Genomic DNA, 57,193 nt, shown 5'->3' on the forward strand with positions numbered 1-57,193 from the left:
ATTGCGCCGCGCGCTACCCCGAACAGGAAGCCAGCCTGCGGGCCTACCTGGCCAAACTCCACGCCCAGGGCCTGACCGACGACGATTACCGCTGGCTCGGCCCGCAGCAGTTGGCCGAGCACATCCGCATAGCCAAGCCCTACGGCGGCATCTATGCCCCCCACGTCGCCACGATTCACCCGGCCAAGCTGGTGCGTGGCCTGGCGCGGGTGGTCGAACAGATGGGCGTCACGATTTACGAAAACAGCCCCGTGACCCACTGGCAATCCGGCAGCCTGCGCACGGCCAAAGCGTCGGTGCGCGCCTCATGGGTGGTGCCGGCGGTGGAGGGGTATGCCACGACATTGGCGCCGCTGGGGCGCTATCAGTTGCCGGTGCAAAGCCTGATCGTCGCCACCGAGCCGTTGCCGGCCAGCACCTGGGATGAGATCGGCCTGAACCGCGGCCAGGCGTTCGGCGAAAGCAGTCGACAAGTCACCTACGGCCAGCGTTCAGCCGATAACCGCCTGGTGTTCGGTGCCCGTGGCGGCTATCAGTTTGCCGGCAAGCTGCGGCACAACTTCGACCTCACCGACAGCGAAATCGAACTGCGTCGCTACCTGTTCGGTGAACTCTTCCCGCAGCTCAAGAAAGTCCGCATCACCCACGCCTGGGGCGGCAACCTCGGCATGTCCCGACGCTTCAAGCCGCACATGCTCTGTGACCACGCGGCAGGCATCGCCCTGGCCGGTGGTTACGGCGGCGAGGGCGTAGGAGCCAGCAACCTGGGCGGCCGCACGTTGGCCGACCTGATCCTGGGGCTCGACACGCCGCTGGTGCAGCAGCCATGGGTGATCCAGCCGGGCCGGCTGGACGGGCTCAAGGCCTGGGAACCGGAACCCTGCCGCTGGCTGGGCTACAACGCGATCATTCGCAGCTTTGTCCACGAGGACCAGGTGCTGGCCAACCCCAACACCGCGCCGTGGCGTCGCAAGTTGGCCAGCGGGGTTGCCGGGTTCATGGAAGGTTTCATGCACTAAGTCGTTTCAATCACCACAGGTATGAACATGAGCATTACCCAGTTCAAAGACACACTGAGCGCCCATTTGCCCGACTCTTCGCCGGTTGCCGTGCCATTGGGCACGCCGGTGGCAGTGGCCTCCACCCTGAGCGTGGAGCGCAACGACGGCGTCGAAACCGGCATCTGGGAATGTACGCCCGGGCGCTGGCGCCGGCAGATTGTGGCCCAGGAGTTTTGCCACTTTATCCAGGGACGTTGCACCTTCACCCCCGACAACGGGGAAATGCTCCACATAGAAGCCGGCGACGCACTGATGTTGCCGGCCAACAGCACGGGTATCTGGGACATCCAGGAAACCGTACGCAAGACCTATGTATTGATCCTCTGATTCTTTGATCTTTGATCGCCTGCCATAAAAACAGCCCTAAAACCGCCAGGAAATCGAACCATGAGACCCATTGCCCTGTTGCCGCTGGTATTTGTCGCCACCCTCAGCCAAGCCGCCGAGACGGTAAAGATCTACAACTGGTCGGACTACATCGCCCCCGACACCACCAAGAACTTCCAGAAAGAAACCGGGATCGGCTTCACCTACGACGTGTACGACAGCAACGAAACCCTCGACGGCAAGTTGATGACCGGCAAATCCGGCTACGACGTGGTGTTTCCTTCCAACCACTTCATGGCGCGGCAGATCCAGGGCGGGGCGCTGAAGAAACTCGACAAGAGCCAGTTGCCCAACTGGAAGAACCTCAATCCGGTGCTGCTCAAGGCCCTGGAAAACAACGACCCGGGCAACGCCCACGGCTTCCCTTACCTGTGGGGCAGCACCGGCATCGGCTACAACATCGACAAGGTCAAGGCCGTACTGGGGGACAACGCCCCGGTGGATTCCTGGGACCTGATCTTCAAGCCCGAAAACATGCAAAAGCTGCAGAAATGTGGCGTGGCGATCCTCGACAACGGCCCGGAACTGCTGCCGGCAGCGCTCAACTACCTGGGGCTGCCGCACCACAGCAAGAAGGCGGAAGACTACAAAAAGGCCGAGGACCTGCTGATGAAAGTACGGCCATACGTGGCGTACTTCCACTCCTCGAAATACACCGCAGACCTGGCCAACGGCGACATCTGCGTGGCCGTGGGCTTCTCCGGCGACATCCTCCAGGCCGAAAGCCGCGCCAAGGAAGCCAAGAACGGCGTGAACATCGGCTACAACATTCCCAAGGAAGGCGCCGCCATCTGGTTCGACATGGTCGCCATGCCCGCCGATGCCCCGGATGAAAAAGCCGGCTACGCGTTCATGAACTACCTGCTGCGCCCGGAAGTGATGGCCAGCATCACCAACTACGTGCACTACGCCAACGGCAACGCGGCGGCAGACAGCCTGGTAGACCCGGCGATCAAGAGCGACACCAAGGTGTACCCAAGCCCGGAAATGATGGGCAAGCTGTTTGCACTGGAAGCGATGCCGCTGAACATCGACCGGATTCGTACGCGGGTGTGGAACACGATTCGTACAGGTCGCTGATGGACGCAATGTAGGTGAGCAGTACTGGAGTAAGCAGGGATGGTTATTACAGTCATTACAAACAGTTCTAAAAAACCGGTATTTTTCACAGTAGTGCTTTACCGGTTTTTTTTACACAGTCTGATGGCGGGAAACCTATTTTCTAAAGGAGTTTTGCTATGTCAGGCGATCACAGTTCAAGCGAATACAGTCAGCAAAGGAAAAAGCTGGAAAAGCATATTGCTGAGCATCGAGTGGAGGGGACATTCAAGGGGACACTGGAAAGTAATAGGGATCAAGAACGTCACCTGACGGCTTTCCAAGTGTCGCGCTCCGAGTCGAGCGAACGGTTGCGGGTATCAATTCTCGCACTCGACCCGTTGCATGCTGGGAATCGTATCGAGTTCTATTTTGATCTTCATAAAAACGCCCAGGCGACAGGCGGTACCTACCCGATCCCGGCAGATCCGGGTGGTGGTCCTTACGCGACGGCTTATCTAGGTGTACAGATCCACGAGGTTTTCACCCACGCCGCCAGTGGCGAGTTGCACATAGAAAAACATTCATCCGGACACATAAATGGCCGCTTGCGATTTGTTACTGAGGTTTTCGCGGGCGTTGTCTATACGGGTGACTTTATATTCGCTGTATAGGTCGGTTGCTTTTTCAACCTTGCGAGCGTCGTTACCGGGTTTTTGAAGCCCTCTGTTTCCAGAGGCAGCACTACCGTTTGATGAATGGCTAATGAATTCCCGACATATTGATTCGGAGAATTTCATTAGTTATTCGTCATGCGCGCTCATATAAGCAAGCTGGAAAATACTTTTATAACCGTGGAAAGTTTCGGATCGACGCATCGGCAGCCGTCGGTGTCACTTGAACTTTCATTCACCTATAAAAGGTAACCCCTATGTCATCCATTGAACGTCTCCCTACCGGCGGAACCTGGACCTACCCCGAACCCTCCAGCACGGCCCGCCCGACCTTGCGTGGCACAGACGCAAGCGAACGACTGGAGGCCAATCGTGGTCAGGATTCCGTCATTATCGGCGGCGGTGGTGGCGACCAACTCGTCGGGCATGTGGGCCGTAACAGTTTCAAGTATGAAAAGCCTACCGACTCACTGGCGAGTGACCCAGACCGGATTTCCAACTTTAATCCCAAGGACGACCGGCTTGATCTTTCCAGGATGCTCAAAAAGTTGAATATAACGCAAATCAAACGGACAGAAGGGCCGCCCCAACAGGTCGGGGATATGCAATTGACGTATTTGCGGCCCCAGGAAGTGGGCGTGCTGACGATTAAAGTAACGCCCGAAGGCGAGCACTTTGCTGTGCATGTCGACGGCGTTCATTTAACGGAAAAAAATATCAAGCTATTTAATAAACCCAAGTAGACCCGGGCCGGTTGCTGTTAGCGCTCAAGCATGACGTGCCGGGCTGCTCCGGCTTGAGCGCTGACCGCGTCAAGGGTTTTCCAGATCATGCCCCAACGACTGGATAAACAACGAAAACAGCTCCGGCTGCGACGAGATATCCAGCTTGGCGTACAGGTGCCGACGATGCACCTTGACCGTGTCCGGCGAGATATTCAGCCGTTCGGCCATGGCTTTTGACGAAAACCCGCGCAGCACCAGCCGCGCAATCTCCAGCTCCCGCTCCGACAACACCCCGCAACCAAAATGACTCAGCGCATCGCGAATCTGACTGGCCATTTGCGCAGGCGCCGCCACCCGCTGGGTACTCTGCTGCCAATGCTGCTGCATCAACGGCAACACCCAGGCCGCCAACGTCGTCATCAACCCCGTTTCCTCCCCGGTAAACAGCCGCTGCATGCCCAACGACAGCGACAACGTGCCCGCGCCCGGCAGTTGCAGGATGAATTGCACCTCGTCCTCCAGCACGTTGTCGTGAAAGTAATTGAGGAAGTATTCACTCTGGCGAAAGTGATCCGGCGCCACTTCTTCAAGGCGGTACACGCCACTGGCATAGCCTTCGCGGCAGGCCTGGAAGAACGGGTCCAGCAAGTACAAACCATTGAGATACACCAGCATCGACGCCGGTTTGCTGCTGGGTTGGGCGTCGTACTCCTCCAATGCCTGGGGCGGGCCGTCGGCGGGGTAGAAAATCGCCAGGGCATTGTCGAAAGGCACGCATTGGTGCAACAACAGCACCAGTTGTTTCCAGAAACGCTCGGTGCCGATCTGTGCGACGGTACGGCCCAGGCCCGCATGCATGCCGACTTCCCTGAACAGGCTCATGTGCCGCTCCACGCAAAGAATGAGGCCGCAAGGGTTCGACTTTTGCCCGGTGGCGTCAAGGGGAGTACTCCAATAGGGGAATTGGCCGCCTTATACAGAGCGTTTAAGTTGGCCGTCAGTCAGCGAGGAACATACCCCGCGTCGCTTTGCCTTTTCGTTTCTGCCTCAAACCAAGAACAATCAAGAGGATAACGATATGAGTGCTCCTTCCACGCCCGACGGCGTGCTGAAACCCACCCTCAGCGTGTTCGATGTGGTGGCCATCACTGTCTCGGCGGTGACGCCGGCCAGTTCGGTATTCGTGATTGCGCCGTTTGCGATCCAGCAGGCCGGCAGCGGGGTGTTCCTGGCCTTTGTGATGGCCGCGTTGCTCGCGCTGATGTTCGCCTTTTGCTACGCCGAACTCGGCCGCGCCCACAACAGCGCGGGCGGCGAGTACGTGTACGCCAAGCGGGTGTTCGGCGGCATGGCTGGCTACGCGACGTTTCTCACTGTATTGGTGATGTTGCTGTTTATCCCGCCGGTGCTGGCCACTGGCGCGGCGACGTACCTGAATAACGCCCTGGGCACCACATTCGACTCACAAACCGTGGCTCTGGTGATAGTGGTGTGCAGCTACGCCCTGGGTATCCTGAATATCAAGCTGAATGCATGGATCACCGGCACCTGCCTGCTGCTGGAAGTGGCGGCGTTGCTGGTGATTGTGTTTATCGGCTTCGGTAACGCGGTGCAGCCGGTCAGCGTGTTGTTGCAACCGCAAATCGTCGAAAACGGCGTGTTGCACCTCGCACCCTGGGCGCTGGTAATCGGCGCGGTCGGCATCGGCCTGTTTTCGTTCAATGGCTACGGCCCGGCGGTGTTGCTGGCGGAAGACATGAAGTGCGGCGGCAGGGGCGTGCACAAGGCGGTGTTGTGGTCCCTGGGGCTGGTGGTGGTCATCGAACTGGTGCCGATCACCGCGCTGCTGATCGGTGCCCCGTCCCTCAGCGCGATGATCAGCAGCCCCGACCCGATTGGCTACCTGCTGACCAGCCACGGCAATGAAACCCTGTCGCGGCTGGTGAGTGCCGGGATCTTCCTGTCGGTGTTCAACGCCATCGTCGCCATCGTGATCCAGATTGGCCGGGTGGTGTTCAGCAGCGGCCGCGATGCGCTGTGGACGCCGACCATCAACAAACTGTTTACCCGGATTCATCCGCGCTGGGATTGGCCGTGGTTGGCTACGCTGTTCCTGGCGATTCCTTCGGCGTTGCTCAGCTTCAGCTCCAACCTGGCGGACCTGACGTCCTTCAGTGTGCTGCTGATCATGCTGGTGTACCTGATCGTCGCGCTGAGTGCGCTGATGAGTCGGGTCGTGCTGCGTGACCGTGAGCACCCGTATCGCATGCCGTTGTGGCCGGTGCCGGCCTTGATGGCGGTGCTGGGCGCCGGCTACCTGTTGGTGACCCTGGCGATTGCCGCCTCGGTTCGCGACATCATGATTATCATCGGCCTGCTGGCGCTGTCGGTGATCCTGTATTGCATCAGTGGCCGGTTGAGTCCGGCGTTTCAGAAATTGTAAGGAGTGGTTATGCGCGCACGTCAAATGGGCATTACGTTGGGACTGGGTACGCCCGGTGAGTTGAATGCCATCACCGACGTTCCAGGGGTACGGGTCGGCCACAGCACGCTCAAGACCCGTATCGACGGCAAACAGGTGCGTACCGGCGTGACGGCGATCCAGCCGAGGGCCGGTGCAGCACGGCACCAGCCCTGTTTTGCCGGCTACCACGTGCTCAACGGCAACGGCGATGCCACCGGCCTGGAATGGATCAGCGAGTCGGGGTTGCTGACCACGCCGTTGGCTATCACCAACACCCACAGCATCGGCATCGTGCGCGACACACTGATCGCCCTGGAGCGCGAAAGCCTGGCAGACCCGGCGGTGTACTGGTGCATGCCGGTGGTGATGGAAACCTACGACGGTTTGCTCAACGACATCTGGGGCCAGCACGTCGGCCCGGAGCATGTGCGCGAGGCGTTGGCCAACGCTGAAACCGGGCCGGTGGCGGAGGGCGCCGTGGGCGGTGGCACCGGGATGATCTGCCACGAGTTCAAGGGCGGCATTGGCACCGCTTCGCGGCGGCTGCCGGCGGAGCAGGGCGGCTGGACCGTGGGCGTGCTGGTGCAGGCCAACCATGGCAAACGCCAGGAGTTGCGGGTGGACGGTTACCCGGTAGGCCGGCAGTTGATGGACATCCCGTCACCGTTTGCCGATCGCGGTACACCCGGTATGGGCTCCATTGTGGTGATCATCGCCACCGATGCGCCGTTGTTACCCCATCAATGCCAGCGCCTGGCGCAGCGGGCGTCCATCGGCATTGCACGCACCGGCGGCGGCACCGAAGATTCCAGCGGGGACCTGTTCCTGGCGTTCGCCACCGGCAATCAGGATTTGCCGGTGGCCGATTACGGGCGCAAGGGTTTGCCCCTCAGCACGCGGCTGGACATGGTCAATAACGACCACATTTCGCCGTTGTTCAGCGCGGCGGCGGAGGCCGTGGAGGAAGCGATCATTAATGCGATTCTGGCCGGCGAAGAAATGACCACCGACCACGGTGTGCGGGTACCGGCACTGGATGCGCAAACACTCCTGCCGGCACTGCGCCAAACCGGCTGGCGCGATCAATAAATAGATTAAGTCTTGTCCCGGTAATACGGGACAAGTACTAAGATGGTGGCCATTCACTACTAACAATGACACGGTGACACTTTCTTAGTGCACCTCAATCAATACTTTGGATCCATTCCTCGCAAAACCACTTTAGCGGTATTTAATATTTAAATAGTTGTCTTTTTATAAGTCGCTACTAGCCAGCGTTTGCAGGAATTATTCGCCGCGCCATGTTTTGCCCCGCAAAAATAGCGCTGGACGAATGATTTCAAGTTGTGTCAGTTTTCTTTCGCCTTCAAAAGGGGCGAGTGATAGGACTTACTCGCCAGAGTGGGTTCTATCGGACAAAAACTGTTCCACTTGCAAACAAGGAAGTACGTTTATGTCAAAAGTAAAAGACAAAGCTATTGTATCGGCGGCTCAAGCAAGTACTGCCTATACGCAAATCGATAGCTTTAGCCATCAATACGACCGCGGCGGCAACCTCACGGTCAATGGCAAACCCTCGTTCACCGTTGACCAGGCCGCAGACCACCTGCTGCGTGAGAACGCCGCGTATCGGGACGTGGATGGCAACGGCAAGATCGACCTCACCTACACCTTCCTGACTTCGGCTTCCAACGCGACCATGAACAAACATGGGATCACCGGGTTCAGCCAGTTCAACACCCAGCAGAAAGCACAGGCCGTACTGGCCATGCAATCCTGGGCGGATGTGGCCAATGTCACCTTCACCGAGAAAGCCTCGGGCGGTGATTTCCACATGACCTTCGGCAACTACAGCGGCGGCCAGGACGGCGCAGCAGCCTTTGCCTACCTGCCGGGCACCAACGCCAAGTACAACGAAAGCGGCCTTGATGGCACTTCCTGGTACCTGACCAACAGCAGCTACACGCCGAACAAAACCCCGGACCTGAACAACTATGGCCGGCAGACCCTGACCCACGAAATCGGCCACACCCTGGGCCTGGACCACCCTGGCGACTACAACGCCGGGACCGGCAACCCTTCGTACAAAGACGCGGACTATGGACAGGACACGCGTGGCTACAGCGTCATGAGTTACTGGAGCGAGAGCAACACCAACCAGAACTTCAGCAAAGGCGGGGTAGAGGCTTACTCGTCCGGCCCGCTGATCGACGACATTGCCGCGATCCAGAAGCTCTACGGCGCCAACTACAACACCCGCGCCGGCGACACCACCTACGGCTTCAACTCCAACACCGGGCGTGATTTCCTCAGCGCCACTTCATCGGCCGACAAGCTGGTGTTCTCGGTGTGGGACGGTGGCGGCAACGACACCCTGGACTTCTCCGGTTTTACCCAAAACCAGAAGATCAACCTCAATGAGACCTCGTTCTCCGACGTTGGCGGCCTGGTGGGCAACGTTTCCATCGCCAAGGGCGTGACCGTGGAGAACGCTTTCGGCGGCTCGGGCAACGACCTGCTGATCGGTAACGCCGCCGCCAACATCCTCAAGGGCGGTGCCGGCAACGACATCATCTACGGCGGTGGCGGGGCAGACCAGTTGTGGGGCGGCGCAGGTTCGGACACTTTCGTGTTCGGGTCCAGCTCGGATTCCAAGCCGGGTGCGGCCGACAAGATCTTCGACTTCACCTCGGGTTCGGACAAGATCGACCTCACCGGCATCACCAAAGGTGCAGGCCTGACCTTCGTCAATGCCTTCACCGGTCACGCTGGCGATGCGGTGCTGTCCTACGCCTCGGGCACCAACCTGGGCACCTTGGCCGTGGACTTCTCCGGGCACGGAGTGGCGGATTTCCTCGTCACCACCGTCGGCCAGGCAGCGGTCAGCGACATCGTGGCCTGATACACGGGTAAAGGAGGGCGGCGCGCACGCGCTGCCCTCTGCCCTTGCGTCCACCCCTTGAACGGGCGATGGTGATGACGTTATTTCGCACTACAGTGGCCTGGGGTTTCCAGGCAATGCTTATGTCGGCAGGAGCCTCAGCAATGGCAAACAGTCTGGTTTTACCTACGTCGGCGCAACTGGCCGGGCATTGGGCGCTGCACCAGCAGGAACAGGTGTGCGCGCTGGACTTGATCGAACAAGCCAACGCGCTCGGCGGGGATGTAGCGTGCGCCGGACAATGGCTGGGGGAAGCGCCCGTTAGTTGGACGCCGACTCCCGACGGTATTTGGTTGATGAATGCCGAAGGCACGGGCATTACACATTTGAATCGCCAGAAAGAAGGCGAATATGAAGGGCGCTCCAAATCTGGCGCGGTGTTGTTATTACAACGCGCACCTTAATAGTTCGTTATAACGATATAACCCGATTTTAATGTTTGCCCGCCCTTTAATGGGGCGCCGGGCAAACTATTGCGCGTCATTCGGCTCAGGGAAGATCAGGCAACATGGCGAAGACCACTCCCGTTGCACCACTGTTTAAAGCACTCGGTGATTACAAAAGTATTCTGATCAGTATTGGCTGCTTCACCGCATTGATTAACGTATTGATGCTGGTGCCGTCGATTTATATGTTGCAAGTCTACGACCGCGTGCTGTCGTCCCAGAACGAAACCACCCTGGTGATGTTGACGCTGATGGTGGTGGGCTTCTTCGCGTTTATTGGCGTGCTGGAGGTGATCCGCAGCTTTATCGTGATTCGCATCGGTAGCCAGTTGGAGCGGCGTTTTAACCTGCGGGTGTACAAGGCCGCCTTCGAGCGCAACCTGCAACGGGGCGAGGGCCACGGCGGCCAATCCCTGGGGGATTTGACCCACATCCGCCAGTTCATCACCGGGCCTGCACTGTTCGCGTTTTTCGATGCGCCGTGGTTTCCGATTTATCTGTTTGTGATCTTCCTGTTCAACGTGTGGCTAGGGGTGTTGGCCAGCGCCGGGGCCGTGCTGCTGATCGGGCTGGCGTGCCTCAACGAGTACCTGACCAAAAAGCCCCTGGGCGAAGCCAGCGGGTATTCCCAGCAATCCACCCAATTGGCTACCAGCCACCTGCACAACGCCGAAACCATCCAGGCCATGGGCATGCTGGGTGCGTTGCGCAAGCGCTGGTTCAAGGTGCATTCGCAGTTTCTGGGCTTGCAAAACAAGGCCAGCGACACGGGCTCGATCATCAGTTCCCTGAGTAAATCCCTGCGCCTGTGCCTGCAATCCCTGGTGCTGGGCCTGGGCGCATTGCTGGTGATCAAGGGCGACATGACCGCCGGGATGATGATCGCCGGTTCGATCCTGATGGGTCGGGTATTGAGCCCCATCGACCAGTTGATTGCCGTGTGGAAGCAATGGAGCTCGGCCAAGCTGGCCTACCAGCGCCTCGACAACCTGATGCGCGAGTTCCCGCCCCAGGGCGAACAGATGGCCTTGCCGGCGCCCAAGGGCAATGTGAGTTTCGAGCAGGTCAGCGCCGGCCCGCCCGGGCGTCGTGTGCCGACTTTGCATCAGGTCAGCTTCAACCTGACGGCCGGTGAAGTGCTCGGCGTGCTGGGCGCCTCGGGCTCCGGCAAGTCGACCCTGGCCCGTGTGCTGGTGGGCGTGTGGCCCACCCTGGCGGGCACCGTGCGCCTGGACGGTGCTGACATCCATCGCTGGGACCGTGACGACCTCGGCCCGCATATCGGCTATCTGCCCCAGGACATCGAGCTGTTCAGCGGCAGCATCGCCGACAACATCGCACGCTTTCGCGAAGCCGACCCGCAGTTAGTGGTGCAGGCCGCCCAGCAAGCCGGCGTGCACGAACTGATCCTGCGTTTGCCCCACGGCTACGACACCGTGCTCGGCGACGAAGGCAGCGGCCTGTCCGGTGGCCAGAAACAACGGGTCGCCCTGGCCCGCGCGTTGTATGGCGGCCCGCGGCTGATCGTACTGGATGAGCCCAACTCCAACCTCGACACCGTGGGCGAAGCCGCCCTGGCCAGCGCGATCATGCAGATGAAGGCCCAGGGCAGCACGGTGGTGCTGGTGACGCACCGCTCCTCGGCGTTGGCACAGGCCGACAAGCTGCTGGTGCTCAACGAGGGCCGCTTGCAGGCCTTCGGACCCAGCCAGGACGTGCTGCGGGCACTGTCCGGCCAGCAGGAAGCACCGCGAGAAAAGACCGGGGTCAGCCTCAGCCGTCAGTATCAAGCCGGAAGGAATCCAGGCGCATGAGCAGCGACAGCAGCATTCAAATCAACCGCGATTACGAACAGGCTCACCCCGAACATGGCGCACGTTTCTTTGCCCGCATGGGCTGGCTGCTGACGGTGGTCGGCGCCGGTGGTTTCTTCCTGTGGGCCAGCCTGGCGCCGCTGGACCAGGGCATTCCGGTGCAGGGCACCGTGGTGGTCTCGGGCAAGCGCAAAGCCGTGCAAACCCTGAGCCCCGGTGTGGTCAGCCGGATCCTGGTGCGGGAAGGCGAGGCAGTGAAGCAGGGCCAGCCGCTGTTCCGCCTCGACCAGACGCAAAACCAGGCTGACGTGCACTCCCTGCAAGCCCAGTACCGCATGGCCTGGGCCAGCGTGGCGCGGTGGCAGAGCGAGCGTGACAACCAGTCGACGATCACCTTTCCGGCGGAACTGAGCGGTAACCCGGATCAAGCCCTGGGCTTGGTTCTGGAAGGCCAGCGCCAACTGTTCAGCAGCCGCCGCGAAGCCTTTGCCCGGGAACAGGCCGGGATTCGCGCGAACATCGAGGGCGCCACTGCCCAACTCAACGGCATGCGCCGCGCCCGCAGTGACCTGACCGCCCAGGCCCAATCCCTGCGCGACCAGTTGAACAACCTGCAACCCTTGGCCGACAACGGCTACATACCGCGCAACCGACTGATGGAGTACCAGCGGCAGCTGTCCCAGGTGCAACAGGACCTGGCGCAGAACACCGGCGAAAGCGGGCGGGTGGAGCAGGGCATTCTTGAATCGCGGCTCAAGCTGCAACAGCACAGCGAGGAGTATCAGAAGGAGGTCCGCAGCCAACTGGCCGACGCGCAACTGCGCAGCCTGACCCTGGAGCAGCAACTGACCTCCGCGGGGTTCGACCTGCAGCACAGCGAAATCAACGCCCCGGCCGATGGCATCGCGGTCAACCTGAGCGTGCACACCGAAGGTGCCGTGGTGCGTGCCGGTGAAACCCTGCTGGAAATCGTGCCCCAGGACACTCGCCTGGAAGTGGAAGGGCGCTTGCCGGTGCACCTGGTGGACAAGGTCGGCACCCATTTGCCAGTGGACATCCTGTTCACCGCCTTCAACCAGAGCCGCACGCCCCGGGTGCCGGGGGAGGTGAGCCTGATTTCTGCCGACCAGATGCTCGACGAAAAAACCGGCATGCCGTACTACGTGCTGCGCACCACCGTCAGCAGCAGCGCCCTGGAGAAACTCCATGGCCTGGTGATCAAGCCAGGCATGCCCGCCGAGATGTTTATCCGCACCGGCGAACGCTCTTTGCTCAACTACCTGTTCAAGCCGCTGCTGGACCGCGCCGGCTCGGCGTTGACCGAGGAATGAACATGAAACCGATGTTCATCGCCTTGCTACTCGCCTGCAGCAGCGCCCAGGCCGCCATGGGCCCGTTTGATGTCTACGAACAGGCCCTGCGCAACGACCCGGTGTTCCTCGGCGCCATCAAGGAACGTGACGCCGGCCTGGAAAACCGCACCATTGGCCGCGCCGGTCTGCTGCCCAAACTGTCGTACAACTACAACAAGGGCCGCAACAACTCCCAGGCCACCTTGCCGGACGGGCGCGGCGGCAATTATCACGACGACCGCAACTACAACAGCTACGGCTCCACCTTCACCCTGCAACAGCCGCTGTTCGACTACGAAGCCTATGCCAACTACCGCAAGGGCGTGGCCCAGGCGCTGTTCGCCGACGAGAGTTTTCGCGACAAGAGCCAGGCGTTGCTGGTGCGGGTGCTGACTTATTACACCCAGGCCTTGTTTGCCCAGGACCAGATCGACATTGCCCGCGCCAAAAAGAAGGCGTACGAGCAGCAGTTTCAGCAGAACCAGCATTTGTTCCAACAAGGCGAAGGCACCCGTACCGATATCCTCGAAGCCGAATCCCGTTATGAGCTGGCCACCGCCGAAGAAATCCAGGCGCTGGATGAGCAGGATGCTTCGCTGCGGGAGCTGGGTGCGCTGATCGGCGTGCAGAGCGTCAACATCAACGACCTGGCGCCACTGAACCCGGGGTTTGCCGCCTTCACCCTGACGCCAGCCAACTACGACACCTGGCACGAACTCGCCCTGACCAACAACCCGACCCTGGCCTCGCAACGCCAATCCCTGGAAGTGGCGCGCTATGAAGTGGAGCGCAACCGTGCCGGGCATATGCCACGGGTAACTGCCTATGCCAGTTCGCGGCAGCAGGAATCCGACAGCGGCAACACCTACAACCAGCGCTACGACACCAACACCATTGGCGTGGAAATCAGCATGCCGCTGTATGCCGGTGGCGGGGTCTCGGCCTCCACCCGCCAGGCCAGCCGCGCCATGGAACAGGCCGAGTACGAGCTGGAAGGCAAGACCCGCGAAACCCTGATCGAACTGCGTCGCCAGTTCAGCGCCTGCCTGTCAGGCGTCAGCAAGCTGCGCGCCTACCAGAAGGCCCTGGCCTCGGCCGAAGCGCTGGTGGTGTCGACCAAGCAAAGCATCCTCGGCGGCGAGCGGGTCAACCTCGATGCGCTGAACGCCGAACAGCAGCTGTACAGCACCCGTCGCGACCTGGCCCAGGCGCGCTACGACTACCTGATGGCCTGGACCAAATTGCATTACTACGCAGGCAACTTGCGCGACACCGACCTGGCCAAGGTGGATGAGGCGTTTGGCCCTATGAGCCGCTGATGCCTGGATGAGTATTGCCGGGTGCAGGGGACTTTTGGGGTGGGGGAGCTTGCTGTGGCGAGGGAGCTTGCTCCCGCTGGAGTGCGCAGCGCTCCCGCTTTTTTTGGGGCCGCTACGCAGCCCAGCGGGAGCAAGCTCCCTCGCCACAGGAGGCAGCCTCGCTACAGGTATTTCAACAATAAGAAAAAGGACTCTTCATGATCACCGATTCACCTCGCTTCAAACCCTTCACCGCAGGCTCCTTGCTGCTGCTGTCCGTGGCGGCCCACGGGCAGTACCTCGAAACCGGCAAACCGGGCGATCCCGCCAGTTGGCGTTCGGCCGAGTTCCAGAGCGACTGGGGCCTGGACCGGATGAAAGCCAACGAGGCCTACGCGGCCGGCATCACCGGCAGTGGCGTGAAGATCGGCGCGCTGGACTCGGGTTTTGACCCCAACCATCCCGAAGCCTCAAAGGACCGTTATCACGCGGTCACCGCCAGCGGTACCTACGTCGATGGCAGCCCGTTCAACACCACCGGCGCCCTCAACCCCAACAACGACTCCCACGGCACCCATGTGACCGGCACCATGGGCGCGGCCCGTGATGGCGTGGGCATGCACGGCGTGGCGTACAACGCGCAGATCTACGTCGGCAACACCAATGCCAACGACAGTTTCCTGTTTGGCCCCACACCGGACCCCCAGTACTTCAAGGCGGTGTACAGCGCCCTGGTGGATTCCGGCGTGCGCGCGATCAACAACAGCTGGGGCAGCCAGCCCAAGGATGTCAGCTACCAGACCCTGGGCGACCTGCACGCGGCCTATGCCCAGCACTACAACCAGAACACCTGGCTCGACGCCGCCGCCGATGTGGCCAAGGCCGGGGTGATCAACGTGTTCAGCGCCGGCAACAGCGGCTATGCCAACGCCAGCGTGCGTTCGGCCTTGCCGTATTTTCAGCCTGGGCTGGAAGGCCACTGGCTGGCGGTGTCGGGCCTGGACAAGGCGAATAACCAGAAATACAACCAGTGTGGCATCGCCAAGTACTGGTGCATTTCCACGCCGGGAGCGTTGATCAACAGCACCATTCCCGAGGGCGGCTACGGGGTGAAATCCGGCACCTCGATGTCGGCACCCCATGCCACCGGAGCACTGGCACTGGTGATGGAACGCTACCCATACCTGAACAACGAGCAGGCCTTGCAGGTGTTGTTGACCACGGCCACCCAGCTTAATGGCGCGGTCACTGACGCACCCACCACACAGGTCGGCTGGGGCGTGCCGGACCTGGACCGGGCGATGCACGGGCCTGGGCAGTTGCTGGGCCCCATGACGGTCACGCTGGCGGCCGGGCAGGGCGATGTGTGGAGTAACGCGATCTCCGACAAGGCGCTGATCCAGCGTCGGGCCGAAGACAGCGCCGAAACCCTGGCCTGGCAGCAAACCCTGCGCGACAGGGGCTGGGAAAACGGCGTGGGAGCCGGTGCGAGTCAGCAGGACCAGACCGACTACGCCGTTGGCACCGCCCGGGCGGCGGCAGCGGCCCAGCGTATCTACGAAGGCAGCCTGACCAAATCCGGCGCGGGCAGCCTGATCCTGACGGGTGACAATACCTACCGTGGCCCCACCACCGTCAACGGTGGCCGGTTGGCGGTGAACGGCTCACTGACTTCTGCGGTGACGGTCAATGACAGCGGCACCGTGGGCGGCGCCGGGCGTATTGCGGCGTTGCAGGTGAATAACGGCGGCACCGTGGCGCCGGGCAATTCCGTGGGCACCTTGCAGGTGGCCGGGGATGTGAACCTCGCCGCCGGCTCCACCTATGCAGTCGAACTCACACCCATCCGCAGCGACCAGATCGTCGCCACCGGCAAGGCTACCCTCGGCGGCGGTGCCGTGACCCTGGCCCTGGAAAACAGCCCGACCCTGCTCAGCCAGCAGCAGGCCGAGAGCCTGGTGGGGCGCCAGTACACCATCCTGCAGGCGGCGGGCGGAATCCAGGGCCAGTTCGGTGCCGTGTTGCCCAACTACCTGTTCCTGGGCGGCACGCTGGACTATGCCGCCAACGGCGTGCAACTGGCCATTGCCCGCAGTGACGCGAGTTTTGCCAGTGTCGGCGCCAGCCGTAACCAGCGCTCGGTGGCGGCCGCCGCCGAGCAACTGGGCGCCGGCAACCCGGTGTATGAAAGCATCCTGCGCTCGGACTCACTGGCCACCGCACAACAGGGCTTCCAGCAACTGTCCGGGGAAATCTACCCGGCCATCGGCACGATGTTGATCAATGACAGCCGCCAGGTACGTGACGCCGTGGGCGAACGCCTGCGCCATACGCCGGTGGCCGGTGAAAGCAACGTGTGGGTCAAGGCGCTCGGCAGCTGGGGCAAGACCGACAGCCGCAGCGAAACCGCAGGCTACACCAGCTCCCTGGGCGGCATGCTGGCCGGCGTCGACGGCGCCCTGGACGAGCAGACCCGCGTTGGCCTGGTGGCGGGTTACAGCGACAGCTCCCTGAACATGGGCAGCGGCACCCATTCCTCGGCGTCCATCGACAGCTACCACCTCGGCGCCTATGCCGGGCATGAGCTGGGCAACTGGCGGCTGAGCGTCGGTGGCGCCTACAGCTGGCATCGCGGGGATGTGAAACGCGACTTGCAGTACGGCGAGGTCAGCGGCAAGCAGAAGGCCAAGCTGGATGCGCGCAGCGCCCAGGTATTTACCGAGGCAGCCTACCGCTTGAACGTGCCAGCGGTAGCGCTGGAGCCGTTCGCCAACCTGGCCTACGTGCACCTGGACAACGAACGCTTTCACGAGAAAGGCGACGCCGCCGCACTGGCGCGTGGCAGTGACAGCCGCGACGCGGTGCTGAGCACTCTTGGCCTGCGGGCGTCGAAAACCCTGGCCCTCAATGACCGGCAGCAACTGGACGTATCCGGTTCGTTGGGCTGGCAGCACAGCCTGAGCGCCGTCGAATCCGAGGAGCACCTGGCGTTTGTCGCCGGTGGGCCGTCGTTCGCGGTGCAAAGCTCGCCGCTGATGCGCGATGCGGCGCTGGTGGGGGTGCAGGCCAGCCTGGCGTTGAGTAAAAGCACGCGGGTCAACCTCGACTACACGGGCCAGTTGGCTGGCCGGGAGAAAATCCAGGGCGTGGGGTTGAGCCTGAACTGGCAGTTCTAAACGGTACGCCACCTTCATGCAGGAGCGAGCTTGCTCGCGAAAAACCTGAACGCAGCACAGTTATCCAGAAAGCCCGAGTCATCGTTAACGACCATCGCGAGCAAGCTCGCTCCTACAAGGAAGTCCACCGTGAAAACAACAAAACGAGGGTTTCAATCCGCCATCCCGACAGGCCCGGGCTACCCGCTCAAGGCCCTGAGTGGCGTGCCATACGGCGCGTTGCTGTGTTGCCTGGCCAGCCTGGGTACCGCCCAGGCCGCACCCTACGTCGAAACCGGGAAACTGGGGGACGCTGCCAGTTGGCGCAGCAATGAGTTCAAGGCCGATTGGGGCCTGGGCGCCGTGCATGCAGACGCTGCCTACGCCGCCGGCTACACCGGCAAAGGCGTGAAGCTGGGGATCTTCGACCAGCCGGTGTACGCCCAGCACCCGGAATTCGCCAGCCCCGGCAAAGTGGTCACGATCGTGACCGAGGGCATCCGCCAATACACCGACCCGTACATCCCGGTGAAGGCCGGGGACGCCTTTCGCTACGACGGCACGCCGTCCCTGGGCTCCAACGGCAAGCTCGGCAACCACGGCACCCACGTCGGCGGCATTGCGGCGGGTAATCGCGACGGCGGGCCGATGCATGGCGTGGCGTTCGATGCGCAAATCATCAGTGCCGAAAACGGTGACCCGGGCCCCGAAGACGGGATCATCCTGGGCAACGATGGCGCGGTCTACAAAGCCGGTTGGGACGCGTTGGTGGCCAGCGGTGCGCGCATCATCAACAACAGCTGGGGCATTGGGATTGGTGACCAGTACGCCAAGGGCGGGCGTGATCCGGCGTTCCCCAACTTCACGGTCAATGAGGCGCAGGCCCAGTTCAATAATATCCGGCCGATCCTCGGCACGATCGCCGGCGGTGCCTATCAGGGTGCGATCGATGCGGCCCGCAGCGGCGTGCTGACGATCTTCGCCGCCGGCAACGACTACAACCGCAATAACCCGGATGCGATTTCGGGCCTGGCGTACTTCGTGCCGGAGATCGCACCCAACTGGTTGTCGGTGGCGGCCTTGCAGCAGAACCCCGACACCACCAGTGCCGACCCGTACGTGATTAGCACCTTTTCCTCTCGCTGCGGTTATGCCGCGAGCTTTTGCGTCGCGGCGCCCGGGACCAAGATCTACAGCTCGGTGATCAACGGCACCACCCTGGAAAACCTGACCACCGACTACGCCAACTTCAACGGCACTTCCATGGCTGCGCCCCATGTTGCCGGCAGTGCGGCGGTGTTGATGGAGCGCTTCCCGTACATGAGCGGCGACCAGATTTCCACGCTGCTCAAAACCACCGCGACCGACCTCGGCGCACCGGGCATCGACTCGCTGTACGGCTGGGGCATGATCAACCTGGGCAAGGCCATCAACGGCCCGGGGATGTTTGTGACGGCTGAGGATATTCCGGCCGAGTTTCGAATCGACGGCGCCTACGGCTCCGGCCAATTCGTCGCGGACCTGCCAGGGATGGGCGCCGTGGTGGATGCCGGTAAACCGACCCAGCGCCTTTGCACCGACGTGCATTGCGGGCTGGACGTGTGGAGCAACGACATCGCCGGGCATGGCGGCCTGACCAAGCAGGGCATTGGCGCGCTGGTGCTGACCGGCACCAACACCTACAGCGGCCCGACCCTGGTCAACCAGGGGTTGCTGGCAATCAATGGTTCGATCACCTCCGACGTCACCGTAGGCAGCAGCGGGGTAGTGGGTGGTTCCGGGCACATCGGTTCACTCACCGCCAACAGCGGCGGTACCGTGGCGCCAGGCAATTCCATTGGCACGCTGAACGTCGCGGGGGATGTGAGCTTCGCAGCCGGCTCCACCTATGCGGTGGAGCTGTCGGCCACCAACAGTGATCGCATCGTCGCCGGTGGCAAGGCCACCCTCGGCGGCGGCACGGTGACCCTGGCCCTGGAAAACAGCCCGACACTGCTGACCCAGACCCAGGCCGAAAGCCTGATCGGTCGCCAGTACAACATCCTTCAGGCCGCCGGCGGCATTACTGGCAGCTTCGGTTCGGTGCTGCCCAACTACCTGTTTCTCGGCGGCACCCTGAACTATGCCGCCAACGGTGTGCAACTGGATGTGGCGCGCAACGCCAACACCTTCGCCAGCGTGGCGGTCACGCCGAATCAACGCTCGGTGGCAGCCGCTGCCGAACAGTTGGGCGCCGGTAACGCTGTGTATGAAAGCCTGTTGTCGGCGCCGAATGCGGCGTCGGCCCAGGGTGCATTCCAGCAGCTGTCCGGGGAAATCTACCCGGCGCTGGAAACCGCGCTGGTCAATGACAACCGCTACCTGCGCGAAGCCGTGGGCGAGCGTTTGCAGCAAGGCGAAATGGGCGCATCGACCGAGACTATCGACAGCCGCGGCAACGTTTGGGTCAAGGCCCTCGGCGCCTGGGGCAAGACCGACAGCCGCAGCGACACGGCAGGCTACACCACCTCCATCGGCGGCATGCTGGCGGGTGTGGACGGCGCGCTGGACGAAGACACCCGTTTGGGCCTGGTGGCGGGCTACAGCGACACGTCGCTGAACATGGGCAGTGACACCCACTCCCGCGCATCAGTCGACAGCTATCACCTGGGTGCCTATGTCGGGCACGAGATCGGCGCCTTGCGTTTGAGCGGGGGCGCAACCTACAGCTGGCACCGTGCCGATGTGAAGCGCGAGCTGCAATACGGTGAAGTCGCCGGCAAGCAAAAAGCCAAGGTCGATGCCCGCAGTACCCAGGTGTTTACCGAAGCGGCGTATCGCCTGAACTTGCAACCCCTGGCCCTGGAACCGTTCGCCAACCTGGCGTATGTGCACCTGGATGCCGACGGGTTTACCGAGAAGGGTGATGCGGCGGCGTTGAAGGGCGGGAATGACAGCCGCGACCTGGTGTTGAGCACCCTGGGCGTAAGGGCGCTGAAAACCTTGAACGTGAGCGACCACCAGCAACTGGAGCTTTCCGGCACGCTGGGCTGGCAGCACAACCTGAGCAGCGTCGACTCCGAACGCCACCTGGCATTTGCATCGGGCAGCCCATCGTTCTCCGTGGAGAGCTCGCCGATGGTGCGTGATGCAGCGCTGGTGGGCGCAAGGGTCAGCCTGGCGCTGAGCAAGGACGCGAAGGTGAATCTTGATTACAACGGCCTGCTGGCCAGCAAGGAGAAAGTCCATGGCGTCGGCTTGAGCCTCGACTGGGCGTTCTGAAATACCGTTGTTTGGCTTTCTCGACAATTCCAACAAAAGAGAGGCAATACCATGGGTGTCTTTGACTATAAAAACCTCGGGACCGAGGGCTCCAAAGCGTTGTTCGCCGATGCCATGGCGATCACGTTGTACTCCTACCACAACCTGGATAACGGCTTTGCCGTGGGCTACCAGCACAACGGTTTTGGCCTGGGGCTGCCGGCGACCCTGGTGGGCGCGTTGCTGGGCAGTACCGATTCCCAAGGGGTGATTCCGGGGATTCCCTGGAACCCCGATTCGGAAAAGGCCGCCCTCGATGCGGTGCACAAGGCCGGCTGGACGCCCATCAGCGCCAGCACCCTGGGCTACGGCGGCAAGGTGGATGCGCGGGGCACGTTCTTCGGTGAAAAAGCCGGCTATACCACCGCTCAGGTGGAAGTGCTGGGCAAGTACGATGGTGACGGCAAGTTGCTGGAAATCGGCATCGGTTTTCGCGGCACCTCCGGCCCCCGGGAAACCCTGATCAGCGATTCCATCGGCGATTTGGTCAGTGACCTGCTGGCCGCGCTGGGGCCGAAGGATTACGCGAAAAACTACGCGGGCGAAGCCTTTGGCACCTTGCTCAAGGATGTCGCGGCGTATGCCGGCAGCCATGGGTTGACGGGCAAGGACGTGGTGGTCAGCGGCCATAGCCTGGGGGGCCTGGCGGTCAACAGCATGGCCGACTTGAGCGGCAATAAATGGTCGGGGTTCTACAAGGATTCCAACTACGTGGCCTACGCCTCGCCGACCCAGAGTGCCGGCGACAAGGTGCTGAACATCGGGTATGAAAATGACCCGGTATTTCGCGCCCTGGACGGTTCGTCGTTCAATTTCTCGTCCCTGGGCGTGCACGACAAGCCCCATGAGTCGACTACCGACAATATCGTCAGCTTCAACGATCACTATGCGTCGACGCTGTGGAATGTCCTGCCGTTTTCCATCGTCAATGTACCGACCTGGATCTCCCATTTGCCCACGGCGTATGGCGATGGCTTGACGCGGGTGCTGGACTCGCAGTTCTACGACCTGACCAGCCGGGACTCGACGATTATCGTGGCCAACCTGTCGGACCCGGCCCGCGCCAATACCTGGGTGCAGGACCTTAACCGCAACGCCGAGCCCCACAAGGGCAACACGTTCATCATTGGCAGTGACGGTAATGACCTGATTCAGGGCGGCAAGGGCGTGGACTTCATCGAGGGTGGCAAGGGCAATGACACGATCCGCGACAACAGTGGGCATAACACCTTTTTGTTCGGAGGGCAGTTTGGGCAGGACCGGGTGATCGGCTACCAGCCCACCGACAAGCTGGTGTTCCGGGACGTGGAGGGCAGTGCTGACTGGCGTGATCACGCCAAGGTGGTGGGGGGTGATACGGTGCTGAGTTTTGGCGCGGACTCGGTAACGCTGGTTGGGGTTGGACTGGCCGGGGTTTGGGGCGATGGAATTTCCATCAGCTAAATAGCGCTGCTGTTGTGGCGAGGGAGCTTGCTCCCGCTGGACTGCGCAGCAGGCCCGTTTTTTGGGGCCGCTTCGCGGCCCAGCGGGAGCAAGCTCCCTCGCCACGGGGTTAGTCAGCGTCTGGGGAGGGGTTATCTCCAGTAGTGGCCGTGGTTCCAGTACGGGCGATGGGGTTGGCCGTAGCCGTAGCCGTAGTAATGCCCGCGTGGCCAGTAGCCTCGCGGGCCGTAGCCATAACCCCAGTGGCCGTAGTAGCCGGGAGGAGGCGGTTGCACGATCACCACGCGCGCTGGCGCCTGGCGGATGATGAGGGTGTCGGCAAACACCGGCGTGCTCGCCAGCGCAGCCCACATCACGGGAATGAGTAGCAGAGCGCGCACCGCTCGGGACATGAATGCCATGGCCATGGTTCTCCGTCGTACCGCTTTCGAAGATGAAGGCGGTTGATCGGTTAAACGCGGGGGCGGTGGAAATCCTTCGGTAAAATTTTGTTTATTTTGCCCATGCCAAAAAAAACCGCGCATTTGCGCGGTTTTTTTTATTTCTCCTTGATCACGGTCGCGACGTCGGCGGCCTTGACCCGTATGTGCTTGCCGGCGATGTCGGTGAATTCGTAGAAACCATCCGCAGTCTTCGCGTTCGGCACATCCCTGGTCAAATATTGGGTGCCGTTCTGCAACGTCACTACGGTTTGCGTGGAGCAACCGGCCAATACCAGCATCGTCAACATACCCAGTGCCAGACCCAAATTCTTCATGCTCATAACCCTTACCCTGACCCTTCGAAAACCCCGCGCCTGAGCGGTCGGGGGAGACACATTTAATGTGGCTGACAGCCATCTGATCATTATTACGCAAAAAGTTGCGTGTGCCTTTGATCTATTACCGATTGCAACAGCCGGCCGGGGACGGCACTCTGTATGCATAACCAGTGTTTGATCCAGCGCCTGAAGTGCCTGAAATGTCCGATCCCCTAGAAGATCCGCTCTATTACCTGCATAACTTCCGCCAAGTGCTCGACTGGCTGGGGCAGCGTTATGCCGATTTGCTGGCCCCTGACGAAGAGCATTTCATTCAGCAATTTGACAGCTTGCCGCAAGCGTCCCAGGCCTTGCTGGTGCGAATGGTAATGCGCAAGGGCGTGCATTTTCGCGCTGGCAAGCTCAACTATGTCGAGATCGGCGCAGTGCAGGAGGCGGTGGTGCCGTTGCTCGAGCAGGGCTGGGTGAGCGATCAGTGCCTGGTGTCGTTTGAAGAGCTGTTCGGCCTGTTGCAGAAAGCCGAAATCCTCGTGGCGTTCAAACCCTGGATCGAGCACCCCAAGGCCAGGAAGTCTGACTGGCTGGCGGTGCTGTCAGTGCAGTTCTGCGAAGCGCGCTGCTTCCAGGATTGGTGCCCGGACGTGGCCGATCAACTCTACAGCCTGACGGTGATGGACCTGTGCGACCGCCTGCGCCTGATGTTCTTTGGCAATCTGTATCAGGACTGGTCGGAGTTTGTGCTGGCGGACCTGGGGATTTTCACTTACGAGAAAGTCGAGTTCTGCGACGAGTCCCGCGGCTTGCGCAGCCGTGACGATGTGCACGGTTTCCTGTTCCTGCACCAATGCCAGCAGGCTTTTGAAGCGGGTGAGGCGTTGGACGTGGTACTGGAAAACATCACCACCCTGCACACTGACAACCCCTGGCTGGAAAAGCGTCGGGCCAAGCTGTTGTTTCAGGTAGGCCAGTACTGCGAGCGCAGTGCCGAACTGGCCCTGGCCGAGACGATCTACCGGGGCTGCGCTTATCCCGGCGCCCGGGCCCGATTGATTCGGGTGCTGGAGCGCCAGGAAGACTACGCCCAGGCGATGCTGCTGGCCCGTGAGGCGCAGGTGGCACCGGAGAGCGCCGCCGAGCAGCAGCATCTGTTGCGAGTGATCCCCAGGCTGCGGCGCAAACTCGGCGAGCCGGCGATACCCAAGGCAAAGCCCCGCGAGATCGTGCGCCTGGACCTTGAGCTGCCGGCCCCGGAGCCGCTGATGTCGGTGGAGTATTGCGTGCAGGCGCACCTGAGCGACCACGGCGCGCCGGTGCATTACGTCGAGAACAGCCTGATCAATTCGTTGTTCGGCCTGCTGTGCTGGCCGGCGATTTTTGCGCCGTTGCCGGGGTCGTTTTTCCACCCGTTCCAGCGCGGCCCGGTGGACCTGCACAGCGAGGATTTTCATCAGCGGCGTGCCGAACTGTTCGCCGCATGCCTGGATCAGTTGGGCGATGAGCGCTACAAAACCACCATCCGCCAGCGGTACATCGACAAATGGGGCATCCAGTCACCCTTCGTGTTCTGGAACGTTCTCAGCGAAGAGCTTCTGGACCAGGCACTCGACTGCCTGCCCGCCGCGCACCTGCGTCACTGGTTCGAGCGCCTGCTGCTGGATATCCGCGCCAATCGTGCCGGCATGCCCGACCTGATCCAGTTCTGGCCCGAGGAAAAAACCTACCGCATGATCGAAGTCAAAGGCCCCGGTGATCGCCTGCAGGACAACCAATTGCGCTGGCTGGAGTTCTGCGGCGAGCACCAGATGCCCGTGACGGTGTGTTATGTGCGCTGGGCGGAGCAGCAGGCTTGAGCTACAGCGTCGCAGTGCGGGCGCTATGTGAGTTCACCGCCAAGGTCGGCGACCTCGACTTGCGGTTTACCCCGTCCCCCAGCGCCCAGGAGGGCATTGTCGGCCACCGCACCGTGGCGTCGCGGCGCAGCGCCCACTACCAGAACGAAGTTGCGCTGGAGGGCGAATACCGGCAGTTGAAAGTCCGGGGCAGGGCAGATGGCTACGACCCGGACCGCAACCAGCTGGAAGAAGTCAAAACCTATCGCGGCGACCTGGACAAGCAGCCGGCCAACCACCGCCAACTGCACTGGGCCCAGGTCAAGGTGTACGGCTGGCTGATGTGCCAGAAGCTCGGGTTATCGGAGATTGTGCTGGCGCTGGTGTACTTCGACATCATTGGCGAGCACGAAATCCTCTTGAGCCAACCCTTCCAGGCCGCCGACCTGGAACACTTCTTCAACCAGCAATGCGCGTTGTTCCTCGGGTGGGCCGAACAGGAAATGCGTCAGCGCGAAGCCCGCAACGCCGCAGCGGTTGCCCTGGGCTTTCCCCATGCGGCGTTTCGCCCGGGCCAGCGCTCCCTGGCAGAAACGGTCTACAAGGCCGTCAGCACCGGCCGTTGCCTGATGGCCCAGGCGCCTACCGGGATTGGCAAGACCGTCGGCACGATTTTCCCGATGCTCAAGGCCCTGGCGCCCCAGCAACTGGACAAGGTGTTCTTCCTCACGGCCAAGACCCCCGGCCGAAAATTGGCGCTGGACGCCGCGCAAGTGCTCTATGACAGCAGCCCGGACCTGCCGCTGCGGGTGCTGGAACTGGTCGCGCGGGACAAGGCCTGCGAACACCTCGACAAAGCCTGTCACGGCGACTCATGCCCCTTGGCCAAGGGCTTTTACGACCGCCTGCCCGCCGCCCGCCAGGCCGCTTCACAGGTGCGCCTGCTGGACCAGCGCAACCTGCGGGACGTCGCCCTGGCCCATGACGTGTGCCCCTATTACCTGAGTCAGGAAATGGCGCGCTGGACCGACGTGGTGGTTGCCGACTACAACTACTACTTCGATTTCGGCGCCATGTTGTTCGGCCTGGCCCAGCTCAACCAGTGGCGGGTGGCGGTGCTGGTGGATGAAGCCCACAACCTGGTGGAACGCGGCCGTTCGATGTACAGCGCCGCCCTTGATCAGTACAGCCTCAAGACGTTGCGTGACACCGCCCCGGAACCGCTCAAGAAGTCCTTGCAGCGCCTGAACCGAGAGTGGAACGCCTTGCACAAAGAGCAAGTCGCGCCGTATCAGGCCTATGCCCGCAAACCCGAGAAACTGCTGCAAGCGTTGAGCCTGTGCACCAGCGCCATGGGCGAGTATTTCAACGACCACCCCGAAGCACTCAATGGCGACCTGCAAGCCTTTTACTTCGAGGCGTTGCAGTTCGCCAAGGTCGCCGAACTGTTCAACGAACACTTCATTTTCGACATCAGCAAGCGCGAACTCAGCGGCAAACGCAGCTCCTCCCACCTGTGCCTGCGCAACGTAGTGCCCGCCGAGTTCATTCGCCCGCGATTGACGGCGGCCCGCAGCAGCGTGCTGTTTTCCGCCACCCTGAGCCCGCGGCATTACTACGCGGACTTGCTCGGAATGCCACCCGACACGGCCTGGGTCGATGTGGAGTCGCCGTTCAAGGCCGAGCAACTACAGGTGCATATCGTCGACCGGATCTCCACCCGGTTCGTGCATCGCCAGGCGTCCCTGGAGCCCATCGTCGAGCTGATCGCCACACAGTTCGCGCAGGCGCCGGGCAACTACCTGGCGTTTTTCAGCAGCTTCGATTACTTGCAGCCAGTGGCGCAATTGTTGGCCGAACGGCACCCGCACATCCCGCTGTGGCAGCAGTCACGGGGCATGGCCGAGGCCGAGCGCCAGGCGTTTCTCGACCAGTTCACCCAGCACAGCCAGGGCATCGGTTTTGCCGTACTCGGCGGTGCATTCGGCGAAGGCATCGACCTACCGGGAACGCGACTGATCGGCGCGTTTATCGCCACCCTGGGCCTGGCACAACTGAACCCGGTGAATGAGCAGCTCAAGGTGCGGATGGGCGCGATTTTCGGCGCCGGTTACGACTACACCTACCTGTACCCGGGCATTCAGAAGGTGGTGCAGGCCGCGGGCCGGGTGATTCGCAGCCAGCAGGACCGGGGCGTGGTGATGCTGATCGATGACCGTTTTGGCGAAGCCCGGGTGCGGCAGCTGTTGCCACGCTGGTGGTCGATCACTGCGGCGGATACACCGCGTCCCGCAACTGGTGGGTGAACAGCCCGGACATGCCTTCGTACGCGGTATTGGTCAATGCGACCACTGTGAGCTTTTGCTGCGGGTCGACAAACCAGCTGTGACCGTAGGCGCCGCCCCATTCAAAGGTGCCACGGGATTGCGGCGTGCCCGTCAGCGCCGGGTCACTCAGCACCGCCCAGCCGTAACCGAACCCCCAACCCGGGTCCTGGGTTTGCGCCATGGCGCCGACCTGATCGGTGACCATCAACTGCACGCTGTGCGCGGACAGGATCGGTGCGCCGCCCTGGCGAATGGTTTCCAGGAACCGCGCAATATCACCTGCCGTCCCGGCCATGCCGGCGCCGCCGGAAGGGTAGGCATGGGGATCAAGAATCCGCCGCACATCAAACAGCGCGGTGCTGTTGCCCGAGGTGATGGTGGCCTTGTCGACCATACGCAACGGCTGCGGTGATCCATCCTGATACGCGGCGGCCAGCCGCGTGAGGTCGGTCACGGCAAACCCGGTATCGCGCAGACCCAGAGGCCCGGTCACCGACTCGTGGATCAATTCCGGCAAGCGCTGGCCCGACGCCTTTTCCAGCACCGCACCCAGCACATCGGTGGCCATCGAATACTGCCAGCGGGTACCCGGCGGGTAACTCAGGGGCACGCTGGCGATGCGTTTCAGGTTCTCGGCAAAGCTGATTTCCGGCTCGCCCAAACCATCGGAAACCCCGGCGGTGCGGTAGGGGCCGTGGGGGTCTTCCAGAAAACCGTAGCTGAGGCCGGCAGTGTGGTTGAGCAATTGGCTGACGGTGATCACCGGGATGGTGCCATCCGCCAGCCTGGGATTGAAGTCGGGCAGCCAGCGGCTGACCGGATCGTCCAGGCCCAGGCGGCCTTGTTCCACCAGGTGCATCGCGGCGGCGGAGACCAGCGGCTTGGTGACCGATGCCAGGCGAAAGATCGTGTCCTCCGTCATCGGCCGCTCGGCTTCCCGGTCCGCCAACCCGGCAGCACGGTGGTAAACCAACTGCCCATCCCGCAGCACCAGCACCACTGTGCCCACCAGACGCTTGTCGGCAATGGCGCTGTCGACCACTGCATCCACTCGCTGGGCGAGTTGCGGGTCGTGGTTGCTGGCGCAGGCGAGGGTGGTGCAAAGCGAGGCGGCGAAGGCCACAAGGTGTCTGGTAGACGGCTGCATGGGTCAGGCTCTCTCATCGGCAGTGCATGACCAACAAATATGAACACAAGGGCCCCAAACTACAACGAGACACTGCACAGTTGCTGACTCAGTCCCCACAAACGTTCGGCTTGCTCGGGGTCGACGGCCCAGGCCCGTACTCCGTTACGCCGGGAGTCATCCTGCGACGGCGCAGCCACATCGCAATCTTCGCAGTAGACTCCGCCCAGGCCCTCTAGTTGCGGGCTGACGGCGCACCATACCGACGTTGCGGCGCCTTGCTCGGGGCTCTTGTAGTGACTGGCGCGACGGATATTGCCTTGGTCATCCAGGGCACCGACGAACGCCAGGTCGTCCTTGTTCAAATAGCGGATCAAGTCAGTGAGAATTTCCCCAGGATGCACGGAGAATGCGCGCACACCATCAGCTATACCACGTCGGTCGAGCGCTACCGCGAACAGCGCGTTGGCGGTTTTTGATTGGCCATAGGCGAGCCACTTGTCATAGGGGCGGCGCTCAAATTGCGGGTCATCGAAGTGCACAGGGCTGAGCCGATGGCCGAGGGACGACACCGAAACCACCCGTGCCCCGCGGGCCTGGCACAGCGCCGGCCACAGCCTTGCGGTGAGCTGGAAGTGGCCCAGGTGGTTGGTAGCGAACTGAGCTTCGAGGCCTCGTGCATCCCGTTGCAGTGGCGTGGCCATGATTCCGGCGCTATTGATCAGCAGGTCCAATGCCCGCCCGCTGGATAGAAAGTTTTCGGCAAAGCGATCAATTGAGGCCGGGTCGAGTAAATCGAGGCTGGTATGTTCAACGCCGATAATGCCAGAAAGATTGCGTTCGGCCTTTTGAGGATCCCGTGCGGGAACGATCACCTGTGCACCGGCGCTGGACAGCACGCGAACAGTTTCCAGGCCGATGCCGGAATAGCCGCCAGTGACGATCACAGTCTTGCCAAGCAAGTCGCAGGCCGCCAAGGCTTGCAGCGCGGTAGTACAGGCGTCGAAGCCGCTGCCAACCGGGATTTGTTTTTCAGTCATGAAAGATCTCCTTAAGGGAGGCCTAGGTTCCCCGCTGGAACCCGGACGTGGAATACCCTAGAGTCCGTTTTTCTGTCGCGATCGTCCGGAGCTTTTATGGATACCCTTTCCGATGTGCTGGCACTGTTAAAAAGCCATCGCTCGACCTTCGCCGGCCTGAAGGCCGGAGGCACATGGGCCATTAACTTTGCGGCGCCGGACGGCATCAAGTTCAACGCGGTGGTGGAGGGCAGTTGCTGGCTGGAGGTGGAAGGGCTGGTGGTGCCGATGCGCTTGTATGAGGGTGATTGTTTCCTGTTGACCCAGGCACGCCCGTGGAGGCTGTCCAGTCATCTGTCGGGTGAAGGCGTTGATGCACGGGAGGTGTATGCCGATGCGGTCGGCGGTATCGCCACACTGGGGGACACGGTGGATCTGTTTTTGATCGCCGGGCGCTTTATCTACGGGGATGACGCTCGGCTGTTGCTGGACAGCCTGCCGCCGGTGCTGCGGGTGAGCGCCCACTCCGAACAGGCCGCCGTATTGCGCTGGTGCCTGGACCGCCTGGCCCGGGAATACGCCAGCCCGCTACAAGGTGCGGCGCTGATGACCGAGCATTTGGCGCAAATGATGCTGGTGCAAATCCTGCGGCTCTATCAATCTTCCATGGGCGCGAACACCACTGGCTGGTTGGGGGCATTGACCGATCCAAGGCTGGCTCCGGTGCTGCGGGAAATTCACGCGGCACCTGCCCGGCGCTGGACACTGAGTGAAATGGCCGCCGTGGCGAGTCAATCCCGCTCTACCTTTGCCTTGCACTTCAAGCAACGGGTAGGGCTGGCACCGCAGGAATACCTGACCCGCTGGCGCATGCACCTGGCGGTGCAGGCCTTGAAAGCCAGCGATAACAGCGTGTCCACGATCGGCCAGTCCCTGGGTTATCAGTCAGACAGCGCGTTCAGCAATGCTTTCAAGCGCGTGATGGCCTGCTCTCCCCGGGAATACCGCGAGCGAACCCCACACAAGGAACCCAGTGATGAGCGACATCCAGCAGCAGAAGGTCAAGGTCAACGGCATTGAATTGAACGTGCACATCGCCGGGCCCGAGAACGGTCCGCCGGTGTGGCTGCTGCATGGGTTTCCCGAGTGCTGGTACTCCTGGCGCGAGCAGATTCCGGCGCTTGTCGCGCTGGGTTATCGGGTGTTTGTGCCGCAAATGCGCGGTTATGGACAGTCCAGCGCGCCGCCGGAGGTGGCCGACTATGAGCTGCTGACCCTGTGCGCCGATATCCAGGGCGCCATGGACCTGTTCGGGCATCGTCAGGTCGTCATGGTCGGCCACGACTGGGGCGCAGTGGTGGCCTGGCACCTGGCGTTGCTGGAGCCTGAGCGGGTCACCCGGCTGGTGACGATGTCGGTGCCGTTCGCCGGGCGCTCGCGCAGGCCGGTGATCGAAATCATGCGCGAGCTGTACGCCGATCGCTTCAATTACATCCTGTACTTCCAGGCGCCGGGCGTGGCCGAAAAGGAGCTGGATGCCGACATTGAGCGAACCCTGCGCCTGTTCATGCAGGACCAGGACGTGTTCCTGCAGCAGAAACCCGCCAGCGCGAAACTGCTGGAAGGTGTCCCGCTGCCGGGCAAGCTCCCTGCCTGGTGCAGTCAGCAGGATCTCGATGTGTATGTGCAGACCTTCGCCGGCGACGGCTTTCGCGGCCCGTTGAACTGGTACCGCAACTTCGAGCGCAACTGGCAGCGCACCGAGTTCCTGGCCGGCAAGCAGGTGCTGCAACCGACGCTGTTCCTGATCGGCGACCGCGACCCAGTGGGCGTGTTCGAAGCTCACACCCTCAAGCGCATGCCTGAGGTGGTGCCCAACCTGCAGCAAGCGGTCCTTGCCAACTGCGGCCACTGGATTCAGAACGAGCAGGGGGCCCGGGTCAACGAGTTGCTGGTCGGGTTTCTAGGGCGAACGTGAACGTCGCGCCGCGTCCTGGCACATCGATCAGGCGGATTTCCTGACCGTGCAATTGCAGGATGCGGTGCACGATGCGCAAGCCCAGGCCGCCATCGCGTCGGGCACCGCCAATGGTGAACGCACGCAGGAACAGGCCTTCGCGCAAATCCGCCGCAATCCCCGGGCCGCTGTCGCTCACCGTCACTTCAACAACGCCGGCCCTGGGCGCCAGGGTCACTTCAACTTCGCCATTGAGCGGCGTATGGCGCAAGGCATTGTCCAGCAGGTTGGTGAGCACCCGTTCGATCAGGCCCAAATCCGCCAGTACGGTCGGCACTACCGGCGGCAGGCTGGCGGTGAGGGTGATGCTGCGGGCTTCGGCCGTGAGTTCGAACTTCTGGAAGATGTCCTGCACCAGGTCGGGCAACGAAAAACCTTCGATGACCGGCTGCACAAACCCGTGTTCCAGGCGCACCAGTTCCAGCAGCGACTGGGCCAGCCCGCCGACCTTGCGACTCTGGTCCAGGGCGATGCCCAGGTAGCGCCGGCGTTCCTGCTGGGTCAGGCTGGCGTCTTTCAGGGACAGGGTTTCCAGGTAACCATGCAAGGAGGCCAGGGGCGTGCGCAGGTCGTGGGAGATATTCGCGACCATCTCCCGACGCTCCTGCTCTTGATGAGTGATGGCCCGCCACTGTTCACCCAGGCGGTTCTCCATCTGCACGAAGGCGTGGTCGAGCACCGCAATCTCATCCTGGCTGGCCACCTCGGGGGCCACGGCTTGCGGGACTTTCGGTGCGCCGTTGATATCGAACTGGCCAACCTTTTCGGTTAACTGCCGCAGGGGCCGGGTGATCCACGCAAACGCGGTCAAACCCGCCAACAGGCACAGCAACGCCACCAGCGCGATGGACCACAGGGCGATATTCAGGGCCATGCCGGTGGCGTCCCGGGCGTCGAATACATCATGGGCCTCGCCCAACAGCACCACATACAGGTAGCCGGCCTGCTGGCCATTGACCCGCAGCGGCGCGGCGCTGAACACCTTGAGGCCGTCGACACTGCGCGGGTCATCGCCGAGGATCGGCAACATTGCACCGCTGAGGAACCGCCGCACCGGCTCCAGGTTGACCTGGTCGCGGCGCAGGTGGCCGCTGGGCGCCGCATTGCCGACCACGCGGCCGTTGATGTCCAGCAGGTACACCTCGACGCTCGGGTTCACCAGCATCAATTGGCTGAACAGGTTACGCACCGCCTCAGGCTTGAGGCCGTCGGCGTCCATCAGTTGGGTGTCGCGGGCGATGTGCGCGGCGAGGTCGCGGGACAGGCCTTGCACCACTTCCAGCTCATGCATGTGGTTGGAGCGCACTTGCAGCCACGCCGAGGTGCCGCTGCAAATCAACAGCAACAGGGCGAACACCAGGGACAGGCGTTGGGTCAGGGTCAGCCTCATGCGGACTGCTCGGCAAATTTGTAGCCACGGCCCCACACCGTGAGGATGCGCGCCGGGTTGGCCGGGTCAGCCTCGACCTTGGCCCGCAGGCGGTTGATATGGGTGTTGACCGTGTGCTCATAGCCTTCGTGGCTGTAGCCCCACACGGCATTGAGCAGATCCATGCGCGAAAACACCTTGCCCGGCTGGCGGGCGAAAAAGTACAGCAGGTCGAATTCCCGGGGCGTGAGGTCCAGCCGCTGGCCTTGCAGGGTGGCGTCGCGGGTCAGCGGGTTGATGAACAACTGGCCGAGGTCAAGGCTGCCGGCGTCCATCTTCAGGTTGCGCGCCATGGCGTCGACCCGCCGCAGCAGCGCCTTGACCCGCGCCACCAGCTCCGGCATGGAAAACGGCTTGGCCAGGTAGTCGTCGGCCCCCAGTTCCAGGCCCAGGATGCGGTGCAGCTCACTGGAGCGGGCACTGGTGATAATGATCGGCGTGTAGCGCGTCATGGCCCGGGCCCGCCGGCAGATTTCCAGGCCGTCGACGCCGGGCAGCATCAAGTCGAGAATCAGCGCATCCCAGCCGCCTTGCTCCAGCAGGCGCAGGCCTTCGTCACCGTCGGCACTGTGGACCACCTCGAACTGCTCGTCCCGCAGATGCAGGCAGATCAAATCGGCAATATGGGCATCGTCCTCGACCACCAGGACACGTTTGGGCTGATCCATTGATAGAAACCTGTCTTCGTAATTCGCGCATTGTGCGGCTTTTGCAACAGTGTAGTTATCACGAATTGTTTAACTCTGCGTGAGGATTCCGCGACCACCCCGGGCCTAACCTTCACTCATCGCAATGGCAAAAATTGTGGCGAGGGGGCTTGTCCCCCGTTGGGCTGCGTAGCGGCCCCAAAAAAAGCGGGAGCGCTGCGCACTCCAACGGGGGACAAGCCCCCTCGCCACAGGGTTATTTGCCGGCCATATAGTGTTGGAACTTAGGAGAAGGTCATGTATTCACGTCGACAGATCTTGCTGGCCGGCGGCGGCCTTGGGCTCGCGGTCATCGCCGGTGGCCTGCTGCAAAAAATCAACGCCGGCCCCGGGCTGATCGCCGAAGCTGAGGCCGCCGAAAACTTCGAAGTCAGTCACACCGACGCCGAATGGCGCACCCTGCTGACCGCCGAGCAATACGCGATCCTGCGCGAAGAGGGCACCGAACGCCCCTACAGCAGTGCGCTCAACAGCGAACACCGCAACGGCACATTCGCCTGCGCCGGTTGCGCACTGCCGCTGTATTCCTCGACCACCAAATTTGAAAGCCACACCGGCTGGCCCAGCTTCTGGCAACCCCTGGAAAACGCCGTGGCCAGCCACGTCGACACCTCCTTTGGCGTGGTGCGCAAGGAAATCCATTGCCGGCGCTGTGGCGGCCATCAGGGCCACGTATTCGACGACGGCCCCGCGCCCACCGGCCTGCGCTACTGCATGAACGGCGCAGCCATGACGTTCACCGCGGCTTAATTCAATGTCTTCTTATAAGGGAATACCCCATGTGGCTTTTGGTTCTCGCGTACCTGGGCGGCGTGCTGACAATTGTCAGCCCCTGCATCCTGCCGGTTCTGCCTTTTGTCTTCGCTCGCACCGGGCAGCCGTTTTTGCGCAGTGGCTTGCCGCTGTTGCTGGGGATGGCGATGACCTTCGCCCTGGTCGCGTCGCTCGCGGCGGTGGGCGGCGGTTGGGTGGTGCAAGTCAATCAGTACGGTCGCTGGCTCGCGTTGCTGTTTGTTGCGCTATTCGGGCTGACGCTGCTGTTGCCCAGCCTGTCCGAGCGCCTGACCCGGCCACTGGTGGCCGCGGGCAGTCGCCTGTCGGAAGCCGCCGGGGCCGATTCGCGGCCGCGTCCCGGCGCATCGTTCCTGATCGGCGTGGCCACCGGGCTGCTGTGGGCGCCGTGCGCCGGGCCCATCCTGGGGCTGGTGCTGACGGGCGCCGCCCTGCAGGGCGCCAGTATCGGCACTACCTTGCTCTTGCTGGCCTACGCGGCAGGGGCCGCCACCTCCCTGGCCTTGGCGCTGCTGGTCGGCGGTAAAGTCTTTGGCTTCATGAAGCGCTCGCTCGGCGCCGGCGAATGGCTGCGTCGGGGGCTTGGCGCGCTGATGCTGGCGGGTGTGGCGGCGATTGCCCTGGGCCTGGACACCGGGATCCTCGCACGCTTGTCGACGGCCTCCACCGGCGGCCTGGAACAAAGCCTGGTGGAAAAACTCAGCGCCAAGCCTGAACAGAAGAGCGGGGCGATGATGGCCGGTGGCGCGATGATGATGTCGGCCAACCACAGCGACACGCTGCCGGTGGAAGGCCAGTTGCCGCCGCTGGACGGCGCCGTGCAATGGCTCAACTCCGAGCCGCTGACCGCCGAGGCGTTGAAAGGCAAGGTGGTGCTGGTGGATTTCTGGACCTACTCCTGCATCAACTGCCTGCGCACCTTGCCGTACGTGAAAGCCTGGGCCGAGAAGTACCGTGACCAGGGCCTGGTGGTGATCGGTGTGCACGCCCCGGAATTTGCCTTTGAGCGCGACGTCAACAACGTCACCAAGGCCATGAAGGACCTGGGCATTACCTACCCGGTGGCGATCGACAACAACTACAAAATCTGGCGCGCGTTCAACAACCAGTACTGGCCGGCGCATTACTTTGCCGACGCCAAGGGCCAGATCCGCTACCACCATTTTGGCGAGGGTGATTACGCCGAGTCCGAGCGGGTTATCCAGCAACTGCTGCGTGAAGCGGGCGCCACCCAGGTGGCAGGCGGTTTGATCGAAGCCGACGCCAAGGGCATCCAGGCCGCACCGGACATGAACGAAGTGCAATCGCCGGAAACCTACCTGGGCTTCCAGCGTGCCGAGAACTTCGTGTCCACCGGCACCTTGGCCACTGATAAGGTCGCCAACTACCCGGCAGCCGGCAATCTCGCGCTGAACAACTGGACCCTGGAAGGCCAGTGGAACGTCGGTGGGCAGCAAGCCACCCTCGCGGCGGCCAACGGCAAGATCGTCTACCGCTTCCACGCCCGTGACTTGCACCTGGTGCTGGGCCCTGGCGCCGACGGCAAGCCGGTGCGCTTCAAGGTCACCGTCGACGGCCAGGCGCCGGGTGATGCCCACGGCACCGACGTCGCGCCGGATGGCAGTGGCACCGTGACCGAACAACGCTTGTACCAGTTGGTGCGCCAGCCTGGCGCAGTCAAGGATCGGACCTTCACCATCGAGTTTCTAGACCCGCAAGTGTCGGCCTACGCCTTCACCTTCGGCTAACCCGGCGACGTAACGCTTGAACTGAAAACCCAATCAATGTGGGAGCTGGCTTGCCTGCGATAGCGATGTTGAATTCACCACCGCCATCGCAGGCAAGCCAGCTCCTACAGTTGACCGTGTTTATTCTGATGTTTCGGAGTGAATGAGATGAAACTGCTTAATTACTTACCGGCCCTCGCGTTTGCTGCTTTCGTCGGCCACGCCTCGGCGTTCTCTTTCGGCCCGTCCGACGACGCCGTGGCCATCGCGCCGCCGGCCATGGACCTGCCGGCAAACGGTAGCAACCTGCAAACCGCGGTGTTCGCCGGCGGCTGCTTCTGGGGCGTGCAGGGCGTGTTCCAACACGTGCAAGGGGTGAAAAACGCGGTCTCCGGCTATGACGGCGGCGCGGCCAGCACCGCCCAGTACGAAAGTGTCAGCGGCGGCGATACCGGCCACGCCGAATCCGTCTCCGTGACCTACGACCCGAGCAAGGTCAGCTACGGCAAGCTGCTGCAGATCTACTTCTCGGTGGCCCATAACCCCACGGAACTCAATCGCCAGGGGCCGGACAGCGGCACCCAGTACCGCTCGGCGATCTTTGCCCAGAATGCCGAACAGCAAAAAGTCGCCCAGGCCTATATCGACCAGCTCGACGCTGCCAAATCCTTCGACAAGCCGATCGTGACCAGGATCGAAATGGGCAAGGCGTTCTACCCGGCGGAGTCCTACCACCAGGACTTCCTGACGGAAAACCCGTCCTACCCGTACATCGTGATCAACGATCTGCCCAAGGTGGCCCAGCTGAAAAAACTGTTCCCCGACCAATACCGGGCAGAACCGGTGCTGGTGAAAAACCAGTAGGCTTTCAGCCCTTGGCTTTTGCCAGGTAGGGCGCCAGGCGCCGGCCCATTTCCTCACCCAGGGCTTGCAGCCCGCTCAAGGGGCGGATCATCACTTCAAACTCGATGATCTGCCCTTGCTCGTTAAAGCGAATCAGGTCGATGCCCTTGAGCTGCTTGTCACCCACCCGCGCGCTGAACTCCAGCACCACGCTTTGACCGTCGGCGGTGGCCAGCTCGCGGTGATAGGTGAAGTCTTCAAAGACGTTGAATACGGTGTTGAGGATCATCGACACCACCGGCGCCCCCGGGTAGGGCGTGTGGGCCATGGGCGAGCGGAAGACCGCGTCGGGGGCCAGCAATTCGGGGAGGGCTTTCAAATCACCGGCAGCCAGCATGGCGTGCCAGCGCTTGAGGCTGTGGGCGGCCTGGGGCGATAGGTTCAGTTGTTCGGACATGTCGGGCACCTGTTCTTATGATTGGCGGGGCGTTGCACCCCACCAACATAAGAGCGGCACCAAGGCCGATCAATGATCCAAATTGACAGTTATATGATTGAACCGCACACCACACCCGCCACGATCAACGATCGTTCCCACGCTCTGCGTGGGAACGCCGCCCTGGACGCTCTGCGTCCGCTCTTGACGTCGTGACGCAGTGCGTCACCGGATGCATTCCCACGCGGAGCGTGGGAACGATCAATCATCAGACCACTTCCAGGTACGAGCTATGAATCGCCCGCGCCAATTCGCGCACGGTGTCGATAAACTCTGTCAGCCGGCTGTGCAACCCGTCCTCCAGAATCTCGTCAATCCCCGTATACCTCAGCCGCGCCTCAAACTCGGCCGCCAGGCGCTGGGCCGTGCGCCCATAACTCCCGGGCAAATCCGCCAGGATGTGGCTCAACTCCTCGATACACGCATGCAATGAGCGGGGCACATCACTGCGCAGCAGCAACAGCTCCGACACTGACCGCGCATTCAACGCATTCGGGTACAGCTCGGTGTACGCCTCAAACGACGACAACGCCCGCAGCAACGCGCTCCACTGGTAATACCCGCGTGCCGACAGGTCACTGACCTCTTCGGACTCTTCGCCAAACATCTCATACCGCGCGTCCAGCAGCCTTAAGGTGTTATCCGCTCGCTCGACAAACGTGCCCAGCCGGATAAACCGATACGCGTCATTACGCATGATCGTCCCGGAAGTAGCCCCGCGAAACAGGTGCGAACGCTGCTTCACCCAGTCACAAAAGTGGCTGATGCCGTGGCGCGCCAACCCGCCGGCCGCAATGCTGCGCATCTCCAGCCAGGTGGCGTTGAGGTTTTCCCACATGTCGGCGGTGATCCGCCCGCGCACCGCGTGGGCATTCCCGCGAGCGGCCCGCAGGCAGTTGTAGATACTGGCCGGGTTTTCCTCGTCGAGGGCAAAGAAGTGCAGCATGCGCTCAGCGTCCAGTTGCTGATGGCGCTCAAGGTAACTGTCCAGGGTGCCGCTGCTGAGCAACGACATGGCTAACTCATCCAGCCCGTCACTGCGCCCGGCCTGAGGCATCAGCGACAGCGAATAACTGACTTCCAGCATGCGCGCCAGGTTCTCGGCGCGCTCCAAGTAACGGGACATCCAATACAAATCTGCGGCGGTTCTACTCAGCATACTCAGCCCTCCACCACCCAGGTGTCCTTGGTTCCGCCGCCTTGCGACGAGTTGACGATCAATGAGCCTTCGCGCAGTGCCACGCGGGTCAAGCCACCGGGCACCAGGCGGGTTTCCTTGCCCGAAAGCACGAATGGCCGCAGGTCAATATGCCGGGGCGCGATGCCGTTTTCGACAAAGGTCGGGCAGGTGGACAGGCTCAAGGTCGGTTGGGCGATGTAGGCGTGGGGGCGGGCCTTAATGCGTTGACGGAAGTCCTCGATCTCGGCGGCGCTGGAAGCGGGGCCCACCAGCATGCCGTAACCGCCGGAGCCCTGGGTTTCCTTGACCACCAGTTCCGGCAGGTGCGCGAGGACGTGGGACAACTCGTCCGGCTTGCGGCACTGGAAGGTCGGCACGTTTTGCAGGATCGGCTCTTCATCCAGGTAGAAACGGATCATCTCCGGCACATACGGGTAGATCGACTTGTCGTCCGCCACGCCGGTGCCGATGGCGTTCGCCAGCACCACGTTGCCCGCACAATAGGCCGCCACCAGCCCCGGGACGCCGAGCATCGAGTCCGGGTTGAAAGCCTGCGGGTCGAGGAAGGCGTCGTCGATGCGACGGTAGATCACATCAACGGCCTTGGGGCCATCGGTGGTGCGCATGAACACCTTGAGGTCGTGCACGAACAGGTCGGCGCCTTCCACCAGCTCCACGCCCATTTCCCGGGCCAGGAACGCATGTTCAAAAAACGCGCTGTTGAAGCGGCCCGGCGTCAGCACCACCACATTCGGGTTGTCGAGGCGGCTGGAGCTTTTCAGGGTCTTGAGCAACAGGTTGGGGTAGTGGTCCACCGGGGCGATGCGCTGCTTGGCGAATACCTCGGGGAACAGGCGCATCATCATCTTGCGGTCTTCGAGCATGTAGCTCACGCCGCTGGGGGTGCGCAGGTTGTCTTCGAGCACGTAGTAAGTGCCGTCGCCATCGCGAACCAGGTCGACCCCGGAAATGTGCGAGTAGATATCGCGGTGCAGGTCCAGGCCGACCATGGCCTTCTGGTAACCCTCGTTACCCAGCACCTGATCGGCAGGGATGATTCCGGCCTTGATGATGCGTTGGTCGTGGTAGATGTCGGCAAGGAACATGTTCAATGCATTGACCCGCTGGATACAGCCGCGCTCGATGACGCTCCACTCACTGGCGGGGATGCTGCGGGGGATGATGTCGAAGGGGATCAGGCGCTCGGTGTCTTGCTCGTCGCCATACAGGGTGAAGGTGATCCCGGCGCGGTGAAACAGCAGGTCGGCTTCACGGCGGCGCTGGGCCAGCAGTTCTGGCGGCGTATTGGCCAGCCAGCGGGAGAATTCCTGATAGTGCGCACGGCAAACGCCTTGTGCGTCATTCATTTCATCAAAGAAAGATCGAGCCATTCCAATTACCTTGTCAGTGCCGGGACTAACTGCGCTTTGGCACTGCCGCTTTAGAAAACGCATTTTTTTATGAGCCCGTGGCTGATGGTGCCAACAGGCCTGGTCCTTACTTTCTTTTGGGGTGGGCTCTGGGTCGGGGGGTAACGATTGCTCCTGTATTCAGGCGGGGCAGGTGAATGATTGAAGGAATAAAGCAATGCCTGTGCCATCCACCCGTAGCGACTCCCCTGTGGCGAGGGAGCTTGCTCCCGCTGGGGTGCGAAGCGCCCCCAGGAAGCAGGCCGGCTAAGCAGTCCAATGCGAGCAAGCGCCCTCGCCACATAGAGCACTCGATTGCCTCAAAACGGTGCATCGATTACTTGAACTTTGCACCAGCGCGGTTCTTCTAACGGGCTTCAAATACCTGCGTGGAGCACTGATCGTGCCCAGAATCATTTCCCCACAGAACCCTGAGTCGGCCGTGACCGACCACAGCGAACACTCCGCAAAGATGTTCGGTTCACCCAAGGACCGCCTCGACTTCTACCGGCGCGAGATCCAGTACGAAACCAGCATCCTGGCTAACCGCACCGACGCCTACCTCACGGCGCAGTCGTTCCTGGTGATCGCCTTTGTGTCCGGCATGGGCAACCTCAACCCGGAATGGGGCAAGCTGTTCACCCTGGTGGTGCCGGTGTTCCTGGCGATGCTGGGCATCCTCAGTTCCCTCAACGCCTGGCCGGGCATTCGGGCGGCCTACGACATCATTGACCACTGGCACTACAAGCAAAGCGAACTGCTGCGCAGTGAACCGGTGATGGGCCTGGCGTATGACGAGTCGCCGCTGTTCAGCGAGACGGAGTCCTCCCACAAGGGCTATCGCAAGTCGCTGTTGTTCTCGATGCGTGCACCCTGGTTGTTCATGGTGTTCTGGGTGATCCTGGGGGCCTATGCGTTCTATATCCAGGTCGACAACCCGGGTTCCTAGGGAATCGGAATGAACTTCCACCCGGCGTGCGGCGCCTTACGTTTACGCAGGGCACGTTTCCCCAAGATCTGCGAAGAGGTGACCATGAACGCAACCGATAAAGATGACCCGCAAGTCAGCGGCCGCAATGACCCCGCCATCGACGGCGGTGAGCCGGCACCGGGTACAGCGGCCGACGCGCCGAAAGACCCAACGCCTGACGCCGACCCCAAGGCGGCAGAAAACGACTACAGTCCAGACTTCAAGCCCGAGCGCGAGCCCAAGCCTGAAACCGATGCCGATATCGATACTCAAGGCGGTTAGAGGAGACGGTCATGTCAGTTGAAATAGACGAAGACGATGAGCTCAATGACCCGGGCAATGAAGACCCGGGCTCACTGATGGATGATGCCGAAGTTCCGCTTAACGACTTGGATGATGCCGCCGACGTCGGCAACACCGAAAACCAGGAATAACCTTCATTATTGTGCCTGGGCGCGTCGTTCATACCACGCCAGCATCGGCTGTGTGCTGAGGCCATGAACGATGATGCTCAGGGCAATGACTGACAGTGTCAGGTTCACCGCAACGGCGCTGCTGGTGCCCACCAACCCATGGTTGATGGCGTAGAACAGGTAGTAAATGCTGCCGATCCCGCGAATCCCGAACCAGCCCACCAGCCCGCGCTGATTGCGATCCAGCAGGCTGCCCCAGGGCACCGACAACACGCTGAGCGGGCGAATCACGCAAAACAGCAAACCGCCCACCGCCAGCGCCCGCCAGTCCCAGTGACTGACCAGCACCACGCCCAGCAGGGTCACCAGAAACACTTCCATCGAACGCTCCACCAGGCCGCCAAACGCGAGCATGTCGCCCATCATGACGCCGGCAGCGATCTGCGTGTCTTGCAACTGCCCGAGGTCACCGTGCAATGCGTGCTCCGGCTCCACTTCCATATGGCCCACTAACGGCTTTGCCAAATGTTCGGCAGGGGTTTGTGAGTTGCCGGTGGACTTGAACTCTGCCTGGCGCAGGCCGAGGCCGGCGGCAAATACCGACAGAAAGCCATAGCCGCCGATGGCCTCGGCCACCACATAGGCCAGGGCGATCAGGGCCAGCGTCAGGTAGTCATTCGGGGAGAGGGTGCTGTCGGCATTGGTGATGCGCATCTTGAGGGTCAGCCGGCCGATGCCCCGGGCCATCCAATAACCGGTCAACAAGCCGGCCGGCACCGCCCACAGCAGGTTTTTCAGGACCCACCCGCCAAGCCAGTCACCGTCGAACCCACCGTGCTGCATGAACATCAGCGCGAAGATCACAAACGGGAAGGCGGTGCCATCGTTCAAGCCGGCCTCGCCGGAGAGGCCGAAGCGCAGTGCGTCATAGTCCTGAGCGTTATTGACCTGCACCAGGCCCGCGAGCACCGGATCGGTGGGCGCGAGAATCGCCCCCACCAACAGCGAAACGCCCCACGACAACCCCAGCAGCCAATGCAGTACCAGGCACGTCCCGAGTATGGTCAGGAGCATGACCGGACCGGCCATGCCAAACGCAATGCGCCAGGTTCGATGCTTGAGGGGCAGGCGCAGCTTCAAGCCGCTGACAAACAGCGAAAACAGCACCGCGACCTCCGTCAGGTGTTCCATCCAGCGGGCGGAGTCCTTGATGTCCAAGTGCAGCAGGTCCGCGCCCAGCGGGCCAATACCCACGCCAAGCAACAGGCACACCGCCGAGGTGGTGACCGGCATCCAGCGCAGGTAGGAGGAGGTGAGGGCGAGGGTGAGCAACACCGCGCCGAGTACGGCCATCCATAGAATAAAAGTCATCGGGTGTGCACCGGGCCGTGGTCTGTCCAGGTTTGAGGACCACGGCCGGGCCCAGGTTCAATGTGATTCCAACAACTGTGAACCGATGGTTTTCACACGGATCATGTCTATCAACTGCCGCAACCCTGGATGAGACTGACGCCGGCTGGGGTAATACATGCACAGTGGCGCGCCGATGCAGGCCCAGTCGGGCAGCACTTCCACCAGGCGGCCGTCTGCCAGTTCCGATAACACGCGATTCTCCAGGCAGTAGGCGATACCCACGCCTTGCAGGGCCGCGTCGACGATGGTTTGTGTGTCGGCCGCGCTGAAGTGGCCGGGCACATCCAGGCGCTGTTGGCGGGTGCCGTTGCCCAGCTCCCACTTGTAGGTGGTCTTGTCGCCCAGGTACATGCGGATGCAAGCGTGTGCGAGCAGGTCCTTGGGCACGGCAGGCGTTCCGGCCTTTGCAAGGTAGGCCGGGGAGGCGACCATGATCCAGCGCAGCTCGCCGGTCAGCGGCACGGCCACCATGTCCTGGGGCACGGTGGCGCCATAGCGGATACCCGCGTCGTAGCCTTCGGCGACGATGTCGAGCATGCGGTCTTCGATCATCACGTCCAGGCGCAGTTGCGGATAGGTGCGGGTGAACTCGCCCAACAGTGGCGAGATCAGCAGCACCGCGGCGTCCCGGGGAACGTTCAGGCGCAGCCGGCCAATCGGTGCCTCGCGGTACAGCTCCAGGGTGTCGAGGCCATCCTGGATCGTCGCGAAGCCCGCACTGAGTTTTTCCGCCAGCACCACACCGGCGTCGGTGGGCTCCACCGCACGGCTGGTGCGGTAGAGCAACTTCACCCCCAGGCGGGTTTCCAGGTTGCGCATGGTGTGGCTCAGGGCCGAGGTGGTGACGCCCAGTTCATGGGCAGCATGCCGGAAACTCCGGCGACGGATGATCGCCATGAACACATTCAGGTCGGCCAACTCGGAGCGGTTGAACGCAGCCATATCAAGAACCTTTTGTACGGTTTGGGTTGCACGCGGCGTTGAGCCCGATTCAACCACGGATGATCTAGAGTAATCGTTTTTTTACTGAATGTTTCTGGCGGAGGCTTTTTAATGAGTATCGAAACCATCAAGATCCCGGGGATCGACAAGGCCGTCTCGCGGATTGCCCTGGGTACCTGGTCCATGGGCGGTTCGATGTGGGGCGGCGCCGATAATGAGGTGTCGATCAAGACCATTCGCCATGCGCTGGCCAGCGGCATCAATTTTATCGACAGTGCGCCGGTCTACGGCCTCGGTTTGTCTGAAGAGCTGATCGGCCGGGCGCTGCGCGGCGTGCGCCATACGGCGGTGATCGCGACCAAGGCCGGCCTGCAATGGGACGACGGCACCGTGCGCCGCAACGCCACGGCCCAGCGCATCCGCAAGGAAGTCGAAGACTCGCTGCTGCGCCTGGAAACCGACTACATCGACCTCTATCAGATTCACTGGCCCGACCCGCTGGTGGCCCAGGAAGAAACCGCCGGCGAGCTGGAAAAACTGCGCCGCGAAGGCAAGATCCTGGCGGTGGGCGTGAGCAATTATTCCCCCGCGCAGATGGACGACTTCCGCCAGTACACCCACCTGGACACGGTGCAGCCACCCTACAACCTGTTCGAACGGGCGATCGACAGCGACATCCTGCCGTACGCCAGACAAAACGCCCTGGTGGTCCTGGCCTATGGCTCGCTGTGCCGGGGCCTGTTGACCGGCAGCATGCACGCCGCCACACGCTTTACCGGTGATGATGTGCGCAAGCTCGACCCGAAATTCAAGGCGCCACGCTTTGAGCAATACCTGGCGGCGGTCGCGGCGCTGGATGTGTATGCCCGCGAGTGCCACGGCAAGTCCGTGCTGGCCCTGGCATTGCGCTGGGTGCTGGACCAGGGTCCGACGGTGGCGTTGTGGGGCGCCCGTCGCCCGGAACAATTGAAAGGCATCGAGGACGCATTCGGCTGGCAACTCAGCGCCGATGACCTGCAACATATCGACCGTATTCTGGCCAACACGATAAAAGATCCGGTAGGCCCGGAATTTATGGCCCCGGCCAAACGTTAACCTTTGCGACAGGGATGTCTGGCAGTTGTAAAACAACAAAAGACATCCCTTTGGCGTTGAGGTTTTTGGCATGAAGCGCGGTACCGTATTCAAGAGCATCGGTGGTTTGCTGTGTGTGGTGGCGTTGGCGGGCGCCTGGAAATGGCGGGGCAATCCCGATGTGTTGTGGCAGATCGTCAGCCGCCAATGCGTGCCCGACCAGAGCCAGCATCAAAACCCCAGCCCCTGCCTCAAGGTCGACCCGGACAAGGGTTTCGTGTTGCTCAAGGACCTCAACGGCCCGTATCAGGACCTGCTGATCCCCACCGACAAAGTCACCGGCATCGAAGACGTCGCACTGACCCGCAACCTGCTGCCGCATTACTTTGCCCAGGCCTGGAAAAACCACGACGTGCTCTCCACCGGCCTGCAAACGCCGATTGCCGACCGCTATGTGTCGCTGGCGATCAACTCGCGTTACGGCCGCTCGCAGAACCAGTTGCATATCCATATCGCCTGCCTGCGCCCCGACGTGTTCAACACCCTCACCGAACGCGCCGCCACCCTTAACGAGCAATGGCAAACCCTGCCGGTCAAACTGCAGGGGCATACCTACAGTGCCCGCACCTTGTCGGCAGCCGACTTCGACCTGCGTGACCCACTGGCGATCCTGAATGACTACGTGCAGGACCAGGGCGATTCCATGGCCAGCTACAGCCTGCTGCTGGCACCCGAGGCGGATGGCAACTTCGTGCTGCTGGCCACCCGCTTGACGCTCAAGGAGTGGAACCTGGCGTCTGCCGAGGAGCTGCAAGACCACCAGTGCAAGCTGATGACCCAGACTGCCGGCTGAATTCATACCTACCTGAAGGTATCCACCACAACGACCTGTTTTAACTGTTTACGACATCCGCGACGCTATCCGTTGAACGAGTGTTCAGTTTCAATTATGTTGGCTGCAACCCCCGCTGGGCAACCAGCGGGCTTGCGCTTTTTCTGATTGAACGAGAGGCACTGGCATGCGGTTTTCACCCTTTGTTGAGCGAATTGCAGGGCAGGGCGTAGCCGCCTGGGACATCCACCACGCCGCGTTCCAGGCCAGCAGCAAGGGCGAAGACATCATTATCCTGAGCGTCGGCGACCCGGATTTCGCCACCCCCTCGTTCATCACCGACGCCGCCGTCGAAGCGCTGCGCCAGGGCGATACCCACTACACCGAAATCCCCGGCCGCCCGGCACTGCGGGATGCGATCGCCGCCCGTTACAGCCAGTCCCTGGCTCGCCCGTTAAACGCTGAAAACGTCATCACCGTGGCCGGCGCGCAGAACGCTTTGTTCGTCACCTCGCTGTGCCTGTTGCAGGCCGGTGATGAAGTGATCGTCCTCGATCCGATGTACGTCACCTACGAAGCCACGCTCAAGGCCAGCGGCGCGACGCTGGTGCGGGTGCCGTGTGCTGCCGATTCGGGCTTTCGCCTTGATCCTGCGCTGCTGGCCGCCGCCATCACGCCGCGCACCCGTGCGATTTTCTTCTCCAACCCCAACAACCCCACCGGCGTGGTGCTCAACCCCCAGGAGCTGCAGGCAATTGCCGACCTGGCGATCGAGCATGAACTGTGGGTGGTGGTGGACGAAGTCTACGAAAGCCTGGTGTTCGACGGTGAGTACCACAGCCTCGCCGCGCTGCCGGGCATGGCCGACCGCTGCATCGTGATCGGCAGCCTGTCGAAATCCCACGCCATGACCGGCTGGCGCATCGGCTGGATCGTTGCCGAGCCTGCCATGGTGGCCCACGCCGAAACCCTGGTGTTGAGCATGCTGTACGGCTTGCCGGGGTTTGTGATGGAAGCCGCCACCGCCGCCGTGTTGGCCCACGATGAAGTCACCCAGGGCATGCGTGAAACCTACCGGCGCCGCCGCGACCTGGTGGTCGCCGGCCTGAGCGATTGCCCGGGCATTCACGTACGCGCCCCCCAAGCCGGCATGTTCGTGCTGGTGGATGTGCGGGACACCGGCCTCAGTTCCCTGGATTTTGCCTGGCGGCTGTTCCGCGAAGCGGGGGTTTCCGTATTGGATGCCGCCGCCTTCGGTGAACCGGCCCAGGGCTTTGTGCGGCTGTCGTTCACCTTGGGTGAAGCGCGAATGGCCGAGGCCTGCGAGCGCATCAGCCGCTTCGTCGCCAAGCTCGCCGGCGAGCCGCGAATAGAGCCTGCTGCGAAAATCATCAGCGTGCAGCCCGTGGCCGCGAAGAAGATGATCGAGGTGCTCGACCTGCACAAACGCTTCGGCAATATCGAAGTGCTCAAGGGCATCTCCCTGACTGCGCACGAAGGCGAAGTCATCTCACTGATCGGCGCCAGCGGCTCAGGTAAAAGCACCTTGCTGCGCTGCATCAACATGCTCGAAGTGCCGGACCAGGGCAGCATTCATGTCGACGGCGAGAGCATCAAGCTCAACTACGGTCGCCCCGGCGCACCGCTGGTGGCCGATGCCAAACAGCTGGTACGCATTCGCTCGACGCTGGGCATGGTGTTCCAGAACTTCAACCTGTGGCCCCATCGCACCGTGCTGGAAAACCTTATCGAAGCGCCGATCCAGGTCCTGCGCGAAAGCCGTGCCGAAGCCATCGAGCGCGCCGAAGCCTTGCTCGACCGGGTTGGCCTGGCCGCCAAGCGCAACGAATACCCGGCGTTCCTCTCCGGCGGCCAGCAACAGCGGGTGGCTATCGCTCGTGCCCTGGCCATGCGCCCCAAAGTCATGTTGTTCGACGAACCCACCTCGGCCCTCGACCCGGAGTTGGTGGGCGAAGTGCTGCGGGTGATTCGTTCCCTGGCCGAAGAAGGCCGCACCATGATCCTGGTGACCCATGAAATGGCGTTCGCCCGGGACGTGTCATCCAAAGTCGCGTTTTTGCACCAAGGCTTGATCGAGGAAACCGGTTCGCCGGACTCAGTGTTTATCGACCCACGCAGTGAACGTTGCCGGCAGTTCGTCAACGCGCATCAAACTCGCTAACTCCAAAAAAAGACGGGGCAAGATCATGAAATCCAAACGATTGGCAAAGTGGTTGAGCAGTGCAGTGTTGATGCTGGCGGCAGGTACTGCGTTGGCGGCGGAGAAACCCATCGTGTTCGCGGTGGCGGCGGAACCCTACCCACCGTTCACGGTGAAGGGCGGCAACGGCGAATGGACAGGGTTTGAGGTGGACCTGATCCACAAGCTCTGCGACTTGATGAAAGCTGAGTGCCAGATCAAGGAAGTGGCGTGGGACGGGATCATCCCGTCGTTGCTGGCGAAGAAAATCGACGTGATCTTCTCCTCGATGTCGGTCACCGAGGAGCGTGAAAAACAGATCGCGTTCAGCCGCGCCTACTACGATTCGCTGCTGGGCATTGCCGGTCCCAAGGGCACCACCGTCGAAGTCTCGCCGGCGGGCCTGAAAGGCAAGATCATCGGCGTGCAGATCTCCACCGTCAGCGCCAACTACCTGAAGAAGTACTACGAGAAAATTGCTGACCTGAAGTACTACGACACCCAGGAATCGGCCAACGCCGACCTGATTGCCGGGCGCACCGACCTGATGATGGCCGACGGTGTCGCCATCGCCATGATGGTGAAAACGCCTGAAGCCCAGGGCCTGGCCGAGATCGCCGAAGTGCCTTACGACCCCATCATCGGCCGTGGCGTGGGCGCGGGCCTGCGCAAGGAAGACACCGAACTCAAGGCCCGCCTCGACAAGGCGATTGGCGAGCTGCTGGTGAGCAAGGACTACGCTGACCTCTCGCAGAGTGTGTTTGGTGTGTCGGTGAGCCCGTGCAAGCGCGCCGACACGCCAGCCTACGTCAGCAAAGTATGTGACAGCCCCTACACGAACTAACCTGTGACCTTCCTGTGGTGAAGGGGCTTGTCCTGTGGCGAGGGGGCTTGTCCCCCGTTGGAGTGCGCAGCGCTCCCGCTTTTTTGGGGCTGCTCCGCAGCCCAACGGGGGACAAGCCCCCTCGCCACAAGGGTCATTGCGCATCATTGAAATAGGGAGCGCCGATGTTCGATCTACTCAACTTCAGCGAGCAAGGCTGGGGCAACGCATTGCTCAAAGGGTTATGGATGACCCTGCAGATCTCCGCCGGCTCGTTTGCGGTGGGGCTGCTGATCGGCCTGGTGGTGGCCTGTGCCAAGCTCAGTGCGCCGCGCCCGATTGCCATGCTGATGCGCGGCTACACCACGGTGTTCCGCGCGGTGCCCGAGTTGCTGCTGATCCTGTTGCTGTATTACGCAGGCTCCATGGCCCTCAATGCGCTGATGCTGTGGCTGGGGTTCGAGCAGTTCAACATCAGCGGGCCGCTGGTTGCGATCCTGGTATTGGGGCTGGTGCAGGGCGCGTACGCCTCGGAGATTTTCCGCGCGGCGATCCTGGCGATTCCCCACGGGCAGATCGAAGCGGCACGGGCCTTCGGCTTGAGCGGCTTGGGTCTGTTTCGCCGGGTGACCCTGCCGATCATGGCGCCGTACGCGCTGGCCGGCATGTCGAACCTGTGGATCAACCTGATCAAGGACAGCGCGCTGATCAGCGTGGTGGGCACCAACGAACTGCTGTACACCGCCAAGCAGGCGGCGGGCTCGACCCGGCAATACCTGTTGTTCTACCTCACGGCCGCCGCCTTGTATTACCTGGTGACACTGGCCTCCAACTACCTGTCCGGGCGCCTGGAACGACGTATTCGTCGCTGGATGCCGGTTGTCGAGTGAGCCGCACATGCCTGAGTGGATAAGTTATTACGCAGGACTGATCGCCAAGGGCTTGCAGACGACCCTGTCGTTGCTGGTGATCTCGGCGCTGCTGGGTTTCGCCCTGGCGGTGCTGGTGGCGCTGGCACGGCTGTCCCGGCGCAAGTGGCTGGCCCGTTGCGCACTGGGTTACACCAGCGTGCTGCGGGGCACACCGCTGCTGATCCAGATCTACATTTTCTACTACGGCCTGGGCAGCCTGTTTGCCCAGTTCCCGATGATTCGCGGCAGCTTTTTCTGGCCGTTCCTGCGGGACGGCTACTGGTACATCGTGTTCGCCCTGGTGTTGTCGGTGGGGGCGTACGTCGGCGAAGTGATTCGCGGTGGCCTGCTGGCGGTGCCCAAGGGCGAAATGGAAGCCGCCTCGGCGTTTGGCATGACGCCTCGCCAGGCGCTATTGCGCGTGCGCCTGCCACGGGCCATGCGCCTGTTGCTGCCCACACTGGCGGGGGAAACAGTGATGTTGCTCAAGTCCACGGCACTGGCCTCCACCATCGCGGTGGTCGACCTGCTCGGCGCCGCCAACGTGGTGCGCGCCCAGACCCTGCAGATCTACCAGCCGCTGCTGCTGGTGGCCGGGGTTTACCTGTGCCTGACCTTTTTGATTGAAGCCCTGTACGCGATTGCCGAGCGGCGTGGCACACCGTTGCGCAGGTCTGCCGGATGAAAACCGATCGCTCGTTGCAAGGGATTGCCCTGTGCTCACTGGCCTATGCGTTCCTGGCGTTGCAGGACGCCGGGATCAAATGGCTGGTGGCCGACTATTCGGTGTTCACCATCCTGTTCTGGCGCAGCCTGGTGGTGGTTTCCGCCTGCGTGATCGCCGGGCGCCTGGGCCTGCTCAAGCGTGCCTGGCACTCGGTCAGCCGCAGGCTGTTGATCATCCGGGGCCTGTTGTCGCTGCTGGCCTGGCTGCTGTACTACACCGCCGCCAAGGACCTGACCCTGGCGGAAATGACCACCCTGTATTTTTCCGCGCCGATCATGGTCACGTTGCTGGCCGCGCTGATCCTCAAGGAGCGCGCCAGCCGTGGCCAGTGGGTTTCGCTGATCATTGGCTTTGTGGGCGTGGTGATCGCCTGTCGCCCCAGCAGCATGGTCGACCCGCTGCCCATTGGCCTGACGCTGGCCGCAGCGCTGTGCTGGGCGTTTACCTATATCCAGCTGCGCCAGGTGGATGACAACACCTCGGTGCTCGAACAGATGCTGATCACCAACGTGGTGTTCGTGATTTGCATGGCGGTGACATTGCCCTGGACGCACACACCCTCACCGACACCGGCATGGCTGGGCATGCTCGGCGCCGGGCTGGTGGGCGGAATTGGCCAGTTCCTGTTGTTTGCGAGTTTCCGCCGGGCCACGGCAACGCTGTTGGCGCCGTTCGAGTACACCGGGTTGATTTGGGCGTTCCTGCTGTCGAGCCTGGTGTGGGGCACGCTGATGGATGTATCGCTGATCTTCGGCGCCGTACTGATCGCCATCAGCGGCACCCTGGCCATGCTCAGCGCCCGGCACCCTGTGTCACAAGACGTGGTCGGCGCTGAATGCTCCGTGACGCAGCCCTTGTATCCAGCAGCGGCAGATGTGCAGCCCGTCGGCGGGGCTGAAGGTGCCGGGGTTGAGGCACCACTCGAGCCAGAGTCCGTCGAGCATCGCCGATAAGCCGATGGCCGCCAGGCGCGTGTCGTGGATCACGAAGCCTTCGCTCGCGGCCAGGTCGTCGAGCAGTTGGCGAATCAGTTCGAGGTAGGCGCGGTAGCTTTTTTCGTGGGAGTCGTTCACGGGGTCCGAATGGCGGATCAGGCTCCAGAACACCACCCACACACCCAGCAGTTTCGGGTCCATGACCCGTGAGGAAAACGAGCCGGCGAGGAACGCATCCAGCCGTGCGGCAGGGCCCTGGGCCTGGTCGACTTCCTGCCACAGGGCGGTGGTCAGTTCGCTGGCGAGCTTGTGGTAGGTCTCGGCGATCAGTGCATCGATGCTGCCGAAATGGTGATTGAGCAACCCCACCGAAACCCCGGCTTCAGTGGCGATGCGCCGCACGGAAATGCCGGCATGCCCGTCCCGGGCGAGGCTGGTGAGGGTGGCGGCAATCAACAGGTCGCGACGGTCTTCGGTCACAGGCACACCCTTGGTAAAAATACATGGTTGAACGTGTGTTCAATATATACCCACAGCTCCAACAAGAGGAGGGCAGCGGCATGGCAAAAGACCTTTCGTGGCAAGTCCCGGGCGATTCGGGGAACACCCTGCACATCGGCGCCTGGCGCTTTGAGGGGGATGGCAGCGGCCCGCGGGTGCACCTGCAAGCCGGCGTGCACGCCGATGAAATCGCCGGGATGCTGGTGTTGCACCAACTGCTGCCACGTTTACAGGCGTGCCAGGACCAGGGGCGGCTCAAGGGCACGGTGACGGTGGTGCCCCAGGCCAACCCGTTCGGCATTGGCCAGTTTCGCCAGGGGCGGTTGCTGGGGCGCTTTCATGAAGCCACCGGGCAGAATTTTAACCGGGCGTTCGATCATTCATTGGCGATGGAGCGCCCGGCCAGCAACCTGGCGCAATGGCAGAAAAGCCTGGTGCAACTGGCGGCCGATGCCGAGTTGGTGCTGGACCTGCACACGGATGATGAAGCGCTGCCGTACCTGTATATCCACCGCAGCTTTTGGCCCGAGGGCCGGGCATTGGCGGCGGCGTTGCAGGTGGACGTGGTGATTGTCTGGGACGAGGGCGGGGACGGGTCGTTTGAGGAAACCATCATCAATCACGCCAACCCGCGAATGGCAGCGACCATTGAATTGCGCGGGCAGGCGGATGTGTGTGACGCCCTGGCCGGGCAGGATGGCGATGGTATCTGGGCCTGGCTCTGTGCAAACGGGGTGATCGACGAAGCCCCGGCGATTGCCGATTGGCAGGGGCAGGTGGTGGACATGGGGTGCATGGAGACCATTCTGGCGCCGTGCCCCGGGGTGTTGGTGTTTGAAAAACGCCTCGGTGAACAGGTCGAGGAGGGCGAGCGGTTTGCACGGATTATCCGGCGGCCCGGGGATCCGGGGTCTGAAGTGGTGCTGCATGCGGCGCAAACCGGGCGCATGGTGACCGGGCATCGGGAGCGCCTGGTGTCGCAGGGTTCGGTGGTGGCCAAGTTTACCGGTTCGCGGTTGTCTGACAGCTACAGCGGTGGGGTGTTGGATCCTTAGTAGAGGTGTACATATCCGTTTTTTTGTGATGGCTTCGATGGGTTCCGCTCTTACAGCGGCTCACTTTTGAACAGCGCAAAAGTAAGCAAAACGCTCTTGCCCCACCACTCGGCACCTCGCTTGGGCTCGGTGTGCCCTCACTCCGGTACTACTGCGCGGGCCGCCGCGACGGGGCGTCCCTGCCCCGTCGCGGCTAAACCGGCGTCCTGCCGGTTTACCCGCTCCGTACTACCTGCGTTCGGCCAGCGTGGTTTAACGGGGCGCCTAAGATCAAGATCAAAAGCAGATCAAGAACACAGCGGCCTACAGGCCGGCTTGAGTGGTGTGAAGCAAAGGCAAGATCAAAATCTAAAGCGAGCACGATCCACTGTAGGAGCTGGCTTGCCGGCGATGGCATCAACTGGGTGTACCTGAAAAACCGAGGTGTCTGCATCGCAGGCAAGCCAGCTCCCACAGAAAAGCAGAGCCGCAGCAGTTTCAGATTTGGTTTTCGCTTTGGCTTTCGCTTTTGATTTGGCTTCTACCACTCAAGCCGGCCGGTAGGCCGCTGTGCTCTTGCTTTTGATCTTGATCTGGCTCTGACTGCCCCAATAAGCCCGAGGCCGAACGCAGGGATTGAGGAGCGGGTAAACCGGCAGGACGCCGGTTTAGCCGCGACGGGGCAGGGACGCCCCGTCGCGGCGGCCCGCGGAGCAATGCCGGAGTGAGGGAACACCGAGCCTAGGCGAGGTGCCGACAGGCGGGGCAGAGCCCTTTGCTTACTTTGGGGCTTTTCCAAAGTGAGTCGCTGTAAGAGCGAAACCATAGGAGGCCGTTACCGCAGCAACGGATATGTACCCAAAACCACCTCACCACCCCAACGACTCAAACAACCCAGGCACCCCCTCCAGCGTCGGCAAAATCGCATCCGGCCGGTAGTCGGGCAGCAATGTGCGACCCGTTCCCCGGTCGATCCACACACAGCGAAACCCGATATCCCGGGCCGCCGCGTGATCCAGATGCGGGCTGGCGCAAATATGCACCACCTCCTCAAGACTCACCCCCAACTGCGCATGGGCATGGTCAAACAACCGCCGATCCGGCTTGTAGGCCCCGGCCTGCTGGGCTGTGATCACCCGGTCAATGGTCCCGCCCAGTTGGGCAACGTTGCCGGCAATCACATCGTCATCCGTGTTGGAGACGATGCACAGCTTGTAGCCCATGGCCTTCAGCTGCTTGAGCGTCCGGACCACCTCGGGGAACGGCGGCATCGCACTGATACGGTCCGTCAGGATCGCAGCGTCGTGCGCATCGGCTGGCAAACCCAACTCCTGCAGCGCCTGCCGTAACCCAAGCCCCGCCAACGTCCGAAAGCTGCGATGCGGCGGCGTTTGCTCCAGCGCATGTTCATGGCGGTCATACACGCTGATCAACGTCTCGGTATCGACCCTGTGCGCCCCCTTGGCGGTGAGAATCTCGTCGATCGCCGCACGCAAGCCTTCATCCCACTGGATCAACGTGCCGTAGCAGTCAAAGGTCAGCCAGAGCGGGCGAGGGGAGTGTTCAAGGGACATGGGGCACCTGTTCAGGGAAGTCAGTGATGACTGAAGCATAGGAACAGTACCCGTCAGTTGGAAATTAAATTACCCTCTTCAGCTCAGTTGAATTATCGATATGAAGGTCGCGCCATGTTTGATCTCGAACTGCTGCACACCCTGGTCTGCGTCGTGGATGAAGGCAGCTTCACCCGCGCTGCCGAGCGCGTGCACCGCACTCAGTCCACGGTCAGCCAGCAGATTCGCAAGCTCGAAGAAAGCGCCGGGCAGACGCTGTTGGTGCGCGACCGCTCCGGGCAACAGGTCAGCCCCACCGAGCAGGGCGAGTTGCTCACCCACTACGCACGCCGGTTGCTGAACCTGTCCCGGGAAGCGCGGGACGCCCTGAGCACCGAAGCCAGCGTGGTGCCGGTGCGCCTGGGCGTGCCGGAAGATTTCGACGCCGTGCGCATGGCCTCGATGCTCAGCGGGTTTGTGCGGGCGCGTCCCGAAGCGCGGCTGGAAACCGTCAGCGGCATGAGCACCGATCTGCGCCGGCAACTGGACGCCGGCGAAATCGACATCGCCCTGGTCAAGCGTGAAACCGGCAGCGGCGACTGTCACGCCAGTTGGCCCGAGCCGCTGGTGTGGGTGAGCGGGCAAGGCCAGGACCTTGACCTCGAGACCCTGCCACTGGCGCTGTTCCCCCAAGGCTGCATCTACCGCCAACGTGCCACCCGTGCCTTGGACAAGGCCCGGCGCAGTTGGCGGGTGGCGTTCGGCAGCCACAGCCTGACCGGGATTCAGGCGGCGGTGACCTCCGGTTTGGGGCTGAGCATTTTGCCGGTCAGCGCCGTGCTCGCCAGCCACCGCGTCTGTACCGAACTGCCGCCGGTGCCGCCCTCGGAACTGGCACTGGTCAGTGGCGCCGAACGCCTGGGCCCGACGCACCAAGGCCTGATCGAATTCCTGCGGGAAGAGATTTCACTGCCACACACTGGTGCATCTTATTGATTGCATGCAACTTTTTGTGGCGAGGGAGCGTGCTCCCGTTGGGCTGCGCGGCAGGCCCAGCACCCTAATAAATAGCAGGCTAGCTAATTGGCGTGTTAATTGCCTTGAATTATGGCAATTAGACATCACTCCCGGAGTCCGCCATGAGCAGCCTGTCGAGCAGCACGATGCAGTTATCTTCCGCCGAAAAAAGCTGGCTGCCCTGGTGGGGCAAGACCGGCAAGTTCGCCATGGGCTGGTCCTGCCGCCTCAACCGCAGCGTGTACCCGGTGATGGAGCAAACCTTCGAGGCCATCGCCGAAACCCGGGTCAAGCTTTTGCAAACCTGGACCCGGGAACAGTGGGAACACCTCAGCGAACTGGCCAGCGTGCTCACCCGCGACTCCGTGCTCACCGACAACAGCCTGTTGCTGGACAAACTGCAGCAGGCTGGCGACTTCTCCGAACTGTTTATCGTCGACCTCAAGGGCGAGGTGCTGACCACCACCTGGAACCCGTCCGCTCACCGCACCCTGAACCATCAAGCCCTGGCCGCCGGTCTCAAGGCACCGTTCCTTCATGGCCCCTACAGCGACCCGCTGACCTTGCAGATCGGCCCTTCGTCCTCGCGTTTCCATGACGAAGTGACCCTGATGTTCTACCAACCGCTGACCCGTGAGGGCAGGGTGCTTGGCTGCCTGTGCGGGCGAGTGCCCAACGACATCCTCGGGGATTTGATCCAGCGCGAGGCCGGGCATATTTTCCCGGAGTCCGGCGACAACTACCTGTTCATGGTGCAATCGCGCTTCGACCCGGCGCTTCAACCCGGTATCGCATTGTCCCGTTCGCGCTTCGAGGACGGCGCCTTCACCCACGGCGAAAACCTCAAGAGTGGCGTGCACACGCCTTGGAAGACCGTGCAGATCCAGCGCCACACCGAACTGGAATTGCGCTTTATCGACCCGGCCACCCAACAACTGCACCCCGGTGTACGCGAGACCATTCGCAAAGGCTCGAACCTGTTTGTCACCTATCCCGGCTACTCCGACTACCGCCACATCCCGGTGGTGGGCAAGGGCGTGACCTTTGAACTGCCGGGCTCGCCGGACCGCTGGGGCATGATGTGCGAGGCCGACCTGGAAGAGGTCTACCGCCGGCGCTCCCTGAGCCACGGCTTGATGAAACCTTACCTGGCGACCATGGCCGGTCTGTTTGCCTGCAATTTCCTGGTCCGCCACTACAGCGGCTTGCCCGCCGCCTGGACCGATGCGTGCGAAGTATTGAGCATGGTCGTGGCGGCCATGCTGTTCAGCCGCCTGGGGCCCAAGCGCCTGGCCGCACGCCTGAATGAAATGACCGAAGTGATCCGCACCATCGCCGAGGGCGAAGGCAACCTGCGCCAGCGCCTGGACAGCGGGCGCATGGTCAACGACGAAACAGGCGACATGAGCCGCTGGATCAACAGTTTTATCGACCGCCTGGATTCGGTGGTCGGCCAAGTGGTCAAAGCCAGCCACAGCGTCGGCAACACCAATCAGTTGATGCTGGGCCGCAGCGAGGCGGCCGGGTTGATGTCCCATGAAGTGGCCGACGCCACCCACCGCATGATGATCATCGTTGAAGAGCAACTGGGGGAAATCCAGCAAGCCTCGGTGAGCGCCGAGCAAATGAAGCAGGCCATGGACGAGGTGGTCAGCCGCGCCCGCGAGCAATTCCTCGCGGTGCAGGTCGGCACCCAGTCGATTCGCGATGTGGTGCAGCGCTCCTCCGAAAGCGTGCAACTGCTGGACAGCCGCATGGCGCAGATCAGCAACATCACCGGGTTGATCAGCGACATCACCAACCAGACCAACCTGCTGGCCCTGAACGCGGCGATTGAGGCGGCCCGTGCCGGCGAGCATGGCCGCGGTTTTGCGGTAGTGGCCGACGAAGTTCGCACCTTGGCGTCGCGCACCTCCAAGGCCGCCGAAGACATTCGCCAGATGGTCGAAGGCTTGCAGAGCGAGACTCGCAAAGCCGTAGGCTTCATGGAAAACGGCGTAACCAATGTCGACAGCAGCCTGCGCCTGGCCGAGGATGCGTCGTCAGAAAACGTGCACCTGCACCAGGCGGTGGAGAGCATGTTCAGCAT

Annotated in this window: 48 protein-coding genes and 1 pseudogene (2 of these 49 only partly in view); 35 read left to right on the forward strand and 14 right to left on the reverse strand. The window is 62.1% G+C overall.

Translation table 11 applies throughout. The features are described from left to right. From HKK54_RS26295 to HKK54_RS26315, 5 genes are all read left to right on the forward strand, one after another. Positions 1-1,019, forward strand: partial view of an NAD(P)/FAD-dependent oxidoreductase gene (locus tag HKK54_RS26295; RefSeq protein WP_010169422.1) — the 3' portion only. 388 nt of this gene lie to the left of the window's left edge; only the last 1,019 of its 1,407 coding nucleotides appear in the window; the start codon falls outside the window, past its left edge; the stop codon is at positions 1,017-1,019. Between the two features lie 27 nt (positions 1,020-1,046). After that, positions 1,047-1,388: a cupin domain-containing protein gene (locus tag HKK54_RS26300; protein ID WP_010169420.1), complete on the forward strand. Its 342-nt coding sequence runs from the start codon at positions 1,047-1,049 to the stop codon at positions 1,386-1,388. 60 nt (positions 1,389-1,448) lie between these two features. Further along, positions 1,449-2,528, forward strand: coding sequence for a polyamine ABC transporter substrate-binding protein (locus tag HKK54_RS26305; RefSeq protein ID WP_010169417.1), 1,080 nt, complete (start codon positions 1,449-1,451; stop codon positions 2,526-2,528). A 158-nt stretch (positions 2,529-2,686) separates the two neighbouring features. Beyond that, positions 2,687-3,160, forward strand: a complete 474-nt coding sequence (locus HKK54_RS26310) for a hypothetical protein (RefSeq protein WP_169388337.1) — start codon at positions 2,687-2,689, stop codon at positions 3,158-3,160. A 257-nt stretch (positions 3,161-3,417) separates the two neighbouring features. Next, the gene (locus HKK54_RS26315) at positions 3,418-3,903 is read left to right on the forward strand and encodes a M10 family metallopeptidase C-terminal domain-containing protein (RefSeq protein ID WP_169388338.1); all 486 of its coding nucleotides are present in this window, start codon (positions 3,418-3,420) and stop codon (positions 3,901-3,903) included. A 69-nt stretch (positions 3,904-3,972) separates the two neighbouring features. On the opposite strand, the gene HKK54_RS26320 is transcribed toward HKK54_RS26315, so the two are convergent. Continuing rightward, entirely contained in the window at positions 3,973-4,767 is a 795-nt protein-coding gene (locus HKK54_RS26320) for a helix-turn-helix transcriptional regulator (RefSeq protein WP_169388339.1), read from the reverse strand. A 196-nt stretch (positions 4,768-4,963) separates the two neighbouring features. Between HKK54_RS26320 and HKK54_RS26325 the strand changes: the two genes are divergently transcribed. The 10 genes from HKK54_RS26325 (at position 4,964) to HKK54_RS26370 (ending at position 22,098) form a co-directional block, all read left to right on the forward strand. Then, on the forward strand, positions 4,964-6,328 hold the full coding sequence (locus HKK54_RS26325; protein ID WP_169388340.1) for an APC family permease: 1,365 nt from the start codon (positions 4,964-4,966) through the stop codon (positions 6,326-6,328). A gap of 9 nt (positions 6,329-6,337) precedes the next feature. After that, on the forward strand, positions 6,338-7,438 hold the full coding sequence (locus HKK54_RS26330; RefSeq protein WP_169388341.1) for a DmpA family aminopeptidase: 1,101 nt from the start codon (positions 6,338-6,340) through the stop codon (positions 7,436-7,438). A 364-nt stretch (positions 7,439-7,802) separates the two neighbouring features. Next, complete coding sequence (locus tag HKK54_RS26335; RefSeq protein WP_010169402.1) at positions 7,803-9,251, forward strand: serralysin family metalloprotease; 1,449 nt, start codon at positions 7,803-7,805, stop codon at positions 9,249-9,251. Between the two features lie 74 nt (positions 9,252-9,325). Continuing rightward, a complete protein-coding gene (locus HKK54_RS26340) occupies positions 9,326-9,694 on the forward strand; it encodes an AprI/Inh family metalloprotease inhibitor (RefSeq protein WP_169388342.1) in 369 nt (122 codons plus the stop codon). Positions 9,695-9,798: 104 nt separating this feature from the next. Next, on the forward strand, positions 9,799-11,550 hold the full coding sequence (locus HKK54_RS26345; protein ID WP_169388343.1) for a type I secretion system permease/ATPase: 1,752 nt from the start codon (positions 9,799-9,801) through the stop codon (positions 11,548-11,550). Continuing rightward, entirely contained in the window at positions 11,547-12,881 is a 1,335-nt protein-coding gene (locus tag HKK54_RS26350; RefSeq protein WP_169388344.1) for an HlyD family type I secretion periplasmic adaptor subunit, read from the forward strand. The genes HKK54_RS26345 and HKK54_RS26350 overlap by 4 nt, the downstream gene beginning before the upstream one ends. 2 nt (positions 12,882-12,883) lie before the next feature. Continuing rightward, positions 12,884-14,221 carry a TolC family outer membrane protein gene (locus HKK54_RS26355; RefSeq protein WP_169388345.1) on the forward strand — a complete coding sequence of 446 codons (1,338 nt, stop codon included), beginning with the start codon at positions 12,884-12,886 and terminating at the stop codon, positions 14,219-14,221. A 197-nt stretch (positions 14,222-14,418) separates the two neighbouring features. Beyond that, positions 14,419-17,376 (forward strand): autotransporter serine peptidase EprS, encoded by a 2,958-nt coding sequence (eprS, locus tag HKK54_RS26360; RefSeq protein WP_169388346.1) that lies wholly within the window; start codon positions 14,419-14,421, stop codon positions 17,374-17,376. A 129-nt stretch (positions 17,377-17,505) separates the two neighbouring features. After that, the gene (locus HKK54_RS26365; protein WP_169388347.1) at positions 17,506-20,616 is read left to right on the forward strand and encodes an autotransporter serine protease; all 3,111 of its coding nucleotides are present in this window, start codon (positions 17,506-17,508) and stop codon (positions 20,614-20,616) included. Between the two features lie 51 nt (positions 20,617-20,667). After that, a complete protein-coding gene (locus tag HKK54_RS26370; protein WP_169388348.1) occupies positions 20,668-22,098 on the forward strand; it encodes a polyurethane esterase in 1,431 nt (476 codons plus the stop codon). 131 nt (positions 22,099-22,229) lie between these two features. Here the strand turns inward: HKK54_RS26370 and HKK54_RS26375 are convergent, their stop codons facing one another. Next, the gene (locus HKK54_RS26375; RefSeq protein WP_169388349.1) at positions 22,230-22,499 is read right to left on the reverse strand and encodes a hypothetical protein; all 270 of its coding nucleotides are present in this window, start codon (positions 22,497-22,499) and stop codon (positions 22,230-22,232) included. Positions 22,500-22,636: 137 nt separating this feature from the next. Further along, positions 22,637-22,861, reverse strand: coding sequence for a YgdI/YgdR family lipoprotein (locus tag HKK54_RS26380; RefSeq protein ID WP_010169379.1), 225 nt, complete (start codon positions 22,859-22,861; stop codon positions 22,637-22,639). Positions 22,862-23,058: 197 nt separating this feature from the next. Here HKK54_RS26380 and HKK54_RS26385 point away from each other — a divergent pair, with 197 nt between their 5' ends. Both HKK54_RS26385 and HKK54_RS26390 read left to right on the forward strand, forming a co-directional pair. Next, positions 23,059-24,708 (forward strand): VRR-NUC domain-containing protein, encoded by a 1,650-nt coding sequence (locus tag HKK54_RS26385; RefSeq protein WP_169388350.1) that lies wholly within the window; start codon positions 23,059-23,061, stop codon positions 24,706-24,708. Further along, complete coding sequence (locus HKK54_RS26390; protein WP_169388351.1) at positions 24,705-26,993, forward strand: ATP-dependent DNA helicase; 2,289 nt, start codon at positions 24,705-24,707, stop codon at positions 26,991-26,993. Before HKK54_RS26385 ends, HKK54_RS26390 begins: the two co-directional genes overlap by 4 nt. On the opposite strand, the gene HKK54_RS26395 is transcribed toward HKK54_RS26390, so the two are convergent. Further along, positions 26,953-28,161 carry a serine hydrolase domain-containing protein gene (locus tag HKK54_RS26395; RefSeq protein ID WP_169388352.1) on the reverse strand — a complete coding sequence of 403 codons (1,209 nt, stop codon included), beginning with the start codon at positions 28,159-28,161 and terminating at the stop codon, positions 26,953-26,955. The two genes, HKK54_RS26390 and HKK54_RS26395, sit on opposite strands and share 41 nt — an antisense overlap. Positions 28,162-28,220: 59 nt before the next feature. Then, the gene (locus HKK54_RS26400) at positions 28,221-29,180 is read right to left on the reverse strand and encodes an oxidoreductase (protein ID WP_169388353.1); all 960 of its coding nucleotides are present in this window, start codon (positions 29,178-29,180) and stop codon (positions 28,221-28,223) included. 96 nt (positions 29,181-29,276) lie between these two features. Between HKK54_RS26400 and HKK54_RS26405 the strand changes: the two genes are divergently transcribed. Further along, positions 29,277-30,239 (forward strand): AraC family transcriptional regulator, encoded by a 963-nt coding sequence (locus tag HKK54_RS26405; RefSeq protein ID WP_169388354.1) that lies wholly within the window; start codon positions 29,277-29,279, stop codon positions 30,237-30,239. Continuing rightward, positions 30,196-31,137, forward strand: coding sequence for an alpha/beta fold hydrolase (locus HKK54_RS26410; protein ID WP_169388355.1), 942 nt, complete (start codon positions 30,196-30,198; stop codon positions 31,135-31,137). Before HKK54_RS26405 ends, HKK54_RS26410 begins: the two co-directional genes overlap by 44 nt. On the opposite strand, the gene HKK54_RS26415 is transcribed toward HKK54_RS26410, so the two are convergent. Both HKK54_RS26415 and HKK54_RS26420 read right to left on the reverse strand, forming a co-directional pair. Further along, the gene (locus tag HKK54_RS26415; protein ID WP_169388356.1) at positions 31,100-32,566 is read right to left on the reverse strand and encodes a sensor histidine kinase; all 1,467 of its coding nucleotides are present in this window, start codon (positions 32,564-32,566) and stop codon (positions 31,100-31,102) included. The genes HKK54_RS26410 and HKK54_RS26415 overlap by 38 nt on opposite strands. Beyond that, positions 32,563-33,273: a response regulator transcription factor gene (locus HKK54_RS26420; RefSeq protein WP_003217086.1), complete on the reverse strand. Its 711-nt coding sequence runs from the start codon at positions 33,271-33,273 to the stop codon at positions 32,563-32,565. The genes HKK54_RS26415 and HKK54_RS26420 overlap by 4 nt, the downstream gene beginning before the upstream one ends. Positions 33,274-33,549: 276 nt before the next feature. On the opposite strand from HKK54_RS26420, the gene msrB reads away from it, so the two are divergent. From msrB to msrA, 3 genes are all read left to right on the forward strand, one after another. Further along, complete coding sequence (gene msrB, locus HKK54_RS26425) at positions 33,550-34,062, forward strand: peptide-methionine (R)-S-oxide reductase MsrB (protein ID WP_169388357.1); 513 nt, start codon at positions 33,550-33,552, stop codon at positions 34,060-34,062. A gap of 29 nt (positions 34,063-34,091) precedes the next feature. After that, positions 34,092-35,852 carry a cytochrome c biogenesis protein DipZ gene (locus HKK54_RS26430; protein ID WP_169388358.1) on the forward strand — a complete coding sequence of 587 codons (1,761 nt, stop codon included), beginning with the start codon at positions 34,092-34,094 and terminating at the stop codon, positions 35,850-35,852. A 147-nt stretch (positions 35,853-35,999) separates the two neighbouring features. After that, positions 36,000-36,695: a peptide-methionine (S)-S-oxide reductase MsrA gene (gene msrA, locus HKK54_RS26435; protein WP_010169368.1), complete on the forward strand. Its 696-nt coding sequence runs from the start codon at positions 36,000-36,002 to the stop codon at positions 36,693-36,695. A 4-nt stretch (positions 36,696-36,699) separates the two neighbouring features. Here the strand turns inward: msrA and HKK54_RS26440 are convergent, their stop codons facing one another. The 3 genes from HKK54_RS26440 to HKK54_RS26450 form a co-directional block, all read right to left on the reverse strand. Next, complete coding sequence (locus HKK54_RS26440) at positions 36,700-37,131, reverse strand: nuclear transport factor 2 family protein (protein WP_169388359.1); 432 nt, start codon at positions 37,129-37,131, stop codon at positions 36,700-36,702. 247 nt (positions 37,132-37,378) lie between these two features. Next, positions 37,379-38,329, reverse strand: coding sequence for an alpha-E domain-containing protein (locus tag HKK54_RS26445; RefSeq protein ID WP_010169366.1), 951 nt, complete (start codon positions 38,327-38,329; stop codon positions 37,379-37,381). A gap of 2 nt (positions 38,330-38,331) precedes the next feature. After that, positions 38,332-39,741 (reverse strand): circularly permuted type 2 ATP-grasp protein, encoded by a 1,410-nt coding sequence (locus HKK54_RS26450; RefSeq protein WP_010169365.1) that lies wholly within the window; start codon positions 39,739-39,741, stop codon positions 38,332-38,334. Between the two features lie 421 nt (positions 39,742-40,162). On the opposite strand from HKK54_RS26450, the gene HKK54_RS26455 reads away from it, so the two are divergent. From HKK54_RS26455 to HKK54_RS26465, 3 genes are all read left to right on the forward strand, one after another. Then, complete coding sequence (locus tag HKK54_RS26455) at positions 40,163-40,708, forward strand: hypothetical protein (protein ID WP_029615826.1); 546 nt, start codon at positions 40,163-40,165, stop codon at positions 40,706-40,708. An 84-nt stretch (positions 40,709-40,792) separates the two neighbouring features. After that, entirely contained in the window at positions 40,793-41,011 is a 219-nt protein-coding gene (locus tag HKK54_RS26460) for a hypothetical protein (protein WP_010169361.1), read from the forward strand. An 11-nt stretch (positions 41,012-41,022) separates the two neighbouring features. Then, positions 41,023-41,163, forward strand: coding sequence for a hypothetical protein (locus HKK54_RS26465; RefSeq protein WP_003217070.1), 141 nt, complete (start codon positions 41,023-41,025; stop codon positions 41,161-41,163). A gap of 6 nt (positions 41,164-41,169) precedes the next feature. On the opposite strand, the gene HKK54_RS26470 is transcribed toward HKK54_RS26465, so the two are convergent. Both HKK54_RS26470 and HKK54_RS26475 read right to left on the reverse strand, forming a co-directional pair. Continuing rightward, positions 41,170-42,513, reverse strand: a complete 1,344-nt coding sequence (locus tag HKK54_RS26470) for a cation:proton antiporter (protein ID WP_169388360.1) — start codon at positions 42,511-42,513, stop codon at positions 41,170-41,172. A gap of 57 nt (positions 42,514-42,570) precedes the next feature. Then, entirely contained in the window at positions 42,571-43,497 is a 927-nt protein-coding gene (locus HKK54_RS26475) for a LysR family transcriptional regulator (RefSeq protein WP_010169357.1), read from the reverse strand. 111 nt (positions 43,498-43,608) lie between these two features. Between HKK54_RS26475 and HKK54_RS26480 the strand changes: the two genes are divergently transcribed. From HKK54_RS26480 to HKK54_RS26510, 7 genes are all read left to right on the forward strand, one after another. Continuing rightward, positions 43,609-44,592 (forward strand): aldo/keto reductase, encoded by a 984-nt coding sequence (locus tag HKK54_RS26480; RefSeq protein ID WP_010169355.1) that lies wholly within the window; start codon positions 43,609-43,611, stop codon positions 44,590-44,592. Between the two features lie 70 nt (positions 44,593-44,662). Beyond that, positions 44,663-45,424 (forward strand): CDP-diacylglycerol diphosphatase, encoded by a 762-nt coding sequence (locus HKK54_RS26485; RefSeq protein WP_169388361.1) that lies wholly within the window; start codon positions 44,663-44,665, stop codon positions 45,422-45,424. Between the two features lie 166 nt (positions 45,425-45,590). Continuing rightward, the gene (locus HKK54_RS33815; RefSeq protein WP_169388362.1) at positions 45,591-47,585 is read left to right on the forward strand and encodes an aminotransferase class I/II-fold pyridoxal phosphate-dependent enzyme; all 1,995 of its coding nucleotides are present in this window, start codon (positions 45,591-45,593) and stop codon (positions 47,583-47,585) included. A gap of 25 nt (positions 47,586-47,610) precedes the next feature. Continuing rightward, positions 47,611-48,447, forward strand: coding sequence for a transporter substrate-binding domain-containing protein (locus HKK54_RS26495; protein ID WP_010169351.1), 837 nt, complete (start codon positions 47,611-47,613; stop codon positions 48,445-48,447). A gap of 164 nt (positions 48,448-48,611) precedes the next feature. Continuing rightward, positions 48,612-49,316, forward strand: a complete 705-nt coding sequence (locus HKK54_RS26500; protein WP_010169350.1) for an ABC transporter permease — start codon at positions 48,612-48,614, stop codon at positions 49,314-49,316. A 7-nt stretch (positions 49,317-49,323) separates the two neighbouring features. Beyond that, positions 49,324-50,022 carry an ABC transporter permease gene (locus HKK54_RS26505; RefSeq protein WP_169388363.1) on the forward strand — a complete coding sequence of 233 codons (699 nt, stop codon included), beginning with the start codon at positions 49,324-49,326 and terminating at the stop codon, positions 50,020-50,022. After that, complete coding sequence (locus HKK54_RS26510; RefSeq protein WP_169388364.1) at positions 50,019-51,017, forward strand: DMT family transporter; 999 nt, start codon at positions 50,019-50,021, stop codon at positions 51,015-51,017. Before HKK54_RS26505 ends, HKK54_RS26510 begins: the two co-directional genes overlap by 4 nt. On the opposite strand, the pseudogene HKK54_RS33705 reads toward HKK54_RS26510, so the two are convergent. Next, positions 50,973-51,485: pseudogene (locus HKK54_RS33705) on the reverse strand (TetR family transcriptional regulator C-terminal domain-containing protein); the annotation flags it as partial. The gene HKK54_RS26510 and the pseudogene HKK54_RS33705 sit on opposite strands and share 45 nt — an antisense overlap. A 74-nt stretch (positions 51,486-51,559) precedes the next feature. On the opposite strand from HKK54_RS33705, the gene HKK54_RS26515 reads away from it, so the two are divergent. After that, positions 51,560-52,555: a succinylglutamate desuccinylase/aspartoacylase domain-containing protein gene (locus tag HKK54_RS26515; protein WP_169388365.1), complete on the forward strand. Its 996-nt coding sequence runs from the start codon at positions 51,560-51,562 to the stop codon at positions 52,553-52,555. Positions 52,556-53,403: 848 nt separating this feature from the next. On the opposite strand, the gene HKK54_RS26520 is transcribed toward HKK54_RS26515, so the two are convergent. After that, the gene (locus HKK54_RS26520) at positions 53,404-54,108 is read right to left on the reverse strand and encodes a haloacid dehalogenase type II (protein ID WP_169388366.1); all 705 of its coding nucleotides are present in this window, start codon (positions 54,106-54,108) and stop codon (positions 53,404-53,406) included. A 114-nt stretch (positions 54,109-54,222) separates the two neighbouring features. On the opposite strand from HKK54_RS26520, the gene HKK54_RS26525 reads away from it, so the two are divergent. Both HKK54_RS26525 and HKK54_RS34070 read left to right on the forward strand, forming a co-directional pair. After that, positions 54,223-55,083: a LysR family transcriptional regulator gene (locus HKK54_RS26525; protein ID WP_169388367.1), complete on the forward strand. Its 861-nt coding sequence runs from the start codon at positions 54,223-54,225 to the stop codon at positions 55,081-55,083. 1,658 nt (positions 55,084-56,741) lie between these two features. Further along, a protein-coding gene (locus HKK54_RS34070) for a methyl-accepting chemotaxis protein (RefSeq protein WP_442962342.1) crosses the window boundary here: on the forward strand, positions 56,742-57,193 show its 5' portion. It continues 184 nt past the right edge of the window; the window shows 452 of its 636 coding nt (coding positions 1-452); its start codon is at positions 56,742-56,744; its stop codon lies off the right edge, out of view.

The sequence above is a fragment of the Pseudomonas sp. ADAK13 genome (assembly GCF_012935715.1).
Taxonomy (GTDB): domain Bacteria; phylum Pseudomonadota; class Gammaproteobacteria; order Pseudomonadales; family Pseudomonadaceae; genus Aquipseudomonas.

What these genes read in the sequence shown, in the direction of transcription:
- msrA (WP_010169368.1), top strand. Translation starts at nt 36,000, where the DNA reads ATGAAACTGCTTAATTACTTACCGGCCCTCGCGTTTGCTGCTTTCGTC.
- HKK54_RS26345 (WP_169388343.1), top strand. Translation starts at nt 9,799, where the DNA reads ATGGCGAAGACCACTCCCGTTGCACCACTGTTTAAAGCACTCGGTGAT.
- HKK54_RS26510 (WP_169388364.1), top strand. Translation starts at nt 50,019, where the DNA reads ATGAAAACCGATCGCTCGTTGCAAGGGATTGCCCTGTGCTCACTGGCC.
- HKK54_RS26350 (WP_169388344.1), top strand. Translation starts at nt 11,547, where the DNA reads ATGAGCAGCGACAGCAGCATTCAAATCAACCGCGATTACGAACAGGCT.
- HKK54_RS26475 (WP_010169357.1), bottom strand. Translation starts at nt 43,497, where the DNA reads ATGGCTGCGTTCAACCGCTCCGAGTTGGCCGACCTGAATGTGTTCATG.
- HKK54_RS26370 (WP_169388348.1), top strand. Translation starts at nt 20,668, where the DNA reads ATGGGTGTCTTTGACTATAAAAACCTCGGGACCGAGGGCTCCAAAGCG.
- HKK54_RS26355 (WP_169388345.1), top strand. Translation starts at nt 12,884, where the DNA reads ATGAAACCGATGTTCATCGCCTTGCTACTCGCCTGCAGCAGCGCCCAG.
- HKK54_RS26515 (WP_169388365.1), top strand. Translation starts at nt 51,560, where the DNA reads ATGGCAAAAGACCTTTCGTGGCAAGTCCCGGGCGATTCGGGGAACACC.
- HKK54_RS26325 (WP_169388340.1), top strand. Translation starts at nt 4,964, where the DNA reads ATGAGTGCTCCTTCCACGCCCGACGGCGTGCTGAAACCCACCCTCAGC.
- HKK54_RS26440 (WP_169388359.1), bottom strand. Translation starts at nt 37,131, where the DNA reads ATGTCCGAACAACTGAACCTATCGCCCCAGGCCGCCCACAGCCTCAAG.
- HKK54_RS26400 (WP_169388353.1), bottom strand. Translation starts at nt 29,180, where the DNA reads ATGACTGAAAAACAAATCCCGGTTGGCAGCGGCTTCGACGCCTGTACT.
- HKK54_RS26405 (WP_169388354.1), top strand. Translation starts at nt 29,277, where the DNA reads ATGGATACCCTTTCCGATGTGCTGGCACTGTTAAAAAGCCATCGCTCG.
- HKK54_RS26310 (WP_169388337.1), top strand. Translation starts at nt 2,687, where the DNA reads ATGTCAGGCGATCACAGTTCAAGCGAATACAGTCAGCAAAGGAAAAAG.
- HKK54_RS26480 (WP_010169355.1), top strand. Translation starts at nt 43,609, where the DNA reads ATGAGTATCGAAACCATCAAGATCCCGGGGATCGACAAGGCCGTCTCG.
- HKK54_RS26335 (WP_010169402.1), top strand. Translation starts at nt 7,803, where the DNA reads ATGTCAAAAGTAAAAGACAAAGCTATTGTATCGGCGGCTCAAGCAAGT.
- HKK54_RS26340 (WP_169388342.1), top strand. Translation starts at nt 9,326, where the DNA reads ATGACGTTATTTCGCACTACAGTGGCCTGGGGTTTCCAGGCAATGCTT.
- HKK54_RS26385 (WP_169388350.1), top strand. Translation starts at nt 23,059, where the DNA reads ATGTCCGATCCCCTAGAAGATCCGCTCTATTACCTGCATAACTTCCGC.
- HKK54_RS26315 (WP_169388338.1), top strand. Translation starts at nt 3,418, where the DNA reads ATGTCATCCATTGAACGTCTCCCTACCGGCGGAACCTGGACCTACCCC.
- HKK54_RS26375 (WP_169388349.1), bottom strand. Translation starts at nt 22,499, where the DNA reads ATGGCATTCATGTCCCGAGCGGTGCGCGCTCTGCTACTCATTCCCGTG.
- HKK54_RS26495 (WP_010169351.1), top strand. Translation starts at nt 47,611, where the DNA reads ATGAAATCCAAACGATTGGCAAAGTGGTTGAGCAGTGCAGTGTTGATG.
- HKK54_RS26505 (WP_169388363.1), top strand. Translation starts at nt 49,324, where the DNA reads ATGCCTGAGTGGATAAGTTATTACGCAGGACTGATCGCCAAGGGCTTG.
- HKK54_RS26300 (WP_010169420.1), top strand. Translation starts at nt 1,047, where the DNA reads ATGAGCATTACCCAGTTCAAAGACACACTGAGCGCCCATTTGCCCGAC.
- HKK54_RS26450 (WP_010169365.1), bottom strand. Translation starts at nt 39,741, where the DNA reads ATGGCTCGATCTTTCTTTGATGAAATGAATGACGCACAAGGCGTTTGC.
- HKK54_RS26415 (WP_169388356.1), bottom strand. Translation starts at nt 32,566, where the DNA reads ATGAGGCTGACCCTGACCCAACGCCTGTCCCTGGTGTTCGCCCTGTTG.
- HKK54_RS26485 (WP_169388361.1), top strand. Translation starts at nt 44,663, where the DNA reads ATGAAGCGCGGTACCGTATTCAAGAGCATCGGTGGTTTGCTGTGTGTG.
- msrB (WP_169388357.1), top strand. Translation starts at nt 33,550, where the DNA reads ATGTATTCACGTCGACAGATCTTGCTGGCCGGCGGCGGCCTTGGGCTC.
- HKK54_RS26305 (WP_010169417.1), top strand. Translation starts at nt 1,449, where the DNA reads ATGAGACCCATTGCCCTGTTGCCGCTGGTATTTGTCGCCACCCTCAGC.
- HKK54_RS26320 (WP_169388339.1), bottom strand. Translation starts at nt 4,767, where the DNA reads ATGAGCCTGTTCAGGGAAGTCGGCATGCATGCGGGCCTGGGCCGTACC.
- HKK54_RS26465 (WP_003217070.1), top strand. Translation starts at nt 41,023, where the DNA reads ATGTCAGTTGAAATAGACGAAGACGATGAGCTCAATGACCCGGGCAAT.
- HKK54_RS26420 (WP_003217086.1), bottom strand. Translation starts at nt 33,273, where the DNA reads ATGGATCAGCCCAAACGTGTCCTGGTGGTCGAGGACGATGCCCATATT.
- HKK54_RS26380 (WP_010169379.1), bottom strand. Translation starts at nt 22,861, where the DNA reads ATGAGCATGAAGAATTTGGGTCTGGCACTGGGTATGTTGACGATGCTG.
- HKK54_RS26410 (WP_169388355.1), top strand. Translation starts at nt 30,196, where the DNA reads ATGAGCGACATCCAGCAGCAGAAGGTCAAGGTCAACGGCATTGAATTG.
- HKK54_RS26430 (WP_169388358.1), top strand. Translation starts at nt 34,092, where the DNA reads ATGTGGCTTTTGGTTCTCGCGTACCTGGGCGGCGTGCTGACAATTGTC.
- HKK54_RS26525 (WP_169388367.1), top strand. Translation starts at nt 54,223, where the DNA reads ATGTTTGATCTCGAACTGCTGCACACCCTGGTCTGCGTCGTGGATGAA.
- HKK54_RS33815 (WP_169388362.1), top strand. Translation starts at nt 45,591, where the DNA reads ATGCGGTTTTCACCCTTTGTTGAGCGAATTGCAGGGCAGGGCGTAGCC.
- HKK54_RS26460 (WP_010169361.1), top strand. Translation starts at nt 40,793, where the DNA reads ATGAACGCAACCGATAAAGATGACCCGCAAGTCAGCGGCCGCAATGAC.
- HKK54_RS26445 (WP_010169366.1), bottom strand. Translation starts at nt 38,329, where the DNA reads ATGCTGAGTAGAACCGCCGCAGATTTGTATTGGATGTCCCGTTACTTG.
- HKK54_RS26395 (WP_169388352.1), bottom strand. Translation starts at nt 28,161, where the DNA reads ATGCAGCCGTCTACCAGACACCTTGTGGCCTTCGCCGCCTCGCTTTGC.
- HKK54_RS26500 (WP_010169350.1), top strand. Translation starts at nt 48,612, where the DNA reads ATGTTCGATCTACTCAACTTCAGCGAGCAAGGCTGGGGCAACGCATTG.
- HKK54_RS26470 (WP_169388360.1), bottom strand. Translation starts at nt 42,513, where the DNA reads ATGACTTTTATTCTATGGATGGCCGTACTCGGCGCGGTGTTGCTCACC.
- HKK54_RS26330 (WP_169388341.1), top strand. Translation starts at nt 6,338, where the DNA reads ATGCGCGCACGTCAAATGGGCATTACGTTGGGACTGGGTACGCCCGGT.
- eprS (WP_169388346.1), top strand. Translation starts at nt 14,419, where the DNA reads ATGATCACCGATTCACCTCGCTTCAAACCCTTCACCGCAGGCTCCTTG.
- HKK54_RS26520 (WP_169388366.1), bottom strand. Translation starts at nt 54,108, where the DNA reads ATGTCCCTTGAACACTCCCCTCGCCCGCTCTGGCTGACCTTTGACTGC.